The sequence below is a fragment of the Chryseobacterium kimseyorum genome (assembly GCF_025971945.1).
Lineage (GTDB): Bacteria > Bacteroidota > Bacteroidia > Flavobacteriales > Weeksellaceae > Chryseobacterium > Chryseobacterium kimseyorum.
On record NZ_JAPDHW010000005.1, the window covers coordinates 1 to 57671 of the forward strand.

General features: G+C 36.0%; 56 protein-coding genes and 1 tRNA gene (1 of these 57 running past the window's edge). 41 read left to right on the plus strand and 16 right to left on the minus strand.

Going from position 1 to position 57671, the window contains the following annotated elements; translation table 11 throughout:
• The 6 genes from OMO38_RS08110 to OMO38_RS08135 all read right to left on the minus strand — a co-directional run.
• The coding region (locus tag OMO38_RS08110; protein ID WP_264749707.1) for a DUF2207 domain-containing protein at nt 1-1925 on the minus strand (1925 nt) is incomplete at its 3' end.
• A gap of 87 nt (nt 1926-2012) precedes the next feature.
• A complete protein-coding gene (locus OMO38_RS08115; RefSeq protein WP_264749708.1) occupies nt 2013-2567 on the minus strand; it encodes a LemA family protein in 555 nt (184 codons plus the stop codon).
• A gap of 105 nt (nt 2568-2672) precedes the next feature.
• Entirely contained in the window at nt 2673-2978 is a 306-nt protein-coding gene (locus OMO38_RS08120) for an NIL domain-containing protein (RefSeq protein WP_264749709.1), read from the minus strand.
• A 167-nt stretch (nt 2979-3145) separates the two neighbouring features.
• Nucleotides 3146-3817 (minus strand): YiiX/YebB-like N1pC/P60 family cysteine hydrolase, encoded by a 672-nt coding sequence (locus tag OMO38_RS08125; RefSeq protein ID WP_264749710.1) that lies wholly within the window; start codon nt 3815-3817, stop codon nt 3146-3148.
• Nucleotides 3777-4232 carry a DUF1801 domain-containing protein gene (locus OMO38_RS08130; RefSeq protein ID WP_264749711.1) on the minus strand — a complete coding sequence of 152 codons (456 nt, stop codon included), beginning with the start codon at nt 4230-4232 and terminating at the stop codon, nt 3777-3779. Before OMO38_RS08130 ends, OMO38_RS08125 begins: the two co-directional genes overlap by 41 nt.
• 98 nt (nt 4233-4330) lie before the next feature.
• Nucleotides 4331-6889 carry a fibronectin type III domain-containing protein gene (locus OMO38_RS08135; protein ID WP_264749712.1) on the minus strand — a complete coding sequence of 853 codons (2559 nt, stop codon included), beginning with the start codon at nt 6887-6889 and terminating at the stop codon, nt 4331-4333.
• Between the two features lie 282 nt (nt 6890-7171).
• On the opposite strand from OMO38_RS08135, the gene OMO38_RS08140 reads away from it, so the two are divergent.
• The 4 genes from OMO38_RS08140 (at nt 7172) to proC (ending at nt 10850) form a co-directional block, all read left to right on the plus strand.
• A complete protein-coding gene (locus OMO38_RS08140) occupies nt 7172-8377 on the plus strand; it encodes a pyridoxal phosphate-dependent aminotransferase (RefSeq protein WP_264749713.1) in 1206 nt (401 codons plus the stop codon).
• Nucleotides 8378-8392: 15 nt separating this feature from the next.
• Complete coding sequence (locus OMO38_RS08145; RefSeq protein ID WP_264749714.1) at nt 8393-8872, plus strand: hypothetical protein; 480 nt, start codon at nt 8393-8395, stop codon at nt 8870-8872.
• A gap of 48 nt (nt 8873-8920) precedes the next feature.
• The gene (gene murB / locus OMO38_RS08150) at nt 8921-9934 is read left to right on the plus strand and encodes a UDP-N-acetylmuramate dehydrogenase (protein ID WP_264749715.1); all 1014 of its coding nucleotides are present in this window, start codon (nt 8921-8923) and stop codon (nt 9932-9934) included.
• Nucleotides 9935-10046: 112 nt separating this feature from the next.
• Nucleotides 10047-10850, plus strand: coding sequence for a pyrroline-5-carboxylate reductase (gene proC / locus OMO38_RS08155; protein ID WP_264749716.1), 804 nt, complete (start codon nt 10047-10049; stop codon nt 10848-10850).
• A 34-nt stretch (nt 10851-10884) separates the two neighbouring features.
• On the opposite strand, the gene OMO38_RS08160 is transcribed toward proC, so the two are convergent.
• Nucleotides 10885-11310, minus strand: coding sequence for a VanZ family protein (locus OMO38_RS08160; protein WP_319804219.1), 426 nt, complete (start codon nt 11308-11310; stop codon nt 10885-10887).
• Nucleotides 11311-11362: 52 nt separating this feature from the next.
• Between OMO38_RS08160 and lnt the strand changes: the two genes are divergently transcribed.
• The 6 genes from lnt (at nt 11363) to OMO38_RS08190 (ending at nt 15252) form a co-directional block, all read left to right on the plus strand.
• Nucleotides 11363-13003, plus strand: coding sequence for an apolipoprotein N-acyltransferase (gene lnt, locus OMO38_RS08165; RefSeq protein WP_264749717.1), 1641 nt, complete (start codon nt 11363-11365; stop codon nt 13001-13003).
• A 200-nt stretch (nt 13004-13203) separates the two neighbouring features.
• The gene (gene rpmB, locus OMO38_RS08170; RefSeq protein ID WP_034760742.1) at nt 13204-13446 is read left to right on the plus strand and encodes a 50S ribosomal protein L28; all 243 of its coding nucleotides are present in this window, start codon (nt 13204-13206) and stop codon (nt 13444-13446) included.
• A 3-nt stretch (nt 13447-13449) separates the two neighbouring features.
• Entirely contained in the window at nt 13450-13632 is a 183-nt protein-coding gene (gene rpmG / locus OMO38_RS08175; protein WP_027373683.1) for a 50S ribosomal protein L33, read from the plus strand.
• Nucleotides 13633-13651: 19 nt separating this feature from the next.
• Nucleotides 13652-13804, plus strand: a complete 153-nt coding sequence (locus OMO38_RS08180; protein WP_082002123.1) for a DUF4295 family protein — start codon at nt 13652-13654, stop codon at nt 13802-13804.
• 185 nt (nt 13805-13989) lie between these two features.
• Nucleotides 13990-14943: a signal recognition particle-docking protein FtsY gene (gene ftsY, locus OMO38_RS08185; RefSeq protein ID WP_047444575.1), complete on the plus strand. Its 954-nt coding sequence runs from the start codon at nt 13990-13992 to the stop codon at nt 14941-14943.
• Between the two features lie 57 nt (nt 14944-15000).
• On the plus strand, nt 15001-15252 hold the full coding sequence (locus tag OMO38_RS08190) for a GlsB/YeaQ/YmgE family stress response membrane protein (RefSeq protein WP_264749718.1): 252 nt from the start codon (nt 15001-15003) through the stop codon (nt 15250-15252).
• A 68-nt stretch (nt 15253-15320) separates the two neighbouring features.
• Here OMO38_RS08190 and sppA read toward each other — a convergent pair whose 3' ends face one another.
• Entirely contained in the window at nt 15321-17075 is a 1755-nt protein-coding gene (sppA, locus tag OMO38_RS08195) for a signal peptide peptidase SppA (protein ID WP_264749719.1), read from the minus strand.
• Between the two features lie 19 nt (nt 17076-17094).
• Here sppA and folK point away from each other — a divergent pair, with 19 nt between their 5' ends.
• The 5 genes from folK to fmt all read left to right on the plus strand — a co-directional run bounded on the left by folK (nt 17095) and on the right by fmt (nt 23138).
• Nucleotides 17095-17508 (plus strand): 2-amino-4-hydroxy-6-hydroxymethyldihydropteridine diphosphokinase, encoded by a 414-nt coding sequence (gene folK, locus OMO38_RS08200; RefSeq protein WP_264749720.1) that lies wholly within the window; start codon nt 17095-17097, stop codon nt 17506-17508.
• Nucleotides 17509-17528: 20 nt separating this feature from the next.
• Nucleotides 17529-18626: an OmpA family protein gene (locus tag OMO38_RS08205; protein ID WP_264749721.1), complete on the plus strand. Its 1098-nt coding sequence runs from the start codon at nt 17529-17531 to the stop codon at nt 18624-18626.
• A gap of 55 nt (nt 18627-18681) precedes the next feature.
• Nucleotides 18682-20127: an OmpA family protein gene (locus OMO38_RS20275; RefSeq protein WP_319804221.1), complete on the plus strand. Its 1446-nt coding sequence runs from the start codon at nt 18682-18684 to the stop codon at nt 20125-20127.
• A 76-nt stretch (nt 20128-20203) separates the two neighbouring features.
• Nucleotides 20204-22105, plus strand: coding sequence for a RecQ family ATP-dependent DNA helicase (locus tag OMO38_RS08215; RefSeq protein WP_264749722.1), 1902 nt, complete (start codon nt 20204-20206; stop codon nt 22103-22105).
• Nucleotides 22106-22190: 85 nt separating this feature from the next.
• Nucleotides 22191-23138: a methionyl-tRNA formyltransferase gene (fmt, locus tag OMO38_RS08220; protein ID WP_264749723.1), complete on the plus strand. Its 948-nt coding sequence runs from the start codon at nt 22191-22193 to the stop codon at nt 23136-23138.
• A 120-nt stretch (nt 23139-23258) separates the two neighbouring features.
• Here the strand turns inward: fmt and ribB are convergent, their stop codons facing one another.
• Together ribB and OMO38_RS08230 are read right to left on the minus strand one after the other, a co-directional pair.
• Nucleotides 23259-24380, minus strand: coding sequence for a 3,4-dihydroxy-2-butanone-4-phosphate synthase (ribB, locus tag OMO38_RS08225; protein ID WP_264749724.1), 1122 nt, complete (start codon nt 24378-24380; stop codon nt 23259-23261).
• Between the two features lie 438 nt (nt 24381-24818).
• A complete protein-coding gene (locus OMO38_RS08230; RefSeq protein WP_264749725.1) occupies nt 24819-25820 on the minus strand; it encodes an LLM class flavin-dependent oxidoreductase in 1002 nt (333 codons plus the stop codon).
• A 424-nt stretch (nt 25821-26244) separates the two neighbouring features.
• Between OMO38_RS08230 and OMO38_RS08235 the strand changes: the two genes are divergently transcribed.
• A complete protein-coding gene (locus OMO38_RS08235; RefSeq protein ID WP_264749726.1) occupies nt 26245-26694 on the plus strand; it encodes a hypothetical protein in 450 nt (149 codons plus the stop codon).
• Between the two features lies 1 nt (nt 26695).
• Here OMO38_RS08235 and OMO38_RS08240 read toward each other — a convergent pair whose 3' ends face one another.
• The gene (locus tag OMO38_RS08240) at nt 26696-28822 is read right to left on the minus strand and encodes a helix-turn-helix domain-containing protein (RefSeq protein ID WP_264749727.1); all 2127 of its coding nucleotides are present in this window, start codon (nt 28820-28822) and stop codon (nt 26696-26698) included.
• A gap of 64 nt (nt 28823-28886) precedes the next feature.
• On the opposite strand from OMO38_RS08240, the gene OMO38_RS08245 reads away from it, so the two are divergent.
• Nucleotides 28887-29333: a hypothetical protein gene (locus OMO38_RS08245; RefSeq protein ID WP_264749728.1), complete on the plus strand. Its 447-nt coding sequence runs from the start codon at nt 28887-28889 to the stop codon at nt 29331-29333.
• A 154-nt stretch (nt 29334-29487) separates the two neighbouring features.
• Here OMO38_RS08245 and OMO38_RS08250 read toward each other — a convergent pair whose 3' ends face one another.
• Nucleotides 29488-30003, minus strand: coding sequence for a gamma carbonic anhydrase family protein (locus OMO38_RS08250; protein WP_263003528.1), 516 nt, complete (start codon nt 30001-30003; stop codon nt 29488-29490).
• A gap of 154 nt (nt 30004-30157) precedes the next feature.
• On the opposite strand from OMO38_RS08250, the gene OMO38_RS08255 reads away from it, so the two are divergent.
• The 4 genes from OMO38_RS08255 to OMO38_RS08270 all read left to right on the plus strand — a co-directional run bounded on the left by OMO38_RS08255 (nt 30158) and on the right by OMO38_RS08270 (nt 32846).
• Nucleotides 30158-31036: a NifU family protein gene (locus OMO38_RS08255; protein WP_263003529.1), complete on the plus strand. Its 879-nt coding sequence runs from the start codon at nt 30158-30160 to the stop codon at nt 31034-31036.
• Between the two features lie 83 nt (nt 31037-31119).
• Nucleotides 31120-32142, plus strand: coding sequence for a ferrochelatase (gene hemH, locus OMO38_RS08260; protein ID WP_406567304.1), 1023 nt, complete (start codon nt 31120-31122; stop codon nt 32140-32142).
• Nucleotides 32143-32358: 216 nt separating this feature from the next.
• Nucleotides 32359-32586 carry a hypothetical protein gene (locus OMO38_RS08265; protein WP_264749729.1) on the plus strand — a complete coding sequence of 76 codons (228 nt, stop codon included), beginning with the start codon at nt 32359-32361 and terminating at the stop codon, nt 32584-32586.
• Nucleotides 32586-32846, plus strand: coding sequence for a hypothetical protein (locus OMO38_RS08270; protein ID WP_264749730.1), 261 nt, complete (start codon nt 32586-32588; stop codon nt 32844-32846). Before OMO38_RS08265 ends, OMO38_RS08270 begins: the two co-directional genes overlap by 1 nt.
• Nucleotides 32847-33004: 158 nt before the next feature.
• Here the strand turns inward: OMO38_RS08270 and OMO38_RS08275 are convergent, their stop codons facing one another.
• A complete protein-coding gene (locus OMO38_RS08275; RefSeq protein WP_264749731.1) occupies nt 33005-34216 on the minus strand; it encodes a type IX secretion system plug protein in 1212 nt (403 codons plus the stop codon).
• A gap of 61 nt (nt 34217-34277) precedes the next feature.
• Here OMO38_RS08275 and OMO38_RS08280 point away from each other — a divergent pair, with 61 nt between their 5' ends.
• Nucleotides 34278-34916, plus strand: coding sequence for an MBL fold metallo-hydrolase (locus OMO38_RS08280; RefSeq protein WP_264749732.1), 639 nt, complete (start codon nt 34278-34280; stop codon nt 34914-34916).
• Between the two features lie 72 nt (nt 34917-34988).
• Here the strand turns inward: OMO38_RS08280 and OMO38_RS08285 are convergent, their stop codons facing one another.
• A complete protein-coding gene (locus OMO38_RS08285) occupies nt 34989-35543 on the minus strand; it encodes a thioredoxin family protein (RefSeq protein WP_264749733.1) in 555 nt (184 codons plus the stop codon).
• Nucleotides 35544-35842: 299 nt separating this feature from the next.
• On the opposite strand from OMO38_RS08285, the gene OMO38_RS08290 reads away from it, so the two are divergent.
• From OMO38_RS08290 to OMO38_RS08305, 4 genes are all read left to right on the plus strand, one after another.
• A complete protein-coding gene (locus tag OMO38_RS08290) occupies nt 35843-36439 on the plus strand; it encodes a TetR/AcrR family transcriptional regulator (protein WP_264749734.1) in 597 nt (198 codons plus the stop codon).
• A gap of 349 nt (nt 36440-36788) precedes the next feature.
• Nucleotides 36789-37949 (plus strand): efflux RND transporter periplasmic adaptor subunit, encoded by a 1161-nt coding sequence (locus OMO38_RS08295; RefSeq protein ID WP_264749735.1) that lies wholly within the window; start codon nt 36789-36791, stop codon nt 37947-37949.
• A gap of 118 nt (nt 37950-38067) precedes the next feature.
• Nucleotides 38068-41250 carry an efflux RND transporter permease subunit gene (locus tag OMO38_RS08300; RefSeq protein ID WP_264749736.1) on the plus strand — a complete coding sequence of 1061 codons (3183 nt, stop codon included), beginning with the start codon at nt 38068-38070 and terminating at the stop codon, nt 41248-41250.
• A gap of 239 nt (nt 41251-41489) precedes the next feature.
• On the plus strand, nt 41490-42902 hold the full coding sequence (locus tag OMO38_RS08305; RefSeq protein ID WP_264749737.1) for an efflux transporter outer membrane subunit: 1413 nt from the start codon (nt 41490-41492) through the stop codon (nt 42900-42902).
• 343 nt (nt 42903-43245) lie between these two features.
• Here the strand turns inward: OMO38_RS08305 and miaA are convergent, their stop codons facing one another.
• Nucleotides 43246-44172 (minus strand): tRNA (adenosine(37)-N6)-dimethylallyltransferase MiaA, encoded by a 927-nt coding sequence (miaA, locus tag OMO38_RS08310; protein ID WP_264749738.1) that lies wholly within the window; start codon nt 44170-44172, stop codon nt 43246-43248.
• Between the two features lie 141 nt (nt 44173-44313).
• Between miaA and OMO38_RS08315 the strand changes: the two genes are divergently transcribed.
• The 13 genes from OMO38_RS08315 (at nt 44314) to OMO38_RS08375 (ending at nt 54757) form a co-directional block, all read left to right on the plus strand.
• Nucleotides 44314-45171, plus strand: a complete 858-nt coding sequence (locus OMO38_RS08315; RefSeq protein ID WP_263003553.1) for a YicC family protein — start codon at nt 44314-44316, stop codon at nt 45169-45171.
• Nucleotides 45172-45253: 82 nt separating this feature from the next.
• A complete protein-coding gene (gene gmk / locus OMO38_RS08320; RefSeq protein WP_264749739.1) occupies nt 45254-45817 on the plus strand; it encodes a guanylate kinase in 564 nt (187 codons plus the stop codon).
• Nucleotides 45818-45929: 112 nt separating this feature from the next.
• Entirely contained in the window at nt 45930-46949 is a 1020-nt protein-coding gene (nadA, locus tag OMO38_RS08325) for a quinolinate synthase NadA (protein ID WP_264749740.1), read from the plus strand.
• Between the two features lie 141 nt (nt 46950-47090).
• Nucleotides 47091-47474 (plus strand): dihydroneopterin aldolase, encoded by a 384-nt coding sequence (gene folB, locus OMO38_RS08330; RefSeq protein WP_264749741.1) that lies wholly within the window; start codon nt 47091-47093, stop codon nt 47472-47474.
• A gap of 27 nt (nt 47475-47501) precedes the next feature.
• Nucleotides 47502-48863: a DUF4403 family protein gene (locus OMO38_RS08335; protein WP_264749742.1), complete on the plus strand. Its 1362-nt coding sequence runs from the start codon at nt 47502-47504 to the stop codon at nt 48861-48863.
• 31 nt (nt 48864-48894) lie between these two features.
• On the plus strand, nt 48895-49404 hold the full coding sequence (locus tag OMO38_RS08340; RefSeq protein ID WP_264749743.1) for an RDD family protein: 510 nt from the start codon (nt 48895-48897) through the stop codon (nt 49402-49404).
• A gap of 49 nt (nt 49405-49453) precedes the next feature.
• A tRNA-Cys gene (locus OMO38_RS08345) sits at nt 49454-49524 on the plus strand.
• Nucleotides 49525-49860: 336 nt separating this feature from the next.
• Nucleotides 49861-50400: a glycine zipper family protein gene (locus tag OMO38_RS08350; protein ID WP_264749744.1), complete on the plus strand. Its 540-nt coding sequence runs from the start codon at nt 49861-49863 to the stop codon at nt 50398-50400.
• A 55-nt stretch (nt 50401-50455) separates the two neighbouring features.
• On the plus strand, nt 50456-52093 hold the full coding sequence (locus tag OMO38_RS08355) for an LIC_10190 family membrane protein (RefSeq protein ID WP_264749745.1): 1638 nt from the start codon (nt 50456-50458) through the stop codon (nt 52091-52093).
• 50 nt (nt 52094-52143) lie between these two features.
• The gene (aroC, locus tag OMO38_RS08360; RefSeq protein WP_264749746.1) at nt 52144-53214 is read left to right on the plus strand and encodes a chorismate synthase; all 1071 of its coding nucleotides are present in this window, start codon (nt 52144-52146) and stop codon (nt 53212-53214) included.
• Between the two features lie 18 nt (nt 53215-53232).
• On the plus strand, nt 53233-53796 hold the full coding sequence (locus tag OMO38_RS08365) for a thioredoxin family protein (RefSeq protein WP_264749747.1): 564 nt from the start codon (nt 53233-53235) through the stop codon (nt 53794-53796).
• A complete protein-coding gene (locus tag OMO38_RS08370) occupies nt 53793-54332 on the plus strand; it encodes a TlpA family protein disulfide reductase (RefSeq protein WP_264749748.1) in 540 nt (179 codons plus the stop codon). The genes OMO38_RS08365 and OMO38_RS08370 overlap by 4 nt, the downstream gene beginning before the upstream one ends.
• 80 nt (nt 54333-54412) lie before the next feature.
• Nucleotides 54413-54757, plus strand: coding sequence for a YkvA family protein (locus OMO38_RS08375; RefSeq protein WP_264749749.1), 345 nt, complete (start codon nt 54413-54415; stop codon nt 54755-54757).
• 43 nt (nt 54758-54800) lie between these two features.
• Here OMO38_RS08375 and OMO38_RS08380 read toward each other — a convergent pair whose 3' ends face one another.
• Complete coding sequence (locus OMO38_RS08380; protein ID WP_264749750.1) at nt 54801-55439, minus strand: hypothetical protein; 639 nt, start codon at nt 55437-55439, stop codon at nt 54801-54803.
• A 142-nt stretch (nt 55440-55581) separates the two neighbouring features.
• On the opposite strand from OMO38_RS08380, the gene pyrF reads away from it, so the two are divergent.
• Together pyrF and OMO38_RS08390 are read left to right on the plus strand one after the other, a co-directional pair.
• The gene (gene pyrF, locus OMO38_RS08385) at nt 55582-56961 is read left to right on the plus strand and encodes an orotidine-5'-phosphate decarboxylase (RefSeq protein ID WP_264749751.1); all 1380 of its coding nucleotides are present in this window, start codon (nt 55582-55584) and stop codon (nt 56959-56961) included.
• A 52-nt stretch (nt 56962-57013) separates the two neighbouring features.
• Nucleotides 57014-57671, plus strand: partial view of an aminopeptidase gene (locus OMO38_RS08390; RefSeq protein WP_264749752.1) — the 5' end (the start) only. Its footprint extends 2162 nt past the window's final position; the window shows 658 of its 2820 coding nt (coding positions 1-658); it begins with the start codon at nt 57014-57016; the stop codon falls past the right edge of the window.

A 57671-nucleotide genomic window follows, 5' to 3' on the forward strand; every position in this document is an offset into this window, starting at 1 on the left:
CCGCCACCGCCACCGCCGCCGCCACCGGAGAATCCTCCGCCGCCAGATCCGGAACCGGAACTGCTTCCCGAACTTGAAGGTTGTGTAGCCGAAGACTGTATAGATTGGGTCAAGCTTGAATTAAGAACACTGGCCATGGCAAAATGATTCATAGAAGATCCTACGTACCAGTTACTCTGATAATCGGTAGCCATTTTTGTAAGAAGTGCATCAAATTTCTTCCCCCAAATTTCATCAACTCCCAAAACCATCGCAAAAGGCAACAGCTTTTCGAAAGATTCCGGAGTCATCGTGGGTGGATTATGAAATTTCAGCTGCTCATTTTCTGCAGCGCCCATGTACATTTTGAAACCCTCAATCAGGGATTTCTTTTTCAGTTTTTCTTCTGAAGGTCTCCTGATCAGATATTGATAAATAATCAGTGAAGTAAAACCAAGGACAATAAAAATATAACAGATATTGAAATTATTATCAATTGTAAATTCATTGTGATTAAACATCAACGCACCCAAAACAATCAAAATGACTGTCGGAATTATGAGAAAAATTTTAAATAAAACCGGAAATAATTTGAAAAGATAGCCTGTAATTAAAAAACAAACCAGCAAAACAATGTATAAAAATCCGCCAACAATCACCTTTTCAAATTCCGGAAACATTTTAAAGCTTAAAAACAGTCCCACTCCGTAAACGCCTGTCATTAGCACTAATGGCAGATATAATTTACTGGTATTATTTCCCTCATTCAGCAATTTATCATGCTGATAGGTAAGCGAAGACTGAAAGCTTTTAACAGTCTGTTCGATTTTAGAATTGTATGCTCCGTCAAATTTCACAGTGTCTACCGTTGTGAAAAGATTATTCATCAAATTTATTTCTTCAGCAGGCAATTTTTGATCTGCCTCTTTCAGTTTTTTTACCGTAAACTTTTTTGATTTAAATAAACCCAAAATACCGGAATCTTCACTTTCAATAATCTGAACATAGCCTTTTACAGCTAAATTGACCAAAGATGCTGTAAGATATTTATTCTTAAAAGTTTCGCTGTTGATGAAACCTAATGAAGCAGGCGAAAGATTATCAGGCGAATTGAACTGTGGATAAACGATTGGTTTTTCAGGATCGACGCCATATTTTCTCCATGTAGAAACGTAATAAATAACCAGACCAAGAAACACCACAATTCCGGCAATCAAGATCCCGAATCTCTCAAGAAAAGTTGGTGGCGGCGGCGGAACCATCACGCCTTTCCTGAAACCTACGGCAACCGTAAGACCTTCTTCTGATCCGAGATTTCCGGCATTCCATTCGATTGAATGTTCAGAAAGAACTTTTACCGTACAATTTTGATCTGTACTGCCCTGGCTTCCTGTGTAGCAGGAATTCTGTAAAATCCCTGCACCTTGCGGAAGATTGACTGTTGCGGAAATTTGATCAACCGGAAAATCCCAGAAGTTCCCGTTGACATTCCAGTAGAATTCGTCATACTTTTGAAAAAAGCCGATTTGCTTTTCGGTGGTATATTTTATTTCGTAATCATAATCACCTGACTCTAGAATAATGTCTTTGTTTCCGAAATAAATTTTCAGAAAACCATCTTCGTATTCTTCATGAAAATCTTCATCAATACCATTTTTCTTTACCGAAACAATGTTGTACTGCACCTTCTGCGTAGTATTGTTGATATTTCTGGTAAGCGGAAGTGAGCGAAAGATACCCCGCTTTATTTTATCGCCAAGGCTGTGAACTTTTATTTTTTCAGTGACCGTTATCGCCGAATTTTTATCAATATCAATATCGGCGTGAAAATTTATAATCCTTTCCCGCCCGTCGATGATAGACAACTGATCTGTACGTATCGGTTCTTCCTGAGCGAAATTTAAACTAAAAAATAACAGGAAAAAAAACTGTAAGAAATTTTTCATACATAGATTTATTATTTGGTGTAGTGCACATTATCACTTTTCCTGATTTTGCTGATGAATCAAAATCGGGCATAAGCGATTCCTCCTTTAAAATTTCACAGTCGGAACTTGTCTTTCTGCTATATTTTCAAGCTCAAAGTATTTTGCCTTTTCAAATTTATACATGTTGGCAATGATGTTGCTTGGGAAAGACTCTACCAGTGTATTGTTTTCTCTTGCCGTTCCGTTGTAGTATCTTCTTGATTTTTCGATATCATTTTCGATAGAACTCAGTTCCGCCTGTAACTGTTGGAAGTTGGCATTCGCTTTTAAATCCGGATACTGCTCGGCCACTGCAAATAAATTTACCATTGCCTGATTCAGATTTTTCTCTGCAATTTCTTTACCTTCCACAGAATCAGCTCCTACCGCCAAATTTCTCGCTCTGGTAACATTTTCAAGAGTTTCACGTTCGTGAGTTGCATAACCTTTTACTGTTTCAACCAAATTCGGAATCAAGTCGTGACGTTTTTTAAGCATCACATCAATACTGCTCCACGCCTCCTGAACAAGATTTTTCAGTTTTACGAGACGGTTATAGATGGATACTCCGTAAAGCACGATCAATAAAAGAACTCCAATAATAACAATGAGTGCAACCATAATTTTATAATTTATTTTAAAATAAATGTAATGTTTTTCTCGGATAATTGAATAAAAAAGCGCTCAATAAATTGAACGCTCCTCAAACTATATGGACTTACAGCTTTATGAATACTTTCTGCAGGTATAATCGACCGTTGTATTCAAGAGTTTATTTTTATTCAGAAAATATTCAAGTTCCTGAGATTCTTCTGTTGTTGCATTGACATGTAACTGAAATGAACCAAAATTTGCTCCGTTCATATACTCCACATTTGCGCTCAGTACTTTATAGCAAATCCCCATCTGTTTGTATATTGCATTTAAAAGATGGTCAAACTTCATTTTCCCATTCAGTTCTACTTCGATGATCAAATCTTTTTTGATAAGGTGTACATTTTTTGGCAAAGCCTGCAAATTTGGCGTAATCATAACTAAACAATTTTTGATTAAACAATACTTTTCTGAATTACATTTTCAAATATTTTAATAATTAATTCCTGACAAAAGTATAAAAAAATATTAGTCTACCAAATTAGTAGGGTATTAATTTTTAATTTTAACATAAAAAAAGAGAAGTCTTATGACTCCTTCTCTGTTTACAGTTCTTTAATCCGTTGAATTTTGTCTGACGATGCCAGTCCGTTTGGATTACAGCCTGGTTCACCTTCCGGAACTTTGAGATTTTTTTTAGCGTAAAACTCTTCCCAAAATGTGTTGATTTTTCCTGTTTTCGGATCAACAAAAGTCATAGGTTCAAGTTTAAAAATATGCTTTTCCCTAAATGATCTTTCGATATAATCTGAGCAGTAATAGGAATTTTCATCTAAAATATAGTTGAAATTGTAAGGCTTGCCCAACATCGCATTTGCTTTTTCAATTGCGTCAGGAATTGCTTTTTGAAACTCGGGTTTTAATCTGTAGATCACTACGTTTTGTCCGTCGTTTGCCTGATCTTTCAAAAATTCATTTAAATCCTGCTTCTGCGAACCACCTTTTGGAGCAGCATGAAGCACGGAAAGTCTTCTGCCATCCTTCTGTAAAATTCCGATATGATCGAAGGACGCGTTCTTTTGCTTCTGCGTAACGTTATTTATGGCTCCCGACAGTCCAGAATTCTTAGCTGTTACGAAGAGTAAATCTCCGTTTTTCAAACCTGAAGTCTGAGAATTTTTACAGCTCACAAAGAAAAAGAGCACTGAAAAAAGAAAGATAGCTTTAAGCAAAGATTTATTTTTTAAGGTTGGTTTCATAAATATTGATCCATTCATCTACAGTCATTTTCTTACTCAGCTCGGCAATGAGTTCAAAAGGAATTTCATCCATCTTCTTGAATCGGATGCATGATTTTCCCATATCAAGTTTTCTTTTTGAATGCTTTGGAAACTCTGAAACAAACCAGTCCAAAAGTTCGGGCTTTGCGTAAATTCCCATATGATAAAGTGCTATGAAATTTTTCTGAGATGCCAATGCTAAAAAAGGGAGCGGCGAACCCGGTGTGCAATGATAGCCTGAAGGAAAAACTTCTAAAGGTACAACCCAACTGATCATTCCATTGCTGAATCCCTGGGAGAAACCATTGGGTAGATTTTTATTAATGGTCTCAACAAGCTGTTGAAAAACCTCCTGTCTCTCTTCTGGTAGCTTAGAAATATAATCTTCTGCAGATGTCGCTTGAATTTGCATGACTTTAAATTTAAGTTCCAAATTAACAAAAATTGTAGCACATAAAAAAGCAGCCATACTTTCGTACAGCTGCTCAAAAAATAATTCAAAAAAAATAGTTATTTCTTAATTGCTTTAGTAACAGACTGACTTCCGTCTTTGAAGTTTACTTTTACTAAATACATACCTTCTTTCAATTCACTTACACGAATTTCGCTAGAACCATCATTCACCTGTTTTACCACGCGTCCTGCAACATCATAGATCATTACAGACTTGATATCTTTTGTTTCTGAGATGTAAAGAACATCTTTGAAAGGGTTTGGATGAATGCTAAGTTTCTTCTGAACTGCAGTAGACTCTGAAGTACTTAAGTTTGCTGGTTCAACTATAAAATTATCGATATGGAAATCATAATCCGGAGCATCATTTACAGATCCATCCGTACCGTAAATAGCAAAAACAGTATTGGCGCTGTTATAACCTACCAAATCGAAACTATAAGTATTTGATGTATTTGAAGGAGCATTTGCTGCATTCCAAGTTTGAAGTGACGTCCATGTTGTTCCTCCATCATTTGAAACTAATAACTGAACACTGTCATCAGATCCCATAGTTGAAGTAGATGTGCCGTTAAAAGTTGTCAGACCATAGTCGAATTTAACTCTATATCCACCTGCAGATAAATTAAATGCATTAGTTTTCAACCATCCCGTTCTGTTGGTATCATAAAGATTTATCTTCATACCAGCACCTGTAGCTCCATTTAGGAAATTACCGGCATTCCAATAAACAGTCGTTCCATTTGGTCCAGTAGCTGGGGTACCTCCTGAAAGAGCATTTGTCCAACAGCTACCTGGAGCTGTTGTGAAGTTATTAGTATATGGCGGAACTATTGGCGCACATAAAGTAGTAAAAGAACCGACATAAGACCACGAGCTTTTGCTAGTCGCACTGCAAGAAGAGCGCAACCAAATGTAATACGTAGTGGCAGGAGTTAGTCCAGAAACTGTTGCAGTCACAACACCTGCACCCACATTGCCAGAAGGTGTAGTTGTACTTACCGGAGCAGTATTTGCTGTAGCATAATAATATTCATATCCAGCGGCAGGTGCAGAAGCAGGCGCTGTCCAAGAAACCGTTACATTACCCGATGTTATAGCTGAAGTTGTAGCAGCAGTTGGAGGAAGACAAGAAGGAAGAGTTTCCCAAACTACATCATCCCAATAGTAACCTTTACCATCTGCTGTATTTCTAATCGCCAGTCGTGCAGTTGCAGGAACTGAAGTAGGCACAATAACCGTGTACTCAGGGTTGGTACTTGTATAGTTTACATTTGCAACACTTAAGGCTTGAAGCAGCACAAAAGTACTTGCATCTGTAGGGTTTGTAAGATACCCAACGTTCAAGGTACCTGTTGCACTTGATACTCTGGCTTTTAATTTCAACCAGTGTGTACCTGCATTAATATTGCTTAATTCAGGCAATACTGCTGTTGTTGCCACCTGTGATGTTGAGCTCGTCTGATAAACATTTCTATTTCCTGATGCAGGAGTGGTAGAATTAATAGATAAAGTACCTGAAGTCACAAGTCTACCCCAACAATCCGGCAATACAGCTGCTACTGCATAAGTATCAAAATTCTCTGATAACGTTGTAGTAGGACCACATGCAGTTTTAAACGTTCCTGAGAATGACCAGACACTTTGCGCGGTTGCATTGCTGCAGTTAGTTTTTACCCAATAATAGTAAGTGGTATTAGGTGTAAGACTGCTTATAGGTGTAGAAGTCCCTGTTAAATTACTAAGCTGAGGTGCGGTTGTAGAAGTTGGTGCAGTAGCAGTTGTACTGTAATATACCCCATAGGTTGCAGCTTGTGTACTTGTAGATGCAGTCCAATTTACTGTAGCTCCTGTAGATGTGATTGCTGTCGGAGCCAGAAGAGCCGGAGGTGCGCAATCTGAATATGCATCTACTGAAAAAGCGAAAATATTGGGAAAACCTGCACTTGTAGAAGTTTTGGTTACCGTTACACTCTGAATAAGTTTTGTTTGATTGGCTGCATCAATGTTGACAGCCGCCTGATACATTCTTGGATTTGTACCACCTGCAGCATCCAAACCATCAGTAGGTCTGTTGATCCTGCCTAAACCCTGAACCGCAAAACCGGCACCGTCATACCAGTCCGGAACAGCAATTCCTGTGGTCTGTTGATTGGTTCCATCAGAAAAGTTAACAGTTACCGTAAGTGTTGAAGATGCACTTCCACTGGTAGATAGCATATACATTTTTGTAGCTGCTTTCGGCGTAGCAAAAACCAATGTTCCGGTAAGATTTGTATTAGAAAGTCTCAGAGAATTCGCTGCACTTAGATTTCCTAATTGATAGCTTAATCCTGGAGTAGTTGTAACAACTGAGGTAATAACTCCATCAATCGGAATCCCATAAGTAATGGCAGTACTTGTAGCTGTAGCTAGAAAGTTTTTTGCAACAAAAGCGTAAGAATCTCCATCTAGAATAGATGTGGTGGAACCTAATGATGGGCCTGTGCCATTGGCGATAACATCTTCATTGAAACCAGACGTAATTGGCATTGTCTGATAATTCTGAGCCATTAAACCCGAGGATGAAATCGTCAAAGCCAAGCTAGCGATTCCCAAAAATCGATTTATTTTCATATTATTAATTTAAGATGCGCTAAATTAATAAAAAATCAATATAAAATAGCTTAAAATAAAAATTCAATATTAAATTTATACAAATTAACACAGAAAATGCATTTTGATTAAATTTAAAATATTAATAGAAAATCAACCAGATCAGACTATGAAGAAAACATATTTAAAAATTGTTTTAAAATTTTAAACAAAATCTAAAAAACAGCGAAATATAACATTCATCACATAGTGTTTTACTTATTAAGAATTTAATCCTATTTTTGCCCTACAAATTTTTGAACAATGCCTAATATCTCAAACAGAGCACAACAGATGCCACCTTCGCCGGTCAGAAAATTGGTTCCTTTTGCCCTTAAAGCAAAACAGAGAGGAACTAAAGTATATCACTTAAACATCGGACAACCGGATATCGAAACTCCCGAAACAGCTCTCAATGCTTTAAAAAACATTGATTTAAAAGTATTGGAATACGCTCTTTCAGAAGGAAACATCGAATACAGAAAGGCTCTGACTGAGTATTACCATTCACTGGACTTTACAGATCTTACTCCTGATAATTTCATCGTAACAAATGGTGGATCAGAAGCTTTAAACTTCGCAATTTCCACTTTGTGTGATGACGGCGATGAAGTAATTATCCCGGAACCTTATTACGCAAACTACAATGGTTTCACCAGCACCTTTAATGTTAATGTAGTTGCAGTACCTTCTACTATTGACACCGGATTTGCATTGCCACCAATTGAAGAATTTGAGAAAAAAATTACCGCAAAAACGAGAGCAATCGTTATTTGCAACCCTGGAAATCCGACAGGATATTTATATACAAGAGAAGAACTTCAGCAGTTGGCTGACATTGCCTTAAAATATGACATCGTCATTATTTCAGATGAAGTGTACAGAGAATATGTTTATGACGGGAAGCAACAGATTTCTATGCTGGCTTTTCCGGAATTAAGCGAAAACTGCATCATCATTGATTCAGAATCTAAGCGTTACTCGATGTGCGGTGTAAGAATCGGATGCCTTCTTACCCGTTCTAAAAAAATTCATGACGCAGCAATGCTTTTCGCACAGGCGAGACTGAGCCCTGTTTTATTGGGTCAGATTGCCGCAACAGCTGCACACCAGAATGACGGAGCGTACATCAGAGCTGTAAGAGAAGAGTACACACACAGAAGAAACGTTTTGGTAGATTTACTGAATGCTATTCCCGGAGTTATCTGCCCTAAGCCAAGAGGAGCATTTTACTGCGTTGCGGAACTTCCTGTAGATGATTCAGAAGTTTTTGCTCAGTGGTTACTTGAAAAATATTCGTTAAACAACGAAACCATTATGGTAGCTCCGGCTGGAGGATTCTACAGCAATCCTGAATTAGGAAAAAAACAGGTAAGAATCGCTTACGTACTTAAAGAACAGGATTTAAGAAAAAGTGTTGCCATTTTACAAGCCGCACTTGAAAATTACAATTCAGACATCCGTCATTAATACAACCCAAATATTATGTCAACAGTAAAAACAGCTGGTTTAAGAATATTCTTTTCTACATTTTTACTGTTGATATTTTTTTGCTGCAGTGAGAAAACCGCCGAAAACAAAAACTCTTCAGGTATAGAAGAAATAGTATTTATCGGAGTTTCTGATGTTGGGGGAGAATTGGGAAGCTACAGAAATGTCAAAATAACCAAGGATTCCATCCACCTTGAACAGGGAATGACATCCAAGCAAAAACACAGTGAATGGCACAAAACAATCACTCCTGAAACCTGGAAAAACCTCACTTCTTCTTTCAAAGTTCGCGATTTAAGCTTAATTGAAAGTTCTCCAAGTATCCAGCACCTCGATGGCATGGATGAAACATTCCAAATTAAAACGACAAAAAATTCTCATGTCTTCGTCAATTCTTACAGTGACAGACATTACCGACAGTTTGAAGAATTTAAAACAAAGCTCGGAGGTATCATTCCTAAAAAATACCAGTAGCTTTATTTTTCTTTTTATCTAAAAACAAATCAAAATACGACTTCTTCAATGCAAGAAAATTTTTCTTTAAAAGCTTATAATACTTTCGGCGTCGACGCAAAAGCAAGATATTTCGCTGCAGTAAATTCCGTAGAAGAATTAATCAAAACTCTTAAATTCTCGAACGCTCAAGAACTTCCACATCTTTTTCTTGGTGGCGGAAGCAATATCTTATTCACAGAAGACTTTCAAGGCTTGGCTATTCAGCTAGATTTAAAGGGAATTTCAGAAGAATTCAGTAATGAGAATCAAGTTTTGGTCACTGCACAAGCTGGAGAAAACTGGCATGAATTTGTGCTGTTTTGTTTAAATAAAAACTACGGCGGACTGGAAAATTTATCTTTAATTCCGGGAAATGTAGGAACTTCACCCATGCAGAATATCGGCGCTTACGGAACAGAAATAAAAGATGTTTTTGTAAGCTGCAAAGTTTTAAATCTTGAAACCCTGAAAGTTGAAACCTTCGATCTTGAGAAATGCAGATTCGGGTACAGAGATTCCATTTTTAAGCAGGAAGGAAAAGGAAAATTCGTAATCCTGGAAGTCACTTTCAAATTGACAAGAGAAAACCACGTCATTAAAACTGAATATGGTGCCATCAAAACAGAATTGGAAAATTTAGGTATCGAAAAACCTACCATTCAGGATATTTCGAAAGCAGTCATCAATATCAGACAAAGCAAATTACCCAACCCAAAAGTTCTTGGAAACGCTGGAAGTTTTTTTAAAAATCCAACAGTTCCTTTAGCTCAGTTTGAAGATTTAAAATTAAAATTCGAAAATATTCAAGGTTACCCGAACGGAAATTTTGTGAAAGTTCCCGCTGGCTGGCTGATCGAACAATGCGGCTGGAAAGGAAAACAAATCGGCAACGTGGCTTCACACAAACTACAGTCTTTAGTGATCATCAACGCGACGGGACATGCTACAGGAAAAGAAATTTTTGATTTCTCCACGATGATTATTGAATCAGTGAAGGAAAAATTCGGAATTGAACTGGAACGAGAAGTGAATATTATTTAAATTAAAAAAGATTACCAGCTCATTTTAGAAGCCAAAATTCACTATTTTTAATAATTATTAGTCTTCAAAATTTAAAATAACCCGGAGACTCCAACATTAAAAATACGCACAAATGAAAATCGCCATCATCGGAGCCGGAAATATGGGCTTATCTTTCTCTAAATCATTTCTAAAATACGAACTGATAAAACCTGAAGATCTTCAACTGATTACAAGAAATGAATCTAAAATCTCAAGGATATCAAAAGAATTTCCCAAATCTAAGATTTCGATCTTTACTGATGTTCAAAAATTAGATGCAGATTTAATCATCATTGCCGTTAAACCACAGGATTTTCAGCATGTTGCGGAGAATTTTAGTTTTAAACTAAAGGAAAACCAAATGATTCTCTCGATCATGGCAGGCATCAAGATCGATAAAATTCAAAAACTGCTGAATCACCAATCCGTAGTAAGAGCCATGCCAAATTCTCCCACTCTTTTGGGAATGGGAATTACCGGCTACACTTCAGCACAGGGAATTGCTTTCAATGAATTGATGAATATCGAACGACTTTTAAACAGTACAGGAAGATCGGTTTACTTGGAAAACGAAGATTTACTTGATGGCGTTACGGCACTTTCAGGAAGCGGACCTGCATATTTCTACTACATTGTAGATGCAATGATCAAAGCCGGAACTCAGATGGGAATTGATGAAAATCTTTCAAAACTGTTTGTGAAACAAACCATGCTCGGCGCCTATCATTTAATCAATAATTCCGAGAAAAATCTTGAAGAACTTATCAAAGACGTTGCATCAAAAGGAGGAACAACTGAGGCAGCTTTAAAAACATTTGAAGACAGCAACCTGAAAGAAATTCTGCAAAACGGAATTTTAAACGCAGAAAAAAGAGCGAAGGAACTGAATGGATAGTCTTACATAATTTTAAAAGGAAAGGAATTTTCAGTTACACAACCAAAAATTTAAGACGTAATTCGATAAACCTAAAGATTTTCCAACCTAAATATACTCCAAGAGTATTGAGGATGATATCGTCAATATCAAAAACTCCCATCCTCGAAAAATACTGAAGCGCCTCTACGATCACAATTGCAGAAACAAAGGCTATAATAAGACTTTTCAGATCTTTTAATTGAGGAAAGACCCAGCCTAAAAATCCGAAAGGAATAAACATGACTACATTGCCTAAGACAATTTTTACAATATTAAACCAGCTCACCGTTCCTTTGATAAACCAAATCGTGGAAACTACAGGCTGAAATCTTACAATATTATCGTCATACTGAAATCTTCCCATCCCGAAAAACATCAGATAGAGCAGAAAAACAGTGTATGGTACAATAATAAATTTATAAAATTTCTTTAACATCATTTGCAAAGTTATTCATTTCAAAAGCATTAAATTTGTGTGTTAAAATAATTTAATGAAATACGTTTTACTTACGCTCATTTCAGCGATGCTTCTGTCCATCTCCTGGCCCACTTACGGACTTCCGTTTTTTATATTTTTCGCACTTGTTCCACTTTTGATGATGGAACATGGTGTATCAAAATTTTCTCCGTTTAAGAGAAAAAGCTGGGTGGTTTTCGGACTTTCCTATTTATGTTTTATTATCTGGAATATCGTGACCACAGGCTGGCTGTATGGTTCTAAAAACCCCGACGGAAGCCATTCGATGATGGCGGTTATCTTTCCGGTTTTGGTTAATTCTTTTTTATATTCATTGGTATTTCAATGTTATCACTGGTACAAAAATGCTCAGGGAAGCTATTGGGGACTGGCTTTTTTCGTAGCCATATGGATGAGTTTTGAGAAATTCCATCTGAATTGGGAATTCACCTGGCCTTGGTTAAATTTAGGAAATGTCTTTTCAGATTACCCACAGTTTATTCAATGGTACGATACTTTAGGCGCAACAGGCGGAAGCTTCTGGATCTTACTGACAAATGTTTTGATATTTTACACCATCAGAGTTTATGAAGCTGGAAGAAAAAGGAAAGCTCTGATCACAAATTCAGCGATTGTAGCTTTATTAATTATTCTTCCGATGATCATTTCTCTCGTGAAATTTAATAATTTTAACGAAAAACCAATTGGTCAGGTCAATGTATTAATGCTGCAGCCTGCTCTAGATCCGTACGCTGAAAAATATTCTACTGATAGTACGATTATCGTCCGCGAGCTTTTGGCTCTTGCTGAAGAAAATAGCAAAGGGAAAATTGATTACTTCATTGCCCCGGAAACCGCGCTCCCAGGGAGCGGATCAATTTCAGAGACAGCATTTGAAAAAAGCGAAGTTCTGAACAATGTAAAAGGATTTTTAGCAAAACACCCGGGCTCGGTTTTCACAACAGGAATTTCTTCTCACAGATATTATAAAAGCAATGAAAATTTACCAAAAGAAGCCTATCAACTAAGCCCGGAACTGTGGGTTGAAAGATATAATTCTGCAGTACAAGTTATTCCAAACCAAAAGGTTCAGGTATATCACAAAGGAAAACTGGTTCCTGGTGTTGAGATCTTCCCTTACATGAGCGTTTTTAAACCTCTTTTAGGTGATGCCATGATTAATCTAGGCGGAACAGTAGCCTCTTTGGGTACAGACAAAGAACGTTTAGCTTTTTCTAATCCTTACAACAAAGGAAAAATTGCTCCCATTATCTGCTATGAAAGTATTTACGGAGAATTCGTTACTGACTATGTTAAAAAAGGAGCCAACTTCTTAGCAATCGTTACCAACGATTCCTGGTGGGGCGTTACGGAAGGACACAAGCAACTCTTATCCTACGCAAGACTGAGAGCCATTGAAACAAGAAGAGAAATCGCAAGATCAGCAAACAGCGGAATTTCTGCACACATCAATGCAAAAGGAGAAATTCTGGAAGATACTTTTTATGGTGATAAAACTGCTTTGTTTGCTAAAGTGAACCTATATGACAATGAAACTTTTTATGTAAAATCCGGAGATCTATTGACTCGATTCTCTATATTCTCTTTTGGCTTCCTACTTTTTTATTTTTTAATTAAATGGATTCAGAATAAATTTCAGAAAAAGAAATCTTAAAAATATATCTTTATAATTCAGGAGAAAAATTTTAAAACGGCTAAATATCGCTGTATTAAACAAATATTAAATTAAAATTGGTTCAGAATAAAAATAAAAGACAAATAATTATTATAAAAGTTTTACATAAAACTTGTCTGTCTAAAAAATAATTCGTTATTTTGCAACCTCAAATATTATACAAATAAGAACATCGAGATATGTCAAGAATTTGCCAGATAACAGGAAAGCGTGCAATGGTTGGTAACAACGTTTCCCACGCTAATAACAAAACGAAGCGTCGTTTTGAAATTAACTTATTGGAAAAGAAATTTTACCTTCCAGAGCAAGACAAGCACGTTACGCTAAAAGTTTCAGCTCATGGATTGAGAATCATTAACAAGATTGGAATCGAAGAAGCTATCGAAAGAGGCATCAGAGAAGGATTGATTAAAAAGAACTAAATCATGGCAAAAAAAGGAAATAGAGTTCAAGTAATTCTTGAATGTACAGAGCACAAAGAAAGTGGTATGCCGGGAATGTCTAGATACATTTCTACAAAAAATAAAAAGAACACTACAGAAAGATTGGAATTGAAAAAATACAATCCTGTTCTTAAGAGATCTACCCTTCACAAAGAAATCAAGTAATTTATAAATATAATTTACCATGGCAAAGAAAGTAGTAGCAACCCTACAAAGCGGACAGTCAAAAAAAATGACTAAAGTTGTGAAAATGGTGAAGTCTTCTAAATCAGAAGCTTACGTTTTCGAAGAAAAAGTAATGAATGCAGACGAAGTGGATGCTTATTTGAAAAAATAATCAGTTACTTTATTTACAATACAGAAACTACTCATATTTTGGGTAGTTTTTTTGTTATCTTTGCTTTTAATACGCTGGGTGTCGGATGTGTGATGCTAGATGTTTACATAGTGTAGAAAACGTTTGTGAACATTATCTTGCAACTCACTGCATCCTACAATAAATTAAATTCCATAATTCATAAGATGAGTTGGTTTAAAAATATTTTTAAAAAAGAAGAAAAAGAAACTTTAGATAAAGGTTTGGAAAAATCGAATCAGGGATTCTTTGAAAAAATGACTAAAGCTGTAGTCGGCAAAAGCAAAGTAGATGACGAGGTTCTAGATGATCTCGAAGAAATACTTATCGCTTCCGACGTCGGCGCGTCTACCACCATCAAAATCATCCAAAGAATTGAAGAACGTATTGCAAGAGACAAATACGTTAATACAAGCGAATTGGATCGTATTCTGCGCGAGGAAATCTCAGGATTACTTTTGGAAAATCCGCAGGCAAACACAGGCAATATCGACACTTCAAAAAAACCTTACGTCATTATGGTCGTAGGCGTAAACGGTGTTGGAAAAACCACAACAATTGGTAAACTAGCTCATCAGTTTAAGGCTGATGGTAAAAAAGTTATTCTGGGAGCAGGAGACACCTTCCGTGCTGCTGCAGTTGATCAGCTGACCATATGGAGTGAAAGAGCCGGTGTTACGATTGTAAAGCAGGAAATGGGTTCTGACCCAGCGTCTGTTGCGTTTGACACGGTACAGAGCGCAGTTGCTCAAAATGCAGATGTTGTTATCATTGATACTGCGGGAAGACTTCACAATAAAATCAATTTGATGAATGAACTTTCTAAAATCAAAAGAGTGATGCAGAAAGTGATCCCCGATGCTCCGCATGAAATCTTATTGGTATTGGATGGCTCAACAGGTCAGAATGCTTTTGAACAGGCAAAACAATTCACAGCAGCTACTGAAGTGAATGCTTTGGCGGTAACAAAATTAGACGGAACAGCAAAAGGCGGTGTGGTGATCGGAATCTCTGATCAGTTCCAGATTCCTGTAAAATATATAGGTGTTGGCGAGAAGATGCAGGACCTTCAATTATTTAATGGTACAGAGTTTGTAGACTCATTCTTCAAGAAGAGATAACTAATCTTTATTTCTTGAAAAATAAACCAAATTCATTAACATTAAAAAATTTAAACAATGGGGATTTTAACATGGATCATTTTCGGCCTTATCGCAGGCGCAATCGCAAAAGCACTACATCCAGGTAATGACCCTGGAGGATGGGTAATCACAATTATCATCGGTATCTTGGGAAGTATGCTAGGTGGATGGATCGGATCAATGATATTCGGAGTTGACGTAACGGGATTTAACTTTTCAAGTTTCCTAGTTGCAATTGGTGGTTCAGTTCTTTTACTTGCAATCTACAGGATGGTAACTAAGAAATAACAAACTTAAAAAAAATAAAAAGCCGGATTTGAAAATTTCAAATCCGGCTTTTTTATGCGCAATATAATTTAGTTGATTTTAATCTGATAAGGCATTTCCATTTTCACTTCAGACTTCAGTTTTTTGTCTGTAATCTGCTCTAAGATTTCGTAGTTTGCTTTACCAATTTTATTTTTAATCACTTTTGCAGAAATATCATCTTCATTTAAATCTGAGAAGATCTGTTCAAATGCAGTCATTTTCTTCGGATAAGAAGATACATTGTATGATTTTAAACTGGCTTTCTGTGCTGCAAATTTCACCGCATCTTCCAAGCTTCCCAATTCGTCAACCAAACCGATTTGTTTTGCACGGGTCCCGCTCCAAACTCTCCCTCCACCGATTGCATCAATGTCTTCAAAAGATCTTTTTCTGTTTTGAGTCACAAAATATACGAATCTTTTATAAGTACCTTCAACACTTCTTGTCATTAAATTTACTCCATAAGGTGTCAATCCGTTTAATGAAGAATAGTATGCTGAGTTTGCATTTGTTGCAACAATATCAGAACGTACTCCATTTCTATTAGCCAAATCTTTGAAGTAAGGCATTACCCCAAAAACACCGATCGATCCGGTTAGTGTATTGGGTTCAGAATAAATTTTATCTGCTGCCATTGCAATATAATAACCGCCAGAAGCTGCATAATCTCCAAAAGAAACAACCAAAGGCTTTTTCTTCTTTAATTGTTGAAGTTCAAATAATATTTCATCTGAAGCATTTGCACTTCCACCCGGAGAATTAATTCTTAATACTACTGCTTTTATTTTTTTGTCATCCTGAAGTTCTTTGATATATTTAATATACTTGTCAGAATAAATTTCGCTGTATTCATCACCATTATTAATAGAACCTGATGCATACAGTACCGCAATTGTCTCTCCGGATTTATCTTTATCAGAATAAGAATCGATATACTTAGTCAGAGAGATTTTATTTAATTTATCATCTTCCTTAAGGCTTAACTTGGTTCTGATCATCTGATCATACTCAGTTTTTTGAATCAGTTTGTCCGCCAATTTATGCTGTAAACTTAAATCAGGAATCATCCCATAAAGACTGTCAACTACAGTTTTGAATTGATTGACATCCATTTTTCTGGAACTTGCAATTTTAGAAGCTGTGTTATCCCAAATATCATTAAGAAGTGTACTTAACTGTTCTTTATTTTCGGGAGAGATATCATTTCTCAAGAATGGCTCAACCGCGGATTTGAATTTACCGTGACGGATAACTTCGATACCGATCCCGTATTTCTCAGCAAAATCTTTGAAGAAAGTAACTTCCGTCGCAAGACCTTTCAGTTCAATTCCACCGGAAGGATTAAGATAGTACTGGTCAGCAACTGATCCTAAGTAATAAGAAGACTGCGAAACCGCATTACCATATGCATATACGAATTTTCCACTCTTTTTAAAATCTTGGATAGCAGCTCTTAAATCGTCAATCTGAGTGATGCCTGCATTAAGATTATCAACCTCAATACTTATTCCTTTGATATTATCATCAGTTTTCGCTTTTCGCACTGCCTCTAAAGCATCATATATAAGGATGCTTGTGTTTTTATCACTGACATTGAAAATACTCTGCTGATCTTCTGTAGGACTGTCGATGATATCTGTTTTAAGATTAATAGTTAAAACAGAATTCTTTTTTACACTCACAGATTTATCATTACTCATGGATCCAAACGCAATCATGACAATAAAAAAGAAGAAAAATACCACGCACAGTACCACAATTGCAACTATATTTGCCAGTACATTTTTAAAGAAACTCTTCATAAAATAATCATTTTTCAATATGTCGCAACATAAGGTCGTTTTGTTACTGGGAAGTAATATTGGTGATAAAAAAAATAACATTGATACTGCTTTATGCAGATTAAAAGAGGCAGGTGAAATATTAAAAAATAGTGAATATTTGACATCTGAGCCTGTAGAATTTGTAAGTTCCAATAATTTTTGTAATATTGCAACAATAATATTTACGCATTTATCGCCGATTCAGTTACTTAATTATATAAAGAAAATTGAAATTGAAATGGGCAGAGTTAATGATTCGAAAATATCAGGAGGCTACACGGATAGAATTATTGATATTGACATCATTAAATATAATGAGTTAAAATTCACTTCAAAAAGGTTAGAGATCCCTCATAAAAAACATCTTTTTGAAAGGGAATTTTCTAGAATATTATTAAAAGATTTTATTTAATCAAAAACATAAAACATTGTATGAAATTAGGTTTACTATTATTGGCTACATTGCCTATTGCGACTTATGCTCAAGACACGATCGCAGTTAGTACCTCAGACCAGTATCCCAATACTTTTTCTTCTGGTTCTACAAATATTCAAAAATTTGACAATAAAGCAAGAAGATTCAATGATTGGTCTGTTTCAGTTGGTGGAGGTCCCGCTTTCATGACATTTGCTGACGTTACTTCTTTCTACGGAGACAAAATCAATTGGGGTTGGAATGCTTATGCAAGTATTGACAAGCAGATTAGCCATACTTTTGGTCTTAGCGTACAATACTCAATGGGTGAAACAAATCAACAAGCACAATTACCCACCAATCCTAAGGCTGGTGTAGCAAACGCGTGGACAAAATTTCATCAGGTTTCTTTAGTAGGAGATGTTAACTTTTCAAATTTAATGAGAAGAGTTGACAATAAATCACCATTCAGATGGGCTCTACACGGATACTTAGGTGCTGGATTCATGGGCTATAAGACTGAATTGATTGATAATGATCTTTCTCAGTGGCAGACAAACCCGCCAAACTTCCCGATTATGAATGATCAGAAATTAGGGATCGCTTCGTTTTTTATGCAAGCTGGTGTCGGTTTGAAATATAATGTATCCAGATTGATTGATGTTGAAGCCAGAGTGATGTATGTTAACAGTTTGGATGAAGAATTTGATGGAGGTGGTGAAGTAAGAGAAGTTGAAGGATCTGTTGGTAACAGACTTAATTATAACTTGATCAACGATTCTTATTCTGATGCGATGATGACTTTCAATTTGGGTCTGTCATTTAAATTGGGTAAACAGCAATCGCACTTAGCATGGCACGACCCTTTGCAGGAGATTTATTATAAAACATATTTGCTAGAAAATGCAGCAAGTGACCTTGTTGTATGTGAGCAGGGAGATAATGATAATGACGGAGTTTGTGATGATTGGGACAGACAGTTGAATACACCTGCCGGAGCGAGAGTTGATGGTTCGGGAGTAGCATTAGATATAGATCTTGACGGAGTAATTGACTTATACGACAAGTGTGTTACAGTTGCCGGATCTGCAGATAATAATGGTTGTCCTCAATAATCGTTTTATCAGAAAATAAAGAAATCATTTAATTAACTAAATAAAAAAATACACTATGAAATTAAGTTTAGCAATTGTTGCTTTGGCTTTAGCAGTTCCTACTGCAGCTTTTGCACAAGATTCAATAGCGGTAGTTTCAAATGACGGATATCCAAACACATTCTCATCAGGTTCTGCCAATATATCACCTTTTACACAGAAATCTAAAAGGTTTAATGACTGGGCAGTATCATTTGGTGCAGGTGTACCGTTACTTCAATCAGCCGATTTGACTTCGATTAAAAATGGTAATGGTAAAAACCTATTTGGTTACTCTGCTTATGTAAGTGTTGATAAAGCAATTACACATGCTTTTGGCATCAACCTTCAGTATGACAGAGGTGAAACTAGACAAGGGTATTTCAACACAAAAGACCCTGCTATTGCTGGACAAGAAGGAGCTAGAACTCAATATGATGCAATCTCATTATTAGGAGACATCAACTTTTCAAATTTAATGAGAAGAGTTGACAACAAATCTCCTTACAGATGGGCATTACACGGTTACGCTGGAGTTGGAACCTTAGCATATAGAGCGTATTTAAAAGATGCTTCAGGTCAGAGGTTAATGACAGAAGTTAAACCTTTTAAATTAGGTTCGTTCTTTGGTCAAGCCGGAGCTGGACTTAAATTTAAAGTAAACAGAAGAATAGATCTAGAAACTAGATTGATGTATGTTGTAACTACTGATGATCAATTTGATGGAGGTGGTGCACAATACAGCACAATCAACAAAAGAGAAGATCAGGTTTCAGACAATTTCTTCAACGCTACTGTAGGTTTATCTTTAAAACTAGGAAAACACGAATCTCACTTAATGTGGCATGACCCATTACAAGAGATTTACTATAAGTTAGATGTGTTGGCTGATAAAAACCAAGATATCGAAGTTTGTAAAAAAGGTGATGCTGATAATGACGGAGTTTGTGATGATTGGGACAGACAGCTTGATACTCCAGCAGGTGCAAGAGTAGACGGTGCTGGTGTGGCTCTTGATGCAGACTTAGACGGTGTTATCGATCTTTACGATAAATGTGTAACAGTACCTGGACCAGTTGAAAACGACGGTTGTCCTCTTACTCCAACGACACCAACAGGACCTGTAAAAGAAGAAGTTTCTAATATGGAAGGAATTGAATTTGATTTAAATTCTGACAGAATCTTACCTTCAAACACTCCTATTCTTAACAATGCTGTAAGCTATATCAATTCTTCAAACGGTTCTTACACTGTAATTGGAGCAACTGATACTAGAGCTTCTGACGCTTATAACCAAAAGTTATCTGAAAGAAGAGCAAACAGTGTGAAAAACTATTTGATCAAAAATGGTGTAGATTCTTCTAAAATCAACGCTGTAGGAAAAGGTAAAAAAGACCTTAAATATCCAGAATGTGATCCTGCTACAAAATGTCCTGAATGGAAAAACAGAGCAAACAGAAGAGTTTATTTCGAAGCAAAATAATAAAACTTCTTTATATATTTAAAAGTCACGCATTGCGTGACTTTTTTTGTTAAATTAGATTGTATATTTTTACAGGATGATTTCTCCACATGATTTTCAGGAACTGAAAAATAAAACCCTAAAACATTTTTGGGGCTACGAAACCTTTAGAGATTCTCAGGGTGATATTATAGATTCTGTGATTTCAGGAAATGACACTTTAGTACTTTTACCGACCGGTGCTGGAAAATCCCTATGTTATCAACTTCCGGCATTGTTGCGGGAAGGAGTTTGTCTGGTTATTTCCCCTTTACTGGCATTAATGAAAGACCAAGTAAATCAATTAAAATTCAGAGGAATTGAAGCTGAATATTTATCTTCAGAGCTGGATGATTTTGATGCGGAGGTAATTTACAATCGGTGCAAAGATGGCTTAACAAAACTTCTATACGTCTCACCGGAAAGGTTGACCAATTTTCATTTTATTCAGCAGATTGAAGAAATTCAGCTATCGTTTATTGCGGTAGATGAAGCACACTGTATTTCAGAATGGGGACAGGATTTCAGACCGAGTTATCAGAACATTAAAGAATTCAGAAAAAACAATCCTGAAATTGCCTGTCTTGCCTTGACAGCGACCGCCACACCAAAAGTTTTGGAGGAAATAAAAAACAAGCTTGAATTAAAAAAACCAAACGTATTTCAAAAAAGTTTTAAAAGAGATAATATTAAAATTTTTTCAGAAGAGATTTCAGATAAATACCAACGTATTTTTAATATTCTTAAATATGCAAAAGAATCAGGAATTATCTATGTGAGAACAAGAAAAGATGCTGAACTGCTGACAGAATATCTTCACAGAAATAAAATTACTAATGTAGATTACTACCATGCGGGCTTGACGACAAAAGAAAAAAATGAAAGACAGAACTTTTGGAATCACAGTGACCAGAATGTATTGATTTCTACCAACGCCTTTGGGATGGGTATCGACAAAGATAATGTACGCTTCGTTATTCACTTCTCCCCTTCTCAGTCGATTGAAAATTATTATCAGGAGATTGGTCGTGCCGGAAGAGATGGAAAGAAAAGTTTTGCATTCATGCTTTGGAATCAGCAGGAGGTTTTAAATTTTGACCAGATTTTGAGAAATCAAATTCCTAATAAAGCAGAGTTCTTGAAGATCATTTCTTTTTTGTATTCTAAATTTCAGGTTGCAGAATTTGAACTTCCTGAAAGAGTTTTTCAGTTAAACATTTCCGGAATTCAAAATTTCACAAAACTTTCAACAGCGAAAATCAAGAATGTTTTAAATTTTCTTCATACCCAAGAGATCATTTACTACAACAGCAACAAAAGTTTATCATCATTAGAACTTATGATAAAAGCTGATGAAATCGATCAGATACCTCAGAAAGATTCTTATTTTATTGAATTGCTACTGCGTTCAATCTCTGGAATTACCACTCATAAAGTGATGTTCAGCGAACAGAAAGTCAGCGACAAAATCGGTGTGAGTATTCATCTGATCAAAGAACGTTTAAAGGAATTACAGCAGAAAAATTATCTGGAATATATCGATGGAGCTTTGGCAAGTGTAAAATTTCTTAAGCCCAGAGATGAGCTGGTGACAACCAGTATTTACTGGAAATTATTTGAGCAAATCCAGAAAAATAAAATTCAGAAGTGGGAAGAGATGAAATTCTTTATCGAAGACTCTACCTACTGTAAAATGAAATTGATTCTGGCATATTTTGGCGAAAAAAACGCTAAAAACTGCGGACAGTGCACAGTCTGTGAAAAAAATAAACAATCTATATTCGGAAGAAACATCTCAAGCGAAATAATAAATCTATTGTCAAAAAAACCGGCAACTATTGAAGAACTATCCATTCAGCTAAATTTCCATTCAAAAGAGGACATTTTAGAAAACCTTATCTTTCTTTTAGATTCAGAAAAAGTAAAAATGCTGAACTTCAGAACGTATGCCCTGAAATAAACCAACGGACAGAAGCAGAACTAAAGTCTTCCCATTTTTATCCTTTTAATTTTTTAAATAAATCAAAGACCTTTATCTTTGTACCATGAAATCATTGAAAGTCGTTTTTTTCGGTACGCCTGAGTTTGCAAAGACAGCTTTAGAAGCCATCCATCAGTCAAATCATGAAGTAGTGGGCGTTGTAACCGTCGCTGATAAAGCAAGTGGGCGTGGACAAAAAATCAGTCAATCTGCTGTAAAAGTGTATGCCGTTGAAAATAGTCTGCACGTCTTACAGCCTGAAAAATTGAGAAATCCTGAATTTTTAGAAGAAATAAAAAGTTTAAATGCAGATGTCTTCGTTGTGGTCGCTTTCAGAATGATGCCTAAAATTTTATTCGAAATGCCTGAACTGGGAACTTTCAACCTTCACGCTTCTTTACTTCCTGACTATCGAGGTGCGGCACCGATTAATTATGCAGTGATTAACGGTGAAGAAAAAACCGGAGCCACTACCTTTTTCATCAATGAAAAAATTGACGAAGGAAATATTCTTCTACAGGAAGAAATTGAAATTTTGCCAGACGAAAATGCAGGAAGTCTTCATGACCGATTGATGGAAATGGGCGCGAAACTCATTGTAAAAACCTTAGATGGCCTTTCTGAAAATTCAATTACAGAAAAACCTCAACCTCAGGTGGAGCATCCAAAAAATGCTTTTAAAATATTTAAAGAAGACACGAGAATAGACTTTACAAAAAGTTCGAAGGAAGTTCATCAGTTTATTTTGGGAATGTCACCATATCCGGCATCTTTCACGACTTTAAAAATCGGCGACGAAGAAAAAGGACTGAAAATTTATGGTGGTAAATTTGAAATTGCTCTGACAGGAAAAACTGCGGGAACTTTAGATATTTCTAAAAATGAATTCAAAATTTATACAAAAGACGGAGTTTATTTTCCTCTGGAACTGCAATTGGAAGGAAAGAAAAGAATGAACGTAAAAGATTTCCTTAACGGATTTAGAAACTTCGAAGAAATAAAAATGGCTTGATTTCTCAAGCCATTTTTATTTCTTCGAAGTCAATTGTAAAATGTGAATTAGCTACGCTGTCAATTTAATCATTTAGAAAAATTCACTTGCGAAGCAAAATTCACGATAGACAATTCACTTTTAAAGCTGAACCATCTCCGTCACCTCAACATCATAACCACCTACTTGCGGCTTTACATCAGGATTTTGAGTAATTACTTTAAATTTATTAATTCCTAAATTCTTTAAAATCTGTGTTCCGATACCATAATCTCTGTAATTGAAAGATGCAGTCGGATGTTTTTGCTGACCGTCCTGATAATTTAAGAACTGTTGCAATTTTCTCAATGTATTCTCTGAATTGGATACATTATTAATGAAAATAATTGCTCCTTTTCCAGCTTCATTGATCATACCTGTTACTTTTTCCAACTGAGGTTTTTCACCATTGTTCAATCTTGTTAAAACATCAAAATAAGAATCTGAAGACTGTACTCTAACCAAAACTGGTTCATCAACGGTCCAAGATCCTTTTGTTAAAGCAAAATGAATTTGATCATTGGAAGTTTCTCTGAAAGCCAAGAAATCAAAATCACCATAAGCAGTTTTCACTTCTCTTTCTTCGATTCTCTCAATTAAGTTTCCTTTTTTAAGCTGATAATGAATTAAATCTTCGATTGAAACAATCTTCATATCATGTTTCTGTGCAAAAGCGTACAGCTCCGGCAAACGCGACATACTTCCGTCTTCATTCATAATTTCACAGATCACACCACCCTCTTTTAAACCAGCTAAACATGTCAAATCGATTGCGGCTTCAGTATGTCCTGCTCTTTTTAAAACTCCACCTTTTTTAGCACGCAATGGGAAAATATGACCCGGACGCATAAAATCAGTTGGTTTGGACTTCTCATCCATCAAAGCTAAAATTGTTTTCGCTCTGTCACCGGCAGAAATTCCGGTAGAAGTACCGTCACCCAAAAGGTCTACAGATACTGTGAATGCAGTTTCTTTAGGATCACTGCTTCTGCTCACCATAATATCCAGGCCAAGCTCGTCGCATCTTTTTTCAGGAAGCGGCATACAAATCAAGCCTCTTCCATGGTACGCCATAAAATTGATGAGTTCTGGCGTCGTCAATTCGGCAGCACAAAGAAAATCTCCTTCATTTTCTCTGTCTTCGTCGTCTACTACTATGATTATTTTACCATTTTTAAGGTCTTCAATAGCCTCAGGAATAGTATTTAATTTAAAATCAGACATTTTTACTTTAATTTTCGCAAAGATACTCATAATAATAAGCATCAACAATTAATAACTTCGGTTTATAAACGCTTTAACTTACTATTAAGCTTTGACACATGATACAATAAAGATATGAGGATATTTCTCATGTCGAATATGTCTTAAAACTATGTGTGACATAATCTTCTCTCATTCCCTTGCTTCAATTAAATATAATACATTTGCAAGCATAGGAGCCAAATTAGCTTTAGTGATCCAAATTGAGCATGTCTTAAAAACACATTAGATTTGAAAATCAAAGATCTTCATTGCATGTTTATAAAATTCAATATAAACCTGTATAAAGAAGTCTATAATTTTAAAATTTTTCAAAGCTCACTTTAAAAATCTTTGATTTTTTCTAATTTGTTCTAAAATATTTTCAAACTTTAAAAAAAAATCTTTGTGACTAATGTGTTATTTAGCCAAAGAATCTTTTGCTTTTCTAATGATTTCGTACGATTGCAATCTTTTTTGATGGTCATATATGTGAGAATTAATCATTAATTCATCCACCTGATATCTTTCCTGAAAGTTCTTAAGCTGTTCAGCAATTTCATCCTGACTACCGATAAAACTGAATTTTAATTTCTGTAACACCATAGATTTTTCCATCGCCGACCAAATAGCATCCATATCTTCTACTGGTGCCGGAAAAGGCTTTCTGTCATTTCGAATGATATTGATAAATGCCTGAAACAATGTCGTAGAAAGAAAATGCGCTTCTTCAGAGGTTTCTGCAGCTACCCCATTTACACAGGCGATGATGTAGGGATTGTCTAAATATTGTGAAGGCTCAAAATGTTCTCTGTAAATTTTAAAAGCCATTTCCATTTGCTCTGGAGCGAAATGTCCTGCAAAAGCATACGGCAATCCTAATTCTGCGGCCAACCAGGCACTATCTGTGCTGGAACCCAAGATATACATCGGAATATTTAAACCTTCACCGGGAATGGCTCGAACTAAAGCATTAGAATTTTCTTCAGAAAAATATCGCTGCAGTTCTAAAATCTGTCTCGGAAACTGTTCATTAATAATAGCGGGATTTCTTCCCAAAGCCTGAGCTGTCAAACCATCAGTTCCAGGAGCTCTTCCTAAACCTAAATCAATCCTTCCGGGAAAAAGTGATTCTAAAGTTCCAAATTGTTCGGCGATAACTAATGAACTGTGATTAGGAAGCATAATTCCTCCCGAACCGACTCTTATTTTTTTTGTTCCGTTGGCAATAAACCCTATCAGAACCGAAGTTGCAGAACTGGCAATGCTTTCCATATTATGATGTTCGGCCAGCCAGAATCTTTTATAATTTAAATTTTCAGCAAAGTTTGCCAAAGACAGACTGTCCTGAAAAGTATCGTTGATGCTTTTTCCCTGCTTTACGGGAGCAAGATCTAAAACAGATATTTCGAAGTTTTTCATTGACTATATAATTTGAAACACAAATTTAAGACTATTGAATCTCATTAGTTACTTTTTGTAATTGATAGGAATAATGGTTACAGTGTAGAAAAAACTATTGGAAGAGATTATATTTCTAACTAGCATTCAAACATAATATATTAATATTTTACTAAATTTAAACGGTACAATAAAAATAATATATCTCGAAAATAAATCAGATGGGCATAGTGGATTAGCTTGGATTAGTTTTGTGAAATTTTCACAGTCTAGTTAAACAATTTATTCTTGATGAGAGAAATTTCGAAATAATTAAATTTGTAAAAACAGATAAAAGTAGATTTAACAAAACTGAAAATACAGAAGTTGAAGTTAAATTCATTAATAAAAGCCGAATTGCAACATATTTGGATAATAACAAAAGAAAATTAAGTAATATTAAAATATGAAAAATCTATATATAATTATTATATTTTTCTTGTCAATTATTTCTTTAAAAAGCTGTAATGATTATGCTGAGAACAATGCAATTTTATTAGAGACAGATAAATATATTGTTTTTACTAAGAAAGAAAATATTAAAAGAGTTTTCCAAAAATGGTTGAAAAGCCAACAACATGATATTTCATTTATTCAGAATGATAAAAATTTTTACAATATTATTGTCAAAAAAGAGAACAATAACCCTTGGGATATATACAAGATAGCTGATAGTTTGAAACAATTTAATCACTTGAATTATCACACAGCTTTTTTATTAGAAACAAATCAAGCATACATTTTTAATAAAAGTTCTCATAAAGCAGAAAAATTTACCATTGAAAAGTCTGATTCTGACAGAAAATTCAAAGTAGATGACACTATTATCTTACACGTTATTGATCGTATTTACTAAACTACTTCCCTTTATCCTTTAAAAAAGTATAATGATTAATCAAAATCCTGATTTCATTAAAATCAAAATCATTAGGCAACGCAGTTTTCCATTCGTTTAAAGTTTCTTTCGGATCAGTTTTAAAAGCTTTTTCGAACGTTTTGATTTTATCTGAAGTAATGACTCTCGACAAATCAAGCAAGCCCTGTTCGGCAAACCGCGCCAAATGGCCCAACACCGTTTCTTTGACCAAACCTCTTTCCAGAGCGATCTCTGATATAGTCTTCCCCTGTTCAAATAACTGAAAAGTCAGAACCTGAGACGGAACTTTCGCAATTTTCATGCTGACTTCTTTGTCGTTTTTTTCGTCTAAAAGTTTCGTTTCCAAAAGATGAGCGGTTTTCAGACCATTCAAATATTCTTCAATATCTTCGAGCCAGCTTCTCAATTCTTCGTTATAGTTTTTCAGACCTTTTACGCCTTTGATTTCAGAATAAAATTCTTTCAGCGGACTGAAAATTTTATCTTTCACTTCACTGAAAAAGAAATTGACAGCACCTTTGGTTTTACTTTCAATCTCGCTCCATTCCTCAGTTTGATTAATGAAATTGTTTACTTTCTGGAAAATAATTCGTTCTAATTTTTCGAAAATCTTACCCAAATTAACAACATCTCGTTTCAGTTGAAGATAAAGCTGCTTACATTTCGCATGATCGATGCTTTTGGTAGTGATGGATAGATTATTCCACAATTCCACTTCTCTTAAAAGCCATTGAGAATCTACAGAACGAAGCACTTTTCTAATGCTGTAATCGTACTTTTCTCTGTTCAGAATTTCTTCTACATTATCATTGGCAAAAGTTGCACCTTGAAACTGCAGAATTCTGTTGTCTTTAAAGATCACTTCAGGCGTGATTTTAGATTTTAAAACAATACCTTCCAAAGTTCGGCACCGTGATAAAGCTACATAAACCTGACCCGCTGTAAAACTTTTTCCGGCATCAATAATCACTTTGTCAAACGTTAAACCCTGACTTTTATGAATGGTCACAGCCCAGGCTAATTTGATAGGAAACTGCTCAAAGCTTCCTAAAACCTCTTCTTTAATATTTTTTTCCCCGTCTAAAGAGTATTTTTTCTGTTCCCAGACTTCTCTTTTTACAGTGATTTCTCGCTCACTGCCTTCTAAAACAACTTTTATTTCTTTTTCGTCCAGCGCAGAGATTTCACCTAATTTTCCGTTAAAATATTTCTTTTCCCCGGAAATATCATTTCTGATAAACATAACCTGAGCACCAATTTTTAATTCTAAAAACTGCTCATTTGGATATTGGTTTTCTTTAAATTCACCAAAAAGTTTTGCCTCAAAAGTAGCGGGAGACACTTTAATTTCTGCTAATTTCTGCTGATTGATATCGTCGGCCAACTTGTTGTGCGAACAGAGATAAATGTAAGAATCTTCACCCGCATTAAAATCAGGATTGAATCTTTCGTTTAAATGTTCAAAATCAATATTGGCAACATCTCCGTCACGGATTGCATTTAAAATTTCTAGAAATTCTTCGTCGGTCTGACGGTAAACTTTCGTCAGCTCAATCGTTAACAATGGAATATCTTTAATTGCAAGACTGTCGAAAAAGAAAGGCGACTGATAAAACATTTTCAAAATATGCTCATCTCGCACCACAGGTGGAAGCTGATATAAATCTCCGATGAATAACATCTGAACACCTCCAAAACGCTGATTATTTCTTCGTATAAAACGCAGGGAAAAATCCATCATATCCAAAACATCGGCACGCAGCATCGATACCTCATCAATAATCAGAACCTCAACCTCGCGGAGAAGCTTGAGTTTGTCCTTCCTGTATTTAAAATGTTGTTGAAGGTCAGCAATATTATTGCCTAAACTCCCGTCAATTCTGTCCGTGGTTGGTAAAAAAGTACGTAAAGGCAAACCAAACATTGAGTGAATGGTTACGCCACCAGCATTGATTGCAGCAATCCCGGTAGGTGCTACAACGATGTGTTTTTTTCGTGTTTTTTTTACAAATTCGTTTAAGAATGTTGTTTTTCCCGTTCCTGCTTTTCCGGTAAGAAAAACACTGCGGTTGGTATGTTCTATTAAGTCAAAAAAATGATTATTCATCGCTGCAAAATTACGAAAAAGGAAAATAAGGAACGAAATTTGATGACCACTAAAAAAAGTTATTATGCAAAATTGGATTGTAAAAATTCCTGCAATTGTTTTATTTGCCAGTCTCACAATGGTTTCATGCAAATCGGCACAGAATAGCGACCCTGCAGATATGCCGAAAGATATTTCGGAAAGACCTGTAGATGAGAACTCACAAAAATACGATGAAGCACAACTTGATAAACTGAAAGCGTCAATAGAATCTATGGCTGCTAAGGAGAAATGCACAAATGCGGCAGACTGGACTTTCTCTCCCATAGGCACCAAAGCTTGTGGCGGCCCTGTCTCTTACATCGCTTATCCAAAGAAGAATGAAGCAACTATACTTCCTAAAATTCAAGAATATACGCAGAAGATGTCTGACTTTAATAAGAAATACAGCATTACCTCAGACTGTATGTTGGCGGCAGAACCCAGTGGCGTAAAATGCCAGGCAGAAAAAGCAGTTTTGATTTATCCGTAATCAATCCCTTTTCAATATAATAAAAGCTCTGACTAAAATTTAGTTCAGAGCTTTTCTATTTGCATGATTAAAAAATAGATTTTGGCTAAAGCCAATAGATTTCTTTCCTCATTGTAAAACGGGCTAAAGCCCGTTCCTATTGAGTAATCTTCATCTACTCTTTATACCAAGAAGAATATTTCACATAATTATCTGCAATACGATTCACTTCTCCCTCCAATAATGCCGAAGAAATATCTTTAATCTTTCTTGCCGGAACTCCGCCCCACACTTCGCCGGATTTAATATGCGTTCCCTGAGTCACTACCGAACCTGCCCCAACAATGGAATTCTCCTCAACCAGACAGTCATCCATTACGATAGAACCCATTCCAATCAAAACATTATCTTTGATTCTGCATCCGTGAACGATAGCGTTGTGACCGATAGACACATTATTTCCGATTTCCAATGGAAATTTTTCGTACGTACAGTGTAACATGGCGTTATCCTGCACATTAACCTTATCTCCCATTTTGATGTAATTTACATCACCTCTGATCACCGCATTATACCAAATACTGCAGTCTTTTCCCATCACTACATCGCCAATAATCGTGGCGGTTTCTGCCAAAAAAGTATTATCTCCGATTTGCGGTGCTTTTCCTAAAAGTTCTTTTACAAGTGCCATATTTTTAATTTGAAAATTTGAAAATGAGTCAATTTGAAAATCATTTACGTTGTCATCCTGCTTTTTTAAATTACAGTGATAGCAAAAATCTAAGTTCCAAATTCTAACTTCCCAGTTCTTATCCGTATTTTTGTATCTCAAATTTAAAGAAAAAATGCATACTATTCTTATAGAGCCAACTGAAAACCCAAAAGTGATGAAATTTGTAGCTGATTACAACTTGATTCCCGGGTCTTTGGAGTTGGACAGAAATTCAGATATATCAGAAATCCCTTTAGCACAGGAAGTTTTTAACTATCCTTTTGTGGAAAGAATTTTCATTACTGCTAATTTTGTTGCCGTGGCTAAACAGGATACGGTAGAATGGGAACATATTGCCGAAAATCTGAAAAATGTAATTGAGGATGAGCTTTTGGCCAACCCGAGAATCTATCTTCAGAAGAAAAAGGAAATGATTCAGATTTATGCAGAGATGACACCCAATCCCAATGTAATGAAATTTGTTTCGAGCAAAATTCTGATGGATGGTTTCGTGGAAGTAAAATCGAGAGAAGCTTCAGAAGGAGTTCCTTTGGCTCAGGCTATTTTTAAAGATTTTGATTTTGCTAAAGAAGTCTTTATTTCAGATAATTTCGTGGCAGTGACAAGAGATAATTCTGTGGAATGGCATCAGGTAATGATGGCGGTTCGTGGTTTGATTGCCGAATACCTTCAAAGTGGTGGCGAAATTTCGAATATTGTTGCTCAGAAGCACGAAAGTCCTGTTGAAAACATTATTAACAGAGATTATACAGATAACGAACAGAAAATTTCTGATATTTTAAATGAATATGTAGCTCCTGCAGTGGAAAATGACGGTGGAAAAATTTCATTAATTGAATATGATGAAGCCAATAAAACTGCAAAGATGCTTTTACAGGGCGCTTGTTCAGGATGCCCGAGTTCTACTGCAACTTTAAAAGGTGGAATTGAAAATATCTTAAAACAGTTCGTGCCCGATTTAGTACAACACGTAGAAGCAGTAAACGGCTAAACATACGCAATAAGTACTGAGTAATAGGCAATGTTTTTGTATACTGCTTATTACTCATTTTTCATTACCTACTACTTATATTTATGAAAGGAATATTATTAGTCAATCTAGGTTCACCAAGATCCACCTCTGTACCTGATGTGCGGGAATATCTTGATGAATTTTTGATGGACGAGAAAGTCATTGATTACCGATGGTTCTTCCGTGCACTTTTGGTTCAGGGAATTATTTTGAATACAAGACCTGCAAAATCAGCTGAAGCCTACAAAACTGTCTGGACAGATGAAGGTTCACCTTTAATTGTCATCACTCAGAAAATTCAGAAAAAACTTCAGAAATTGGTTGACGTTCCGGTAGAAATCGGGATGAGATATGCTCAACCAAGCATTGAAGCCGGAATTCAAAAGCTCGTTGATCAAGGAGTGACAGAAATCGTTTTATTTCCTCTTTATCCGCAATACGCGATGAGTACTACTGAAACGGTGATTGAAAAAGCAGAGGAAGTTAGAAAGAAAAAATTTCCGGGAATTAAAATCAATTACGTACAGCCTTTTTACAATAGAGAAATTTACACCGATTGTCTTGCAGAAAGCATCAGAGAAAAACTTCCTGAAAATTTCGATGCGTTACAGTTTTCATATCATGGCGTTCCCGAAAGACATATTTATAAGACAGACCCAACAAATACCTGTAATCTGAACGACTGCTGTTCGCGTGAGAACAATCCCAGTCATCAGTTCTGTTATCGTCACCAGTGTTTTGATGTCACCAATTCTGTGATTAAAAAATTAGGTTTACCAAAAGAAAAAGTAATGGTAACCTTTCAGTCAAGATTGGGGAAAGATAAATGGATGGAACCTTATACGGATGAAACTTTAGAAACCATTGGCAAAAAAGGAATTAAAAACCTCGCTATTGTTTGTCCGGCCTTCGTTTCCGACTGTCTGGAAACTTTAGAAGAGATTTCTGTAGAAGGAAAACATCAGTTTGAACATGGTGGTGGAGAAAATTTCCATTATATCCCATGCCTTAACGATGAAGACCGATGGATTGATGTTGTAAAAACACTCTGTGAGGAAAAACTGAATGAATTTTATTTCGTTTAAATAAAGTTTAAAAAAATATCGAGGGACATTTGAGCAATCAGATGTCCTTTTTGCATCTATTTCATCAACACCCCCTCAAAAACACAGGGTAAAATAAATAAATATTAATTTATTTTAAATTAATTTAAAATTTAAAGGGGGTAAGTTTGGTTTTTTAATATTTTTTTGTACTTTTACCCTATCAAAAGATAGGGACAATTTAAAAAATTAGAAATAATGGACTCAAGTATAGAAATTCTAAAAAGAAAAATTGACAGTTTCACTCCTGAACTTGCAGAGGCGTTCATTAGAATCGTAGATAATTTAGATACGACTCCTAAAATTAATGTTCCACAATTTCAGCTGGATGAAGTTTTTAACAGAATTCAATTTCACTCAGAAAACCCTGCAACAAAACTTGATTTTTTTGAGAACATCTCTGAATTAGAAAAAATCTGTGCGTAATGAAAGTTTTACTGTCATCGATTGCAAAGAATGACATTCGAATGCTGATGCGGGTTTTCAATGCTGAGGAACACAATAAGGACAGGTATTTCCTGGACGACTTGAAAGAATCCATTAATACAATTGTAAACAACTACGAAAGGTTAGATATAAAAAGTAAAGAAGTTCAGGTTTATAAAACCGAAAAATTTCCGGTCGATATTCATTATTTGTTTGAAGATAACGACAGCCTTTTTATCACCGCCATTTTTAAGAATTAAGAAAAAAGATATTTAATTGACGACTTTTTTTGACATTATTATATAGTTTGATTTTATCTGTAAAGGTCTTGTACACCTTAAACAGCAACCTTACAAATGGAAAATTTGTAAGGTTTTTTAATTTTAATCTAAATATTTTCGTCAATAGTAATTTCAGATTATTTTACAGGCGTTCTGAATTCGCCATAACCTAACAGTCCATCGTAATTTCTGCCAAAAGGTTTGTAATACAGGAATGCCTGATAAAGATTTTCTGTCTGCCAGAAATTTCCGTTGATTTCCCCTAAATTTAGAGAACCGTTAGCTTCTTTGGTTCCCAGAATGTAATTGTAAAAACCCTGTTTCAGAAAAATTTTAGCGATGTACTTTTTAGTTTCTGCATCGTAAAGCATCTGAGATTCTTTGTTTGCTTTAAAATCATTAAAGCCTCCCAAGACATACAGCTCTTTTTCCATAGGTTCAGAATCTAAAGAAAAGTGAACCCAGGCGTAATCTGCCTCACGTTCTGCATTTCTCTCTAAGCCCAAATCATTTCTTCTGTAATAAAAAGCTCCGTTGACATCAGGCTGGTACTGATAATTTAAAGGATATGCCCACACCGGATGCAGATACGTATGATTAACACCGTCTTTCAAACCTGTTTCGTAAACCATATCTGCAGGCATATTCATATTTTTATTATCAAAATAATAAAATTCGTTATTCCCCGGAAACACAATACTCATTTGCTGGAACAAAATCTGACTGCCCAATGTAGAGCTTGGTTTCAAATTGGTGATTTTCATGTTCGGATTGTTATTCTGCATCACATTCAGCGTCATAGAATTTACATTTCCTGAGAGATCACCGCCTTTTGAAGTCGCTTGAACTTCTACTCTCTGATTAACGTTAGGATTTCTGGCATCTGCAATTCTTGAAATATTAAGAGCCAAATTAGCCTGATCTTCTACCAAAGAAAACCTCTTGGTAAAAAGCGGCTTGTCTGCAGAATCTTTATAGACTATAATTTCAAAATTTCCGGATATTTTCGGTCTGATTTTGTCGTTTGGAAAACTGAGCTTATAATGAGTGTATGGCTGTATGGTATTGAAAGAATATTCAAACTGATCAAGCAGCGCATTCATACTTCCGGTGGCAATCTCTGTAAAAAAAAGATTGTCATCCTGCCAGTTTCTGTCGTAATGCTTGATGGTATATCTAAAAACCGTACTTGAATTAGTGAGATCATCAAAACTCAGCACCAATTGCTGATTCATATTGATAACCGGCGTTTCGTCATTGGTTTGAGGATTAAACAACTGAATACTTTGAATGTTCTGCCCGAAAGCCAAAGAACCTAAACTGAGTAAAAATATCTGCAACGTTTTCATTATGACGAAGATAACGAATCTCTGAAGAATATCGTATTTTTGATAAAAAAATATTCAGAATATGTTTCAAATACAGGCCTTCGTGTGCAACTTCGCAAGTGAAAATACCTACGTACTTTATAATGAAAATAAAAATGCCTGGCTGATCGATCCGGGAAATATGAACGAACAGGAAACCAAGGCTATTAAAGGTTTCATCACTGAGAATGAACTGAAAGTTGAAAAAATTATTTTAACACATGCTCACATTGATCACATCTTAGGTCTGCAATGGGCATTTGACACGTATAAAGTTCCTGTTACAATGCACCAGGATGATAAAGAAGTCCTGGATATGTTCCAGATCAGCGGAATGAGATTTGGATTTGAGCTAGATCACATAAATGTTGATTTAGAATACATCAGTGAGGGCGACGAATTGGATTTTGACGGAAAAAAATTTAAAATCTATCACGTTCCGGGACATTCGCCAGGAAGCGTGGTGTATCATAATGAAACTCAGAAATTTATGATTTCCGGAGACGTTTTATTTGAAGGAAGCATTGGAAGAACTGATTTATACAAAGGAAACTATGAGCAACTCATTAAAGGAATTATAACTAAACTTTTAATTCTGGATGAAGAAACGCAGGTATTCTCAGGACATGGAAATCCCACCAAGATCGGTTTTGAGAAACAGTATAATCCTTTTCTTAAGTAAGAGTTCTAAAAATTTAAAGCAAAAAACCGCCAGATTTCTCTGGCGGTTTTTGTTTATTATGAACGAAAATATTTATTTCCACTTAATATTACAACCCATGCTCGGTCTCTGAATTTCTTCCTGTGGCTCACCGATTAAAAGATTTTCGAAAGCGATAATCAAATCTTCTCCAGTCACTTCTTTATGATTTCCAGGTCTTGAATCGTCCATCTGACCTCTGTAAATTAAATCTAATTTATCATCGAAGAAAAAGAAATCCGGTGTGCAAGCCGCGTCATAAGCTTTAGCAATCGCCTGACTTTCGTCGTATAAATAAGGAAAGTCAAATTTTCTTTCAATCTGAAATTCAATCATTTTTTCCGAAGAGTCTGCAGGATATTTCTCTACATTATTTGAACTGATGGCGATAAATTCAATACCAGCCTCATTATAATCTTCATAAAGTTCCGTCAGTTTATCAATCACATGAAGCACAAACGGACAATGATTGCACATAAAAATGATCAGTGTACCTTTTTCACCTTTCAAATCATCTAATGACTGAACTTCATTGCTTTTCGAAGGATTCGGAAGTTCAAAAAACGGTGCTTTCGTTCCTAGTGCCAACATATTTGAGGGAGTATTCATATCTTCTTTATTTAATGACAAAGATAAAGATTTCTTTTGTTATTCAGGAGACTGGCTTACCGATGGAAGTCGAAACTTTATACAATTTTTCAACCAAGAATGAGCCAATTGAGTGAGACTATGTAATGCATTTGTTTTTACAATAATATAAATGTGACATGCTAAGTTCCTATCTACACTGCATTCAGCACAATTTATTCACTAGTAATCCAAAGCATTTACACTTAGACATGAAAATTGTTTTGGAACTTACCTATAAATGTTTGTAGTTTTGCTAACACTGTTAGTAAAATAAAATCATGGGATTACATGAACGTCGTCAAAGAGAAAAGGAATCTATCCGTGCAAATATTTTGCAGGCTGCATTCACTTTGGCTAAAACTGACGGTTGGGCTTCACTTTCAATCCGTAAAATTGCGGATGCTATTGAGTACAGTGCGCCGGTAGTCTATGACCATTTTGAAAACAAGGAAGCGATTCTTTATGAAATTTCTATCAATGGTTTTCATTGCCTGCAAACAGAATTATTGAAATCGAAGGAAAAGCACGAAACTCCGGAAGATCAGTTAACAGCAATCGTTGACGCGTACTGGAATTTTGCTTTTAAAAATAAAGAATATTATCAGTTAATGTTTGGCTTGGGAATGCAGTGCAGCGGAAAAGGGATGATGAAAGAAGAATTCTCATCGTTTCAGGACATGTTGTACGACTCTACTTTTGAAATTATTCAGAAGAAAGGTTCAAATCCTGATAATGCCTGTCACTCTTCACATGCTTTGTTTTCTGCAGTACACGGATTGATCTCAATTATGATGATGAGAAATGATGATATTCCTTCCACAATGAACAAAACAACTCTAGACGAAACCGTTTCAGCCTTTATTAAATCTTTGTAAATTTTTTTGTACTAAAAATTAACACTGTTAGGAAAATTAACAACAAACAAATGCCTCTAACTCAAGTAACCTAAAATAATACCCTTTTAAAATGAAACATAATTTCTTCACCTTAATTCTGGCAATACTATTTCCTTATCATTAACACTGTTAGTAAAAATAACAATGTAATTATTTTAATCTCAATAAAATTTAAATACTGCTACCATGTAAATCGAAAAATAATCTTCACCTAACATTCTGTTATTTTTTTTGACTAGTTAATTAACACTGTTAGAAAATATAACACAATCTTAATACAAAACAACATTATCTAACCTAACACTCCATTTAAAAAATAAAACTTACAATGAAAACAACTGCAAAAGCAAAATTGATTGTACTTATATCAAGTATCATTCTTTTACAGAGTTGCACCAAAGCAGCAGAAGGCAACAATGCTGCTCCACCCACTCCGGCATTGCCGGTATTTACCGTAACCTCAGCTCCAGCCACAATTTATCAGGAATTCCCGACCGCCTTGGAAGGAAAAAACAATGTTGAAATCAGATCACAGGTTGACGGATATTTAGATAAAATTTACGTAGAAGAAGGCGCTTACGTGAGAGCCGGACAGCCTTTATTTAAAATAGATTCAAGAGCGTACGGTGAACAGATGAATATGGCCAATGCCAATCTACAGGTCGCCAATGCCAACATTCAAAAAGCGAAAGTAGAAGTAGACAGACTTCAGCCCTTAGTTGCTGCAAAAGTAGTTTCTGATGTACAGTTAAGAACTGCAAAAGCCAATTACGCAGCGGCCGTAGCTGCAGGATCACAGGCCAAAGCTTCCGTTGGCGGTGCCAGAATCAACGTTGGATTTACCACAGTTACAGCGCCTGTCAGCGGTTACATCGGGAGAATTCCTCACAAAAAAGGAAGTCTGATTTCAAGAACAGATGCTGATCCGTTGACGATGCTTTCAGACATCAGTGAAATCTACGCTTACTTCTCGTTAAGTGAATTGGATTTCATCGGTTTCCAGAAAAAGTACGCCGGAGCAACCTTAAACGAAAAACTGAAAAATATGCCGATGGTAGATTTGGTCATCGCCGACAACAGCACCTATCCTGAAAAAGGAAAAATGAGCATTGTGGATGGACAGTTTGACAAAACCACAGGAGCCATCAGCGTTCGCGCAGTTTTCCCAAATCCGAACGGAACATTGAGAACAGGAAATACAGGAAGAGTCCGTATGCCTCAGTTATTTGCCAACACGTTGGTTATTCCGCAGGAAGCTACTTTCGAAATACAGGATAAAATCTACGTTTACGTCGTTGGAAAAGATAAAAAAGTAACCGGAAAACCAATCACCATCTCAGGAAAAACAGACAGCTATTACTTTATCTCTGAAGGACTGGTTGCAGGTGACCAAATTGTGTTCACAGGAATCGGAGCGTTGAAAGATGGTGTGATGATTCAGCCAAAAGCGATTTCTTCTGACAGTTTACTTAAAGCAAAACCATTGTAAAACAGCTTTTTGCTTCTGGCTTTCAATTCAATATTAAATAATATTATTTCTGCAGCAGTATTTTTTTAGCCAGTGGCCAAAAGCTAATCGCTAATAGCAACTTAAAATTAAACTTCTTATGTTAAAAAAATTCATAGATAGACCGGTACTTTCTACGGTTATCTCCATTATACTATTGCTGTTGGGAGCGATGTCGGTTTTTAACCTGCCGATTACGCTGTTTCCCGATATTGCACCGCCGAGCGTTCAGGTGACGGCATTTTATCCGGGAGCGAATGCAGAAGTTGTTGCCCGCTCCGTGGCTGTTCCTATTGAAGAAGCGGTGAACGGTGTTGAGAACATGACGTACATGACCTCAAATTCTAGTAACGACGGATCCATGACGTTAAGTGTGTTTTTCAAACAGGGTTCAGATCCGGACAACGCAGCGGTGAATGTTCAGAACCGTGTTTCCAAAGCGATGAGTCAGCTTCCGCAGGAGGTTGTACAGGCGGGAATTTCCACGCAGAAAGTTCAGAACAGTATGATTATGTTTATGGGATTATCAAGTGACGATCCAAAACAATATGACGAACTTTTCTTACAGAATTATCTGAAAATCAACGTAATTCCTCAAATACAACGTATTCCGGGAGTTGCTCAGGCTCAGGTCTTCGGAACGAGAGATTATTCCATGAGACTTTGGCTGAAGCCAGACCGTTTGGCAGCCAACAATCTTTCTCCACAGGAAGTTTTGGCAGCAGTAAAAGATCACAATCTTGAAGCAGCACCGGGACGTCTTGGACAGGGAAGCAAGGAAACTTACGAATATATCTTAAAGTATAAAGGTAAATTAAACAAAAATGCAGACTACGAAAACATCGCCATCAAATCAAACAGTGACGGTTCGTTTTTAAGATTAAAAGATGTTGCGAGAGTAGAATTCGGTTCTTACACCTACACCGCAGCCAACAGAATGGACGGTAAACCTGTTGCAGGTTTTGCCATTTTACAGACAGCAGGTTCCAATGCAAATGAAATTTTAACTGCTATTGAAAAGCAGATTGAAGAAATGAAAACTACCTTACCTAAAGGAGTTGAGCCTATCATTATGTACAATTCGAAAGACTTTTTGGATGCGTCAATTCATCAGGTTGTAGAAACACTGGTCATTGCATTTATTCTCGTTTTTATTGTGGTGTATATTTTTCTTCAGGATTTCAGGTCTACATTAATTCCAGCGATTGCAGTTCCGGTGGCGATTGTCGGCACATTTTTCTTCCTGCAGATGTTTGGTTTCAGTATCAACATGTTGACATTGTTTGCATTGGTTTTAGCCATCGGAATTGTGGTGGATGATGCGATTGTCGTTGTGGAAGCCGTCCATTCAAAAATGGAACAGACAGGAATGCCGGTCGAGCAGGCAACCACAAATTCAATGAGCGAAATTTCAGGAGCGATTATTTCGATTACGCTGGTGATGTGTGCGGTGTTTATTCCGGTTGGTTTTATGCAGGGTCCGGCGGGAGTTTTCTACAGACAGTTTGCCTTTACTTTGGTGATCGCGATTCTAATTTCAGCGGTTAATGCATTGACATTGAGTCCGGCGTTATGTGCTTTATTATTGAATGATCCTCAGGGAGAACACGGTGAACATGGTCAGAAAAAAGGTTTTGGAGCGAAGTTTTTTAATGCTTTTAACAAAAGCTTTAACAACATGACCAGAAAGTATATTTACAGCCTTAAATTTTTAATTAAAAATAAATGGGTTGCCGTTACAGGTCTTGCATTGATCACAGCGGCAAGTGTTTTCTTAATCAATAAAGCTCCGACAGGATTTATTCCAACAGAAGATCAGGGATTTGTTCTGTATGCCGTAAATACGCCTCCCGGAAGTTCATTAGACAGAACCCACAGAGCGACTGAACAGATTGATAAAATTATCAACGGTGAGAAAGCCAAAAATCACCTTTGGGTTGCCGACGGAATGAATTTCATCAGTAATTCCAATGCTTCTCCGTATGCTGCAGGTTTTATTAAGCTTAAAGACTTTGAAGACCGTGGCGAAGTGAAAGATCCAGATCAGATTGCAGCAGCCCTGACAGGAAAAGTAGCTCAGGTAAAAGACGCCAACGCATTCTTCTTCAACTTCCCGACAGTACAGGGTTTTGGTAACGTTTCAGGGTTTGAATTTATGCTTCAGGATAAAACGAACGGCTCTTTTGAACAGTTGGGAACCACTACTCAGACATTTATCGGAGAATTGATGAAACGTCCGGAAATTGCTTTCGCATTTACAACGTACGCAGCAGGAAATCCTCAGTACACGATTGATGTGGATACCGATAAAGCCAATCAGCTCGGAGTTTCAGTCACTGAACTGATGCAGACGATGCAGATTTATTATGGAAGCAGCTTCGTTTCAGATTTCAACAGATTCGGGAAATACTACAGAGTAATGGCTCAGGCAGATATTGCTTACCGTAACGATGCAGATTCAATGGAAGGAATTTATGTTAAAAATAAAACCGGAGAAATGGTTCCTGTAAAGACTTTGGTTACTTTAAAAAGAACTTTCGGACCGGAAACGGTGTCAAGAAACAACTTATTCAACGCCGTGACCATCAACGGAACTCCGAAACCTGGTTACAGTACTGGAGATGCCATCAAAGCGGTAGAGGAAGTTGCCCAAAAATCACTTCCTCGTGGATACGGTTATGAATGGACAGGAATTACCCGTGAAGAAATCAAAACCGGCGGACAGACTGCTTTTGTATTTATGTTAAGTATTTTGTTTGTGTATTTCCTATTGGCAGCTCAGTATGAAAGTTACATTCTCCCGTTTGCGGTTATTTTGACCATTCCAACAGGGATTTTCGGAGTATTTGCTTTCACAGGATTGGCTGGAATTGATAATAACATTTACGTACAAGTTGGTTTAATCATGCTCGTCGGATTGTTAGCGAAAAATGCGATTCTGATTGTCGAGTTTGCCGTTCAAAGAAGAAAAGTAGGGAAATCATTGATTGAATCGGCACTTCAGGCTTCAAGATTACGTCTGAGACCAATCTTAATGACTTCATTTGCTTTCATTATTGGTATGTTACCATTGGTTTGGACGCAAGGTGCCGCAGCAAAAGGAAATCACTCCATTGGAATCAGTACCGTTGGCGGAATGTTTACAGGAGTTGTCTTTGGGATTTTCATTATTCCGGTGATGTACGTCATCTTCCAGTATTTACATGAAAAAATGCCGAGCAGAAAGACTAAAAGACTTCAAAGACAAAAACTGGAAGAAGAACTTTTAGCATCAGCACATTAATAATAAATGATTAACAAAACTTTGAGATTTTTTTTTACCACAAAAGTCACAAAAGATTTACACACCTTTTATTTAAGTTAAAATGTTTGAAAATAAAAGAACATATAAGTTTTCTTAAAACTCTAAAATCTGTGAAAATCTGTGCGATCTGTGGGAAAGTAAAAGCAAAATATTTTCTCCTACTAAAGACAGTTTTGCTTACCACTCAAAGTTTTGTGATCATTTTAAATAACCTATTTATGAAACGAGTAAAAAATATAATCATCGCTTTTGGGATTGCATTAGGTGCAGTTTCCTGTGTGCCGAAACTGGCCTATCAGGAAGCTAAACCGCAACTTCCCGAAACATTCAAATACACCGCAACCGCCGACACAGCAAGTGTTGCCAACCTTCAGTGGAAACAGTTTTTCAATGATCCGATTTTACAGGATTTGATTGAAAAAGGAATTAAAAATAATTACGATTTACAGATTGCCTTGAAACAGGTCGCTTCCTCACAGGAAAGACTGAAGCAGGCAAAATATCTTCAGTATCCTGATATTGGTTTCGGAGTTTCTGCGCAGATTTCAAAACCTTCTAAGAACAGTATGAATGGGCAGAGCTTAAATTTATTTTTAGGTCAGAGTCATGTTGAAGATTATAATGCTGCATTCAATTTATCCTGGGAAGCAGATATTTGGGGTAAAATAAAAAACCAGCAGGAAGTTTCAAAAATCCAGTATCTGCAGACTTATGAAGCGACTAAAGCAATTCAGACACAAGTTGTTGCAGCAATTGCTCAGGGTTATTACAATCTGTTGATGCTCGACAAACAACTGCAGATTGCAAAATCAAATTTAGAATTAAGCACTAACACGCTTTCTTTAACGGAAAAATTGTGGCAAAGCGGCGATACAACTTCATTGGGAGTTCAGCAGGCGACTGCTCAAAAGCAATCGACAGAACTTTTGATCACTCAACTGGAACAGAATATTGCGATTCAGGAAAATGCGCTGAGTATTTTGGTGGGTGAAAATCCAAATAAAGTTGACAGAACCATTGAAATGTCTGATACGTCTTTACCACAGGACATTTCAGCTGGACTTCCTGCAGCGATGGTGAGTCGCCGTCCGGATGTCCGTCAGCAGGAATTGGTTTTATTGGAATCTAATTCAATCGTAGGAATTGCTCAGGCAAATATGTATCCTTCATTGAAAATCACGGCTGCCGGTGGTGTAAATTCTTTTAAAATTGACAACTGGTTTTCAATTCCGGCATCACTGTTCGGTTCTGTTTTAGGCGGATTGACTCAGCCAATTTTCCAGAAAAGACAGTTGAAAACTGATTTAAATGTTGCTAAAATTCAGAGAGAGAAAAACGTTCTGGCATTCCGTCAGTCTGTTTTGAATGCAGTAGGCGAAGTTTCTGACGCATTGGTTTCCAACGAAAGTTTGAAAGTTCAGGAACAAAAAGCCAGCGAACAGGTAACAACATTAAAAAACGGAATCAAAAGTGCCGAAATGCTCTACAAAGGCGGCATGGCAAATTACTTAGAAGTGATTACCGCTCAGGGAAATTCTCTGCAGGCTGAACTGAATCTCGCGTCTGTAAAAAGACAGAGATTGAGTAGCATTGTAGATTTGTACCGGGCTTTAGGTGGCGGATGGAAGTAGTAAATTAATTATATTGTTTGAAGTGCGGTCTTAAGGGATCGCATTTTTTGTTTTATTAATTTTAAAAATTCCTTTTGTCATTCAGAGCGAAACGCAGTGGAGCGTGGAATCTAGACTTTATTTGTAGAGTTTTGTTAAATGCGTTGCTGAAATTTTTTCAGAATGACAAATGCGCGCTATTTTTTAACGCAAAGTTTTAATCAACAGATATGTAATTTTAAGAGAGTAAAGATTGCAACAAGTTGCTTAAGCGGACGCTTCATAAGAATCAAATTTATTGATTCCATTCTTTGCCCCCTAAAAATATTCAAAATAAAAATAAATCTTTGCGTTTAAAAACGCTTCAAATTTCACACTCAATGTATTCGATCAACCCATCAAAATCCTTTTCAGAATATCCAACTTTTATATAATGAATATTCTCTTCCTTTCTATACCAGGTCAACTGGCGTTTTGCAAATCTTCTTGAATTTTTTTTAATTTCAGAAACCGCAAAATCCAAATCCCATTCTCCGTCAAAATATTTAAAAAGCTCCGAATAACCAACCGTATTCAGTGACGCCAGATTTCTTCCTTCCTGAGATTTTCTTAAATCATCAAGATTTTTTGCCTCATCGAGCAAACCACTTTCCATCATTTTATCGACACGCAGATTGATTCTTTCGTAAACCGTTTCCCGAGGCGCTTCAATACCGATTCTTATCGTTTGGAAATTTCTTGGATTTTTGTCATGAGAAATATTTTCAGAATATGTTTTTCCGGTTTGCCAAATAACATCAATCGCCCGCAGCAGCCTTCTCTGATTGTGAATATCTACATTTTCGTAATATTCAGGATCTAAATCTTTCAGCATTTCCTGAAGTTTTTCAATTCCTTCAGTTTTCCAGATGGCTTCCAGTTTTTCCTGATTTTCATCATTCGATTCAGGCAAATCATTTAATCCTTCAATCACTGCTTTTTCATACATCATGCTTCCGCCAACCATCACAACAATGTCATATTTTTCAAAAAGCCGATCCAATAATTCCAGAGAATCATGCTCAAACTGACCGATAGAATAATAATCTTTTACAGAAAGCTGTCCGATAAAATGATGTTTTGCCTGCGAAAGTTCATCTTCCGAAGGTGCAGCAGTTCCGATTTTCATTTCGCTGAAAAACTGTCGGGAATCACAGGAAATAATTTCTGTATTAAAATGCTTAGCAAGCTCAATAGCAAGTTTGGTTTTGCCAATTCCGGTGGTGCCTACAACTGAAATCAGGGTTTTCATGGAATGATGGATGTTTGATAATGGATGTCTGAGTATGATGAATAATTTGCAGCAAGAATCTCAAATTTCAAACCTCAAATTTCGAATCAATTTTTAAATGTGCTAAATTAAATGTTTATCTTTGTACGACAATAAAAAACTATGATTTTATCAATGACCGGCTTCGGTAGAGCCGAAGGTGTTTTTGAAGGAAAGAAAATTTCGATCGATATTAAATCACTGAACAGCAAGAGCTTTGATTTGAACATCAAAATTCCTTTGCGTTACAAAGAAAAAGAATTTGAAGTAAGAAAAATTCTGAACGATAGAATCATCCGCGGAAAGGTAGATTGCTATATCAATATTGAGAATCTTGAAGAAACGAATGATGTAAAAATCAACAGAAGTCTGATCGATTCTTATATGAATGAACTTAAGAATATCGCTTCAGACGGACCGGATTTTGAGTATCTGAAAATGGCAGTAAGACTTCCTGATGCGATCACTTCAAGACCGGATGAATTGACTGAAGGTGAATGGGAAGCTTTGGCGAAAATCGTAAACAATGCGGTAGATAAATTCCAGGATTTCAGAAAAACCGAAGGGAAAATTCTTCACGAAGAACTGGAAAGAAACATCAGAAATATTGATAAATCTCTGGCAGAAGTTGTTCCTTACGAGCAAGTGAGAATTGATGCTGTGAAAGAACGTTACATGAAAACTTTAAAAGAGTTTGAGAACGTTGACGAAACAAGATTCTATCAGGAAATGGCTTATTTTACTGAAAAATTAGACATCCAGGAAGAAAAAGTGAGACTTTCCCAGCATTTGAAATACTATTCTGAAGTAATGGAAAACGAAGATTTTAACGGGAAAAAACTTGGTTTTATTTCGCAGGAAATCGGAAGAGAAATCAACACTTTAGGTTCAAAAGCCAATCACGCTGAAATTCAGAAATTGGTCGTGATGATGAAAGATGATTTGGAAAAAATTAAAGAGCAAACGCTTAATGTATTATAAATGATAGTTGATAAATGATCATTGATTAAATAGCAATTAAGTTTTTAATCAATCATCATGCATCAATTATCAATCATTATTTATGGATAGAGTTATCATATTTTCAGCGCCGTCGGGAAGCGGGAAAACAACATTGGTAAAACATTCTCTGGAAGCCATTCCGGAACTGGAGTTTTCCATTTCGTGCACGACGAGACAGCCGAGAGGAAGTGAAATTCACGCTGTTGATTATCACTTTATTTCGCCGGATGAATTCAGACAGAAAATTGCTGAAGAAGCTTTTGTGGAATTTGAAGAAGTGTACACCGATAAATATTACGGAACTCTGAAATCTGAGGTCGAAAAGATCTGGAATCAGGGAAAAGTTGTTATTTTTGATGTAGACGTGAAGGGCGGAATTTCATTAAAAAAATATTTTGGTGACAAAGCATTGTCCATTTTCATTGAACCACCTTCGATTGCTGAATTGGAACGGAGATTGATTTCAAGAAACACCGATGATGCCGAAACCATCAAAACCCGTGTAGAAAAAGCCGAAGAAGAGCTTACCTACGCAATAGAATTTGACCAAATCGTGATTAACAGCGATTTGAGTGAAGCAAAAAGAGAAATAGAAAGTTTAATAAAAAGTTTTATCGGGAAGTAAAGTCTGGAAGTTGGAAGCGGGATGATGGAAGTTTTGAATACCCTAAATTCAAACGAAATCCTTTTCCAAATTTTACTTTTAATTTCTGATAAAATAAAAAACACAGGTCGACATGAGTACCGAAACATTAGAAAAAGCTAAATCTACACTTCCTGTAAAAGGATTTTTAGACATTAAAGATATAGCAATTCCTCAAGGAGAAGATTTAGTAAAAGCCATTCTCCAACTGAAAGAAGAAAAAAACGCCGTAATCTTAGCGCACTATTACCAACCGGGAGAAATTCAGGATATCGCTGATTTCTTAGGAGATTCTCTTCAATTGGCAAGACAGGCAAAAGATACCGATGCCGACATGATTGTATTCTGCGGGGTACATTTCATGGCTGAAGCAGCAAAAATTCTGAACCCGACTAAAAAAGTTGTTCTTCCAGATACAATGGCTGGATGTTCTTTGGCAGATGGATGTTCTGGAGAAGGTTTGAGAAAAATGCGTGAGCAGCATCCAAATGCTTTGATTGCAACGTACATCAACTGTAATGCCGAAACGAAGGCAGAAAGCGACATCATCGTAACCAGTTCAAACGCTGAAACTGTAATTGAAGCTTTGCCAACTGACAGACCGATTATTTTCGCTCCGGATAAAAATTTAGGAAGATACCTATCTAAAAAAACCGGCCGTGATATGATTCTTTGGGATGGAAGCTGCATCGTACACGAAGCTTTCTCCATGGAAAGAATCGCACAGCAACTGGCAGATAATCCTGATGCAAAAATGATTGCACACCCGGAAAGCGAAGAAGCAGTTTTAAAACTGGCTCACTTCATCGGTTCGACGTCTGCCTTGTTGAATTTTGTTGAAAAAGACGACTGTCAGAAATTTATTATCGCGACTGAGGAAGGAATTCTACACGAAATGAGAAAACGTGCTCCACACAAAGAACTGATTCCTGCTTTGGTTTTTGACGAAAGCTGTAACTGCTCAGAATGTTTTTACATGAAGAGAAACACAATGGAAAAACTGTACCTGTGCATGAAATACGAACTTCCGGAAATCATCATTGAAGAAGAACTTCGATTGAAAGCATTGAAGCCCATCGAAGCGATGCTTGATCTTTCGAAAAGCATCAAATAAATTTTAAAGCGGGTTTTTTCACCCGCTTTTTTAAATTTCAATTGCCACGAATGCACGAATAAGTTTGCATCTTGTTTTTAAAAAAATTCGTGTATTCGTGGCTAACAAAAATTTGCAGAAGCACCATTTTAATAATAATTTATGAGCAAAATATTTTTAGAAGACGTAAAAATCTACGCTTACCACGGCGTTCTTCCCGAAGAAAACATTATCGGGACGTACTATATTTTAAATGCAGAAATCCATACAGATCTGTGGGATGCTGCAGTTTCTGATGATTTGAATGATACAATAAGCTATGCGGACATTAATCAGATTCTTCATGATGAAATGAAGATTAAATCTAAACTGCTTGAGTATGTTGCTGGAAGAATTATCATGAAAATCAGTGAAAAATTCAATCAGATTTCTTACATTAAACTGAGAATAACCAAAACCAGTCCGCCGATGAAAGGTGAAATGAAAGGCGCAAGCATTGAATTGGAGAAAAGTTTTTTATTAGGCAGAATTACAGAAAATGAGTAATTTTCATTTTTAAAAAATCAAAACACAGTGAAGTTATTTAAAATATTCTTTCTATTGATTTCCATTGGTATTTTTGGTCAAACTAAAACTTCCGGAGATCCGATTTATAATTTTCCGAAAATAAAATCGAGCATTACAATGCCGGTGACGATTCCGTTGTCGGAAATCAGCAATATGATTAACGCCTCAGTGAAAGATTTGATTTTTCAGGATGATTCTTATACCGACAATAACAACGACCAGTTTAAAGTAAAAGTCTGGAAAACCCGTCCGATACGCTTGGTGGGAAGTACGAATCAGAGCATTTTAATTGAAGTTCCTTTAAAAATCTGGGCAGAGAAAGGCATTGGTACTTTAGGCATCTACAGTTATCAGGAAACGACTTTTGAAACGGTGATGTATTTTAAAACTGCACTAGACTTCAAAAACAATTGGTCAATCTCCACTTTTACTCAGCCTACAGGATTTAAATGGGTAAAAAAACCGGTTTTGGATTTTGGTAAGATTCAAATTCCCATTACCTCTTTAGTTGAAAAAAGCCTTAAAGAACAGCAATATAATTTCTGCAAAACTATTGATCAGCAAATGGCTTCGCAACTGAATTTCCAGCAGTATGCAGTTTTAGCTTGGAATGCTTTTTCTCAACCTTTTAGTATATCAGAAGAATACAATACCTGGTTGAAAATCACACCAATCAATGTCAATATTACTCCACTGAAATTTTACGGCAATCAGATTAACACCAATATCGGCATCGATATTTTCTCTGAAACCTACACCGGAACAAAACCTGAAGCTTCGCAACCCGCAAAAGCAGTGATGAATTTTAATTTCATTCCTCTTCTGGCAGATCAATTTGTTCTACAGACAACAGCAAATATTCCGTTTTCTGAAGCGACAAGTATTGCCAAAAAAACTTTTCTTAATAAAGAATTTGATATCAGAGATTCTAAAGTAAAAATTTCGGACATTAAGGTCTACGGTGAGGAAAACCGTATTATGATAGAAGCAGATACGGAAGGCTATGTAAACGGAACCGCTTTTATCTCAGGTATTCCTGTTTACGATGAAACCAAAAGAAAAATCGTACTTTCAGACACGAAATTCAAGCTTAAAACAGCCAACATTCTCCAGAAGTTAGCCACTTCCCTTTTCAAAGGAAAAATAGTGAAAATGATCGAGGACGAATATGGAATTCCTACCGCTGAACTGGAAACTACATCTAAAAAAAGCATTGAAGAAGCATTTAATAAAGAATATTACAAAGGTCTGAAAATGACTGGAAGAGTAGCCAATCTGAAACCACATCAGATTCTCTTAAATGATTCCGGAATTACCGCTGTAATTGATACAAATGCAAATTTAAGATTTACTTTAAAAGGATTTTAAAACATAAACCAACCTAAAACTACTAATTACCATGAGAACCTATCTAAAAATAATTGAAAGACACAGAGCCACAAAATGGGGACGATTAGGAAGTATCGTAATTGATAGAATTGTTTTCAATCTCTTCTTCTTTGCTTTTGCACTTATTGGGGGACTTATCGATGGAATGCTTGGAATTTATTACTTTACAAAATTTTTTGACCAGCTTGCAGGGATTGGAAGAGTGGCAGATATTGTGATAACCAATATTATTTTTTTCTGTTATATTTTCCTTTTGGAGTATTTTACGAAAGGTAGAAGTATTGGAAAGTTTGTGTTGGGAACTAAAGTTGTAATGACTGACGGAACAGAACCAACCGTAAAAGATTATCTGATAAGAAATATCTGCAGACTCGTTCCTTTTGACGGACTATCATTTCTGGGCGAAAACGGGTGGCATGACAGTTGGAGTGACACCCGAGTAATTAATATCAAAAATTATGAGGCTGAAAAACAGGCAAAAAGCGACATTGAAGATTTAGGAAAGAAAGAAATCGCTTAAAAACTTTGTTTGAATTATAAAAACTTCTATATTTGCACCACTTAAAAATGGTACTTTGGCCGAGCGGCTAGGCAGTGGTCTGCAACACCATCTACAGCGGTTCGAATCCGCTAGGTACCTCAAAAAAACCCTATTCAACTGATTATTCAGAGTTTAGGGTTTTTTGTTTTTTAGTATATTACATTAAAGATCTTTGAGAACTGAACTGATAATTTCGCGGCATTACCACGAATAATAAATCAGATAAGAAACACATTCAATGAAGGCAAATCTTCGATTCAAATCAATCTTAGTAACTGCATTTCTTCCGGTAAGATTTACTTCTAAAAATCTTTGCTATCGCCTTTCTACATTGAATTATTAAATTTTAACACTTCATTAACTAAAACTTGGCTTCATAATTGAACATACCACATATAACAGCTGCAAAGCTTAATGAATTTAAAAATTTGAGTTATGAAAAATATATTGTTAGCAGGACTTGTGTCGGTGATTACACTGACTGCCTGTAAGAAGGACGATCAAGTTGCAGAAAAATCTCTCGAACAACAAAAAATAGAATTTCAGGCGAGACAACTTGATATAGAGAAACAGAAATTAGCGATCGAAAAAGAAAGATTTGCATATGAAACTCAGAAAAAGGCAGATAGCCTTGTTGAAGTTCAAAAAGCAAAAACGGCTGCAGCAGCGGCAGCTCCACAGGTAATCAGAGAAACAAAAACGATATACAGAGACCGATCTTCAAGTTCAAACAGTGGTAGTGTAGCCAACAACGGAAGCAGTTCTACAGGAACAACTACAACTAAGAAAAAAGGAATCAGTGAAGCTGCAAAAGGTACTGCAATCGGTGTAGTCAGTGGTGCTGCTTTAGGTGCTATTGTTAACAAGAAAAACCGTGGCGGTGGTGCAGTAGTTGGTGGAGTTATCGGTGCCGCAACAGGTTATACTTTAGGTAGAGCACAGGATAGAAAAAGCGGGCGAGTTCAGCCTAAATAGATAAAATTGTTTTTAGAAAACAATAAAGATTGCTTATTTTTAAGCAATCTTTTTTATGCTGTTTATTTTACTCGCCATAATCATCATCATCCCCACTCTATCAGGTTGGGGAAAACTGGTTGAAAACTGTACTTTAACCCAATTGTTTCACGGACTTACAGGAAAAATATTTTTAGGAATTTTTGCCGTCAGCATCCTTTGGACTGTACTTTCATTTTTCACTCCTTTAAACTTAACCGTAGAAATCCTGACCATTGTCCTGGGACTGTATTATTTTTTTAAAGAAAAACTATATCTGCAGTTGTATCAGTTTACTAAAAAAAACTCTGTTTTTTTAGCAGTCAGTTTATTGATCATTTTATTCTGCGGTTCATTTTATCCTTATATTTTAGATCACTTTGGATACTATTTTCCGAGCATCCAGTGGCTGAGAGAATACGGCTTGGTGAAAGGAATTTCAAACCTCGATCTTGTTTTAGGGCAAATGTCTGTCTGGCATATTTTTCAGGCCGGATTTTCTAATTTCAGCGACCCATTTTTAAGGATCAATGCTGTCTTATTGACCGTTTATTTACTCTATATCATTGAGAAAAAAAGCTGGATTCAATTATGTTTTCTGCCCATTTTACTCCTGTTTTCCCAATCACCAAGTCCTGATCTGCCGGTAATTGTATTTTCTCTGATTCTTTTAAATGAAATTCTGTCAGACAACAGAAACACTAACCTCTTATTTGCTTTCTCAGTATTTGTTTTTGCTATAAAACCAACTATGATCTGGCTGCCGATTTTAAGCTTCCTCTATTCGATTTTTATCGTCAAATGTCAACTGAAATCTTTAATACCAGGAATACTTGTTCTGTTCTTATTTTTCTTTAAAAACATCTGGACGTTTGGATATCCAGTTTTCCCGGTTGCTGTGCTTGACTTTGGATTCAGCTGGAAACCTAATGCAGAATTATTAAAGTCTTCTTCAGAATTTGCAATTTTAAAAACTTTTGACAATCAATATACATATCAGCAAATTCAGGAATTTTCTACTTTAGACTACATTAAAAACTGGTTATTTTTAGCCGGAATTAAGTCGGTCTTCAATATTTTATTTGTTTTCAGTTTGATTATTCTGATCATTTTTGCTTTTATTAAAAAAAACAAAATCATCACCTTTATCTGTATTTCAATTCTGATAAAAAGTATTTTGGTGTTGCTGTTCTCAGCACAGTACCGTTTTTTTATCGATGTATTTTTCGCGGTTATCTTCCTGCTGCTTTTCAAATATTTTGATAAAAAAAAATCGATCACCTTCTACTCTTTCTTATGCATAATTTTCGTTGGATTTATCACCTTTCCATCACTGATCGCACAGTCAGTTCCGAGTTACAGAATGTCATCGATGATGGGGACATTTGAATTAAAACAACTGTACAAACCCTCTGCATACACTTACAGAAAATACCATTCTTTTGAAACCGGAAATCTGAAATTTAATGTCTCAGACAAATACCCTTTTAACTTTGACACTCCTATTCCGGCGATCTCAGAAAGTTTTGTTTTCGATTATCAAAAAGCAGGAATCTTCCCACAACCGATTGACAAAAATGATATTCGAAAAGGATTTATCTCTAAAAAAATGACTCCTTACGAACATACACAAGTGAAAATTATAACCGAAAAAATCAAAAACTCTTATAAATAGTAACCGCTTAAAGACTTTACCATCTAAATAAAAATCGGTAATTTTGTACTATGTTCAATACTTTAGGGAATCTACTCAGCCTGACGACTTTCGGCGAAAGTCACGGTTTGGCGTACGGCGGAATCATCAACAATTTTCCGGCAGGACTGGAAATAGATTTAGACAAAATTCAACACGAGCTTGACCGTAGAAAACCAGGTCAGTCAGCGATCGTTACACAAAGAAAAGAGAGTGATACTGTGAAATTTCTTTCAGGAATTTTTGAAGGAAAAACTACAGGAACTCCTATCGGTTTTATGATTGAAAATGAAAATCAGAAGTCAAAAGACTATGATCACATTGCGCAATCTTATCGCCCAAGTCACGCAGATTTCACGTATGACCAAAAATTTGGAATCCGTGATTATCGTGGAGGCGGAAAATCTTCTGCGCGCGAAACCATCAACTGGGTTGTTGCAGGAGCATTAGCAAAACAGCTTCTTTCAAACATTGAAATCAATGCTTACGTTTCTTCTGTAGGAGAAATTTTCTGCGAAAAACCTTATCAGGCATTAGACTTTTCTAAAACTGAAAGCAACGAAGTTCGCTGTCCGGATGCAGAAACGGCTGAAAAAATGATTTCAAAAATCAAAGAAATCAAAAAAGAAGGCAACACCATTGGCGGAACGATTACCTGTGTCATCAAAAATGTTCCCGTAGGAATCGGTGAACCGGTTTTTTCTAAATTACAGGCTGAACTTGCAAAAGCAATGCTGAACATCAATGCCTGCAAAGGTTTTGAATATGGAAGTGGTTTTTGCGGTGCCAAGATGACAGGAAGTGAACACAACGATCAATTTAATACAGATTTTACCACAAAATCAAATCTTTCCGGGGGTATTCAGGGTGGAATTTCAAACGGCATGGATATCTATTTCCGGGTAGCTTTCAAACCTGTGGCCACTATTTTAAGACCTCAGGACAGTGTTGACAAAAACGGAAATGCGGTAACCGTAGAAGGAAAAGGAAGACATGATCCCTGCGTGGTACCAAGAGCAGTGCCAGTGGTCGAAAGTTTGGCGGCTTTTGTTTTAGCCGATCTTTTTTTGATCAACAAAACGAGAAATTTAAATCAATTTTAAACTTAAATATTTTAAGTAATGCAAAATTACTGGGACAAAGCAATCAGTTTCGATGAATATATTCAAATTGCCAATCAGAGATTGAACAATCCTGAAAACGCAAAAGATCTTGAATACAAACCTTATTACGAACTCGGAATCCAGAGAATGGACAGAACGCTTAAAAAGTTTGTGATCGATGAAGACCAATTGAGTGAATTAAAATCAAAAAACTTTGACGGCAAAATTTTGATTATTTCTGAAGCCTGGTGTGGTGATGCAAGCGCAACTGTTCCTGCTTTGGTTAAATTTTTTGAAGGTGAGAATGAGGTCAAAATTTTTCTGAGAGACAGCGACAGCAGCCTGATTGAGCAGTTTTTAACCAACGGCACGCAGTCTATCCCGAAAGTCATTATATTGGACAAAGATTTAAATGTGAAAAACTCATGGGGACCGAGACCAAAATTCGGACATGAATTATTATTAAAACACAAAGCAAATCCTGAAGAATATCCTAAAGAATTGTTTTATAATGATCTTCAGGTCTACTATTCCCGAAACAGAGGTAAAGATTCGATTCAGGAAATTTTAGAATTATTATGAAGAAATTAATTATATACGTTGTTGTACTCGCAGTTTTGGGAATCGTTTTTTTAGTTCCCGGGATTAGAAATACTTTGAAAGATATGTTTTTTCCTGTGGCTACCATAGAAAGAGCTGTACATATTGAAGCGGATGATTACGATGTAGACCTTCAGGGAATTAATGTAGCAAATACCAATATGAAGAATTTCAGGAATAAACCTGTCTTTCTTAACTTTTGGGGAACATGGTGCGCACCATGCAGAAAAGAATGGCCATCTATCCAAAGACTGTATGACAGGAGAAAAGATCAGGTAGATTTTGTTTTAATCGCAATGGAAGACCAGGAGCCGGCAGTAAGAAAGTTTCTTAAAGAAAATAATTATACCGTTCCTGTATATATTGCACAAAGCCCTATCTCTGAAAAGATACTTCCGAAAGCGTTCCCTACAACGTTTCTACTTGACGAAAATGGAAGAATTCTAATCAAAGAGGACGCAGCAACTGACTGGGATTCAGAATCTATTCATCAGTTTATTGACAATATCGTAAAATAACTTTAACTTAAAATTATAGTTTGTTGGTACAGAATTTGCGAAATTCAAAGAGTTAAAAATTATTTTAAAGCAAACACAAAATGAAATATTCAAAACTCAATTTAGCGAAGGAAGCGATCAGCCACAAAGGCTTCGTAAAAAAAATTCCTGACATTTTCAGAATGGTCAATATGTGGAGAAGAGGAGAATATCCTGTAAAATCTATTAATCTCATTCTACCGCTGCTGGGACTTCTTTATGTACTGTCGCCCATTGATGTTATTCCTGACTTTATTATCGTTGCAGGGGTTTTAGATGATTTAGCGGTTTTATCTTTAGCAATTCCTAAACTGATAAGAGAGGTTGACAAATTTCTACTTTGGGAAGCAGAAAGAAAATATGGCACAGAGAATACGAAAATTATTGACGCTGAAATTGTTAAATAATATTTAAACCATCTTTATTAGATGGTTTTTTTGTGGAAATATATCAGGGCATAATGATTTTACCAAAAATTTCCAGCCAGAAAATAAATCCTGCTATCCCACCAATCAATCCGGCGATAATAAATGTTAACCTTTGGTGTATTGGGATAAATTTAAATATAACAATCACTAATACTATAAAACCTATAACAGCGGATGGTAAGATAATCGACCAACCGGGCAAATTTAAATACTTAGCCAGTTTTATTTCATCACCCCGAGCAGAGAATTTGCCTTGAGATAGATACCCTATAATCCAACCCGTAAAGTTGGCCGTCTGTCGTAACCAAAACAGAGACAGAAAAACAAAAACCCACCGCTTAAGATCTAAGGCCGAGGCAAGTTGATTTTTCCGAAAGACAAACAAGAGTATCAAACCGATTGTTCCCACAAGCATTGTCTGAACGGGACCGCCTAATGTAAAAATAAAATGATCAAAATGATCTTTCCCTCTCAAAGAACTATCATAGATGACACTTGTGTAACCGTAATGAATTTCCGTATTAAATCCTCTCAATTTTGCGGCAATAAAATGACCATACTCATGCGAGACAGTTCCTACAACAGTTGCAAAAACAAATGCACTTATGAGAAGTAGCAGTAATTTGAATTCTATTTTGAAAATAATAAACTTTCCTACCATCAGTGTTATCAAAAAATTTGGATTAGATAATTTACGATTAAATATAAAAATAATTTCTCAGCATAAACGGTGAATCATTTTCAATGATAAATTTTCGGGCATCAGTTCAAATCATTAAATTTGTAGCATCTAATAAAAAATAATGGAAAGTAAAAAAGAATTCTTTTTAGAGTGCTATAAACTGGGGATCATCAAATTCGGAAGATTTACCTTAAAAAGTGGAATTGAAAGTCCGTTTTATGTAGATCTTAGACCTTTAGCCTCAGATCCTAAAATTTTAAAAAATTTAGCTAATTATTTATTGGAAATGCTTCCGTTGGATAATTTTGATTTGATCTGCGGAGTTCCTTACGCTGCGCTTCCGATGGCTACTGCAATGTCTCTTGAAAGTTATATTCCATTAATTATTAAAAGAAAAGAAGCCAAAAACTACGGTACCAAAAAATTAATCGAAGGAATTTATCAGAAAGGACAAAACTGTCTTTTGGTGGAAGACGTGATCACTTCCGGAAAATCTTTGATTGAGACGATTGCCGAAGTTGAGCAGGAAGATCTAAAAGTTGCTGATATTGTTGTGGTTCTTGATAGAGAACAGGGCGGGAAACAGCTTTTGGAAAGCAAAGGATATAAAGTTCATACACTTTTCAATATTTCAGAAGTATGCACAATTCTTCAGGAAAACGGAGAGCTTTCTGACGAAGAAGTAAAAAGAATTCAGGATTTCCTTGCCGGAAATCACATTCAGTTTGAAGAAAAAACAAGACTTTCATATCAGGAAAAATTTGAAACTTCCCAGCATTCGGTTTCAAAAAAATTATTAGAAATAGCTTTGGCAAAAGAATCAAACCTGATTGCTTCTGCTGATGTTACAACCACTCAGGAATTGCTTGAACTTGCAGATAAAGTAGGTCCGCACATTATTGCTTTAAAAACGCACATCGATATCATTTCTGATTTTGATTATCAAAACACCATCGTTCCGCTAAAAGAACTGGCTTCAAAACATCAGTTTTTGCTGATGGAAGACAGAAAATTTGCTGATATCGGAAACACTCAGGAATTACAGTTTACCAGCGGAGTTTTCAAAATAACAGAATGGGCAGACTTTGTCACTTCTCAGGTCATTGGAGGTTTCGAATCTTTGGATTGTTTTAAGAATGTAGGCGTTGTGGCGATTATCGGGATGTCTTCTAAAGGAACTTTAACGACAAACAGTTACAGAGAAGAAGCTTTAAAAGTAGCTCAATCTCACCCGAACGTTATCGGTGGAGTTTCTCAGAATGCTCTTCCAGATGAAATGTTGCTGTTTACTCCAGGAGTAAATCTTGCAGATTCCGGTGACGGAAAAGGACAGCAGTATAATACTCCAGAACATGTTTTCAGCTCGCTTCATACCGACTTTATTATTGTAGGAAGAGGAATTTATAAATCTGAAAATCCTGAAAATGCTGCAATTGAGTACAAAAATGAAGGTTGGAAAGCTTATTTAAATTCTTTAGAAAAAAAAGCAATTCAGCAGTAAAATCATCTTTATTATATTTAAAATAAGTTATATTTGATGCTTTATCATCAAATTGAAAAAGTTTAGCATTTGTTTTATTCTGTTTTGGGGAGTTGTACAGGTTTCTGCACAGAAAGACAGCATTTATATTGCTGCAAAATTATCTGAAAACAAAAAATTTCTGGAGGTCAGTGAGGAAATTGTTTATCATAATCATTCTGAAAAACCTTTAGACAGCATTAAACTTCTCAATTGGGTCGCTGCTTACAACAAACGGGGAACCTCTCTTGTTTACAGAAAACTGGAGGATCGAAACAGCAGCCTGCATTTTGCAAAACCGGAAACTTTAGGCAAAATTTCAGACTTTAAGATAAACAGCAAAAACAGTCTGTCGGTTTCCAATATTGATGTTTCTGGAGAAAACTTATTTTTCATTCTCAATCAACCTTTGCCGGCTGGAGAAAGCATCAGACTCAACTTACAGTATCAAATTCAGCTTCCTGATAAAAAATTTACAGGCTATGGAACTTCTGACAATACTATCGCTTTAAAATATTTCTTTATTGTTCCGGATCATTTTGATCCGGACAATATTTCTAAAAGAAATTACCACGACATCGAAGAATCGGTGAATTTCAATACCTACTGGAAATTTAATTTTAATCTTCCAGCCAATCATTTCATCAATGGTAATCTTCAGCAGGACAGCACCTATTCCTTTACAGGATATT

Bases quoted from the DNA above. Each gene is read 5' to 3' on its own strand.
- OMO38_RS08115 (WP_264749708.1), bottom strand. From the start codon at position 2,567: ATGGTTGCACTCATTGTTATTATTGGAGTTCTTTTATTGATCGTGCTT.
- OMO38_RS08120 (WP_264749709.1), bottom strand. From the start codon at position 2,978: ATGATTACGCCAAATTTGCAGGCTTTGCCAAAAAATGTACACCTTATC.
- OMO38_RS08125 (WP_264749710.1), bottom strand. From the start codon at position 3,817: ATGAATGGATCAATATTTATGAAACCAACCTTAAAAAATAAATCTTTG.
- OMO38_RS08130 (WP_264749711.1), bottom strand. From the start codon at position 4,232: ATGCAAATTCAAGCGACATCTGCAGAAGATTATATTTCTAAGCTACCA.
- OMO38_RS08135 (WP_264749712.1), bottom strand. From the start codon at position 6,889: ATGAAAATAAATCGATTTTTGGGAATCGCTAGCTTGGCTTTGACGATT.
- OMO38_RS08140 (WP_264749713.1), top strand. From the start codon at position 7,172: ATGCCTAATATCTCAAACAGAGCACAACAGATGCCACCTTCGCCGGTC.
- OMO38_RS08145 (WP_264749714.1), top strand. From the start codon at position 8,393: ATGTCAACAGTAAAAACAGCTGGTTTAAGAATATTCTTTTCTACATTT.
- murB (WP_264749715.1), top strand. From the start codon at position 8,921: ATGCAAGAAAATTTTTCTTTAAAAGCTTATAATACTTTCGGCGTCGAC.
- proC (WP_264749716.1), top strand. From the start codon at position 10,047: ATGAAAATCGCCATCATCGGAGCCGGAAATATGGGCTTATCTTTCTCT.
- OMO38_RS08160 (WP_319804219.1), bottom strand. From the start codon at position 11,310: ATGATGTTAAAGAAATTTTATAAATTTATTATTGTACCATACACTGTT.
- lnt (WP_264749717.1), top strand. From the start codon at position 11,363: ATGAAATACGTTTTACTTACGCTCATTTCAGCGATGCTTCTGTCCATC.
- rpmB (WP_034760742.1), top strand. From the start codon at position 13,204: ATGTCAAGAATTTGCCAGATAACAGGAAAGCGTGCAATGGTTGGTAAC.
- rpmG (WP_027373683.1), top strand. From the start codon at position 13,450: ATGGCAAAAAAAGGAAATAGAGTTCAAGTAATTCTTGAATGTACAGAG.
- OMO38_RS08180 (WP_082002123.1), top strand. From the start codon at position 13,652: ATGGCAAAGAAAGTAGTAGCAACCCTACAAAGCGGACAGTCAAAAAAA.
- ftsY (WP_047444575.1), top strand. From the start codon at position 13,990: ATGAGTTGGTTTAAAAATATTTTTAAAAAAGAAGAAAAAGAAACTTTA.
- OMO38_RS08190 (WP_264749718.1), top strand. From the start codon at position 15,001: ATGGGGATTTTAACATGGATCATTTTCGGCCTTATCGCAGGCGCAATC.
- sppA (WP_264749719.1), bottom strand. From the start codon at position 17,075: ATGAAGAGTTTCTTTAAAAATGTACTGGCAAATATAGTTGCAATTGTG.
- folK (WP_264749720.1), top strand. From the start codon at position 17,095: ATGTCGCAACATAAGGTCGTTTTGTTACTGGGAAGTAATATTGGTGAT.
- OMO38_RS08205 (WP_264749721.1), top strand. From the start codon at position 17,529: ATGAAATTAGGTTTACTATTATTGGCTACATTGCCTATTGCGACTTAT.
- OMO38_RS20275 (WP_319804221.1), top strand. From the start codon at position 18,682: ATGAAATTAAGTTTAGCAATTGTTGCTTTGGCTTTAGCAGTTCCTACT.
- OMO38_RS08215 (WP_264749722.1), top strand. From the start codon at position 20,204: ATGATTTCTCCACATGATTTTCAGGAACTGAAAAATAAAACCCTAAAA.
- fmt (WP_264749723.1), top strand. From the start codon at position 22,191: ATGAAATCATTGAAAGTCGTTTTTTTCGGTACGCCTGAGTTTGCAAAG.
- ribB (WP_264749724.1), bottom strand. From the start codon at position 24,380: ATGTCTGATTTTAAATTAAATACTATTCCTGAGGCTATTGAAGACCTT.
- OMO38_RS08230 (WP_264749725.1), bottom strand. From the start codon at position 25,820: ATGAAAAACTTCGAAATATCTGTTTTAGATCTTGCTCCCGTAAAGCAG.
- OMO38_RS08235 (WP_264749726.1), top strand. From the start codon at position 26,245: ATGAAAAATCTATATATAATTATTATATTTTTCTTGTCAATTATTTCT.
- OMO38_RS08240 (WP_264749727.1), bottom strand. From the start codon at position 28,822: ATGAATAATCATTTTTTTGACTTAATAGAACATACCAACCGCAGTGTT.
- OMO38_RS08245 (WP_264749728.1), top strand. From the start codon at position 28,887: ATGCAAAATTGGATTGTAAAAATTCCTGCAATTGTTTTATTTGCCAGT.
- OMO38_RS08250 (WP_263003528.1), bottom strand. From the start codon at position 30,003: ATGGCACTTGTAAAAGAACTTTTAGGAAAAGCACCGCAAATCGGAGAT.
- OMO38_RS08255 (WP_263003529.1), top strand. From the start codon at position 30,158: ATGCATACTATTCTTATAGAGCCAACTGAAAACCCAAAAGTGATGAAA.
- hemH (WP_406567304.1), top strand. From the start codon at position 31,120: ATGAAAGGAATATTATTAGTCAATCTAGGTTCACCAAGATCCACCTCT.
- OMO38_RS08265 (WP_264749729.1), top strand. From the start codon at position 32,359: ATGGACTCAAGTATAGAAATTCTAAAAAGAAAAATTGACAGTTTCACT.
- OMO38_RS08270 (WP_264749730.1), top strand. From the start codon at position 32,586: ATGAAAGTTTTACTGTCATCGATTGCAAAGAATGACATTCGAATGCTG.
- OMO38_RS08275 (WP_264749731.1), bottom strand. From the start codon at position 34,216: ATGAAAACGTTGCAGATATTTTTACTCAGTTTAGGTTCTTTGGCTTTC.
- OMO38_RS08280 (WP_264749732.1), top strand. From the start codon at position 34,278: ATGTTTCAAATACAGGCCTTCGTGTGCAACTTCGCAAGTGAAAATACC.
- OMO38_RS08285 (WP_264749733.1), bottom strand. From the start codon at position 35,543: ATGAATACTCCCTCAAATATGTTGGCACTAGGAACGAAAGCACCGTTT.
- OMO38_RS08290 (WP_264749734.1), top strand. From the start codon at position 35,843: ATGGGATTACATGAACGTCGTCAAAGAGAAAAGGAATCTATCCGTGCA.
- OMO38_RS08295 (WP_264749735.1), top strand. From the start codon at position 36,789: ATGAAAACAACTGCAAAAGCAAAATTGATTGTACTTATATCAAGTATC.
- OMO38_RS08300 (WP_264749736.1), top strand. From the start codon at position 38,068: ATGTTAAAAAAATTCATAGATAGACCGGTACTTTCTACGGTTATCTCC.
- OMO38_RS08305 (WP_264749737.1), top strand. From the start codon at position 41,490: ATGAAACGAGTAAAAAATATAATCATCGCTTTTGGGATTGCATTAGGT.
- miaA (WP_264749738.1), bottom strand. From the start codon at position 44,172: ATGAAAACCCTGATTTCAGTTGTAGGCACCACCGGAATTGGCAAAACC.
- OMO38_RS08315 (WP_263003553.1), top strand. From the start codon at position 44,314: ATGATTTTATCAATGACCGGCTTCGGTAGAGCCGAAGGTGTTTTTGAA.
- gmk (WP_264749739.1), top strand. From the start codon at position 45,254: ATGGATAGAGTTATCATATTTTCAGCGCCGTCGGGAAGCGGGAAAACA.
- nadA (WP_264749740.1), top strand. From the start codon at position 45,930: ATGAGTACCGAAACATTAGAAAAAGCTAAATCTACACTTCCTGTAAAA.
- folB (WP_264749741.1), top strand. From the start codon at position 47,091: ATGAGCAAAATATTTTTAGAAGACGTAAAAATCTACGCTTACCACGGC.
- OMO38_RS08340 (WP_264749743.1), top strand. From the start codon at position 48,895: ATGAGAACCTATCTAAAAATAATTGAAAGACACAGAGCCACAAAATGG.
- OMO38_RS08350 (WP_264749744.1), top strand. From the start codon at position 49,861: ATGAAAAATATATTGTTAGCAGGACTTGTGTCGGTGATTACACTGACT.
- OMO38_RS08355 (WP_264749745.1), top strand. From the start codon at position 50,456: ATGCTGTTTATTTTACTCGCCATAATCATCATCATCCCCACTCTATCA.
- aroC (WP_264749746.1), top strand. From the start codon at position 52,144: ATGTTCAATACTTTAGGGAATCTACTCAGCCTGACGACTTTCGGCGAA.
- OMO38_RS08365 (WP_264749747.1), top strand. From the start codon at position 53,233: ATGCAAAATTACTGGGACAAAGCAATCAGTTTCGATGAATATATTCAA.
- OMO38_RS08370 (WP_264749748.1), top strand. From the start codon at position 53,793: ATGAAGAAATTAATTATATACGTTGTTGTACTCGCAGTTTTGGGAATC.
- OMO38_RS08375 (WP_264749749.1), top strand. From the start codon at position 54,413: ATGAAATATTCAAAACTCAATTTAGCGAAGGAAGCGATCAGCCACAAA.
- OMO38_RS08380 (WP_264749750.1), bottom strand. From the start codon at position 55,439: ATGGTAGGAAAGTTTATTATTTTCAAAATAGAATTCAAATTACTGCTA.
- pyrF (WP_264749751.1), top strand. From the start codon at position 55,582: ATGGAAAGTAAAAAAGAATTCTTTTTAGAGTGCTATAAACTGGGGATC.